The following is a 56,309-nucleotide window of genomic DNA, read 5'->3' on the forward strand; positions in this document are numbered from 1 at the left end:
GTCTGGATAGATGCCCGCGAGCGCACCGACGCCCACCGCAAGACATCCTGGGGCAAGGCGATCTACAAGCGGCGGAAGGAGACGGTCGAGCGCTCCTTTGCCGATGCCAAGCAACTCCACGGTCACCGATACGCCCGCTTCCGAAGTCTCGTGTGCGTCAGATGCCAGTGCCTGCTGGCTGCCGCCGCCCAGAACATCAAGAAGATCGCAATGGCCCTCACAAAGGCGCCAAAGCCAAGCATGGCCTGAGCAGATCAGGCCGTTTCAACAAAATCGAAACGCCACCTTCTCAAAAGCATCAATCCGCAAACACAAAACCCGCCGAAAATATCGACGGGTTTGTCAGCGGTCTGAGGGCCGCGCTCTCAGGCGCGGCCTTTTTCGTTATGAGCTGTGCAGGCGCCGCTCAGGACTTGAGGAGCCATTCGTGCTCCACGGCATTGTGGAATTTCCAGATGCGCTTCGGGCCGGCCATGACGTTGAGGTAGTAGAGATCATAGCCGTGGCAGGCGGCGCAAGGATGATAACCCTTCGGCACCAGCGTCACGTCGCCATCCTCCAGCACCATGACTTCGTCCAGCGAGCGATCGTCGGTATAGACGCGCTGGAAGCCGAAGCCTTGCGGCGGGTTGAGGCGGTGGTAGTAGGTCTCCTCCAGGAAGCTCTCGTTCGGGAGATCGTCCTGATCGTGCTTATGGGGAGGATAGGACGAGGTATGTCCGCCCGGCGTGATCACTTCCACGACCAGCAGCGAATGCGCCGCGCCATCGTCTTCCGGCATGATATTGTTGACGTGGCGGACATTCGTGCCCTTGCCACGTGTCAGGGCCGGATGGGTGCCCGGCGGAATGGCGCGCGCCTCATAGGAGCCACCGCCCGGTGCCGAGCAGACGGCGAGTTCCAGATCGGTGTCCGCAGTCACCGACCAGCTTGAACCGGCGGGAATATAGAGCGCATGCGGTGCGCCCTCGAAGGGGCTCATGCGGCCGCCGAGCAAGCCGAAATCCTTAGTACCCGCCTTGGCGCGTCCCTTGCCGCTGACCCATACGAGGCAGACCTCGCGGTCGCCGGTTTCAGCCGAAGCCGTTTCGCCCGGCTTCAGGCGATGGAGGTCGAAGCCGACATAGGTCCAGCCGGCGCTTTCGGGCGTGACATGGGTGACGCGGCCATGGGAGCCGTCAGGTTTGACCTTGAGATTTGGCATGGGTTTTTCCTCCATTGCTTGGAAAAACACCCCTCGCCATCCTTCGATCGGGTGAGGGGCGCTCATCTCTAGCTATCCCTTGGGAAAGCCTTCGGTTTCCACCGTGTAACCCGCTGCCGTCATGACGCGCATCAGCTCGGCATGACCGATCTCGGCCATCTTCTGCGGCGGAGCCTTGCGCGGATCCTGTTCGGCCTCGACCACGAACCAGCCCTCATAGCCGTAATCGGCGAAGCGCTTGACGATGGCGCCGAAATCGAGCGAGCCGTCGCCCGGCACCGTGAACGCGCCGAGCGCTACGGCATCGAGGAAGGACTGCCGGCTGCGATCCAGGCCATCGACGACGGACTTGCGGATATCCTTGACGTGGACGTGATTGATGCGGGCGTGGTGGTTGTCGATGGCGCGCAGCACATCGCCGCCGGCAAAGGCGAGATGACCGGCATCGAGCAGCAGCGGAATGCCTTCGCCGGAATTGAGCATGAAGGCGGCGAGTTCCGGCTCGGTTTCGACGACGGCTGCCATATGATGATGGTAGGAGAGCGGCATGCCCTGCGCGGCGCACCATTCGCCAAACTCGGTGACGCGACGGGCATATGCCTTCATCTCGTCATCCGAGAGGCGCGGCTTGGTAGCGAGCGGCTTGGAGCGGTCGCCCTGGATGGAGCGGCCGACTTCGCCATAGACGATGCAGGGCGCATTAACCGCCTTGAACAGCTCGATCATCGGCGCGATACGGTCCTTGTTTGCCGCCAGCTCCTCATTGACGAGCGTGCCCGAGAACCAGCCGCCGCAAAGCGTCACGTCGGCGGCGCGCAGGATCGGCAGCATTTCATCGGGATTGCTGGGGAAGCGCCGGCCTTGTTCCATACCTGTGAAGCCGGCACCACGCGACTGGCGCAGGCATTCTTCGAGCGATACGTCGTCGCTCAGCTCCGGAAGATCGTCGTTCCACCAGGCGATGGGCGACATGCCGAGTTTGGCCTTCATCAATAGTCTCCTTGAAAATGGTGTTGGAGGAGCGTCTCAGCTCCTCCAGAAAAGTGTCGGAAATCGATCAGCCGATGCGCTGGGAGGCGCGGGCTTTCTCATAGGCGGCGCGGGCCTTGTTGACCTCGGCGCGCGGGCTGACCTCGGGAACGGCGACATCCCACCAATGGCCGCCTTCGTCCGTGGTGATCAGCGGATCCGTGTCGATGACGATGACCGAGCTGCGGTCGTTCTTTTTCGAAGCTTCGATGGCCTGCTCCAGCTCGGTGATGGAGGAAACCTTCACGGCAATCGCGCCCATGCTTTCGGCATGTGCCCGGAAGTCGATCTCCGGCATCACTTCGAAGCGCGAGTCCTTCAGCAGATTGTTGAAGTTTGCGCCGCCGGTCGCCATCTGCAGGCGGTTGATGCAGCCGTAGCCGCGATTGTCGAGCAGAACGACGGTGATCTTCAGGCCGAGCATGACCGAGGTCGCCAGTTCGGAATTCAGCATCATGTAGGAGCCATCGCCGACCATGACGACGACTTCCTTTTCCGGATGGGCCATCTTCGCGCCGAGCCCGCCGGCTATCTCGTAACCCATGCAGGAGAAGCCGTATTCCATGTGGTAGCTGCCGGGCACTGTCGCCGGCCAGAGCTTGTGCAGCTCACCCGGCAGGCCGCCGGCGGCGCAAAGCACGATGGTCTTCTCGCCGCCGATCGTGCGAGTGACCGCACCGATCACCTGGGCGTCGGAGGGCAGGGCGGCATTGGTGGCCGCCATCGCCTTGGCGGCGGCTTCCATCCAGATCTTCTTTTCCCGCGTTGCCTTCTCGGCAAGTGCTGCCGGAGCTTTCCAGCCGGCAAGGCCAGAACCCAGTGCCTTCAGACCTTCGCGCGCATCCGTCACCAGTGGGTGACTGTCGTGCTTCAACGCGTCGTAGGCCGCGATGTTGAGGCCGATCATGGCCATCTTCTCGTTCTTGAACAGCGCCCAGGAGCCGGTGGTGAAGTCTTGGCAGCGCGTGCCGACCGCGATCACCAGATCGGTATCCTCGGCAATGGCATTGGCCGCAGACGTGCCCGTCACGCCGACCGAGCCGAGCGCTAAGGGATGCGTCTCGTCGATGGCCGACTTGCCTGCCTGGGTGACGACGACGGGAATGTCATGTGCTTCGGCAAACGCAGCCAGCTCCTTCGTCGCTTGCGAATAGAGCACGCCGCCGCCGGCGAGAATGACTGGTTTTTCCGATTTGCGGATCAGCGCGATGGCATTGGCAAGCTCGTCCGCATCCGGCTGTGGGCGGCGCTGGGTCCAGACATGCTCCTCAAAGAAGCTCTCCGGATAGTCGAAGGCTTCGGCTTGCACATCCTGGCACAGCGAGAGCGTCACCGGGCCGCAATCGAGCGGATCGGTCAGTACCTGCATGGCGCGCTTTAGCGCCGTCATGATCTGCTCCGGGCGGGTGATACGGTCGAAATAGCGGGAGACGGGGCGGAAGGCGTCGTTGGCGGAAACGGTGCCGTCGCCGAAATCCTCGATCTGCTGCAGCACCGGATCGGGCGCGCGGCTGGCGAAGACGTCGCCGGGAAGGAAGAGAACGGGGATGCGGTTGACGTGGGCGACGCCGGCCGCCGTCACCATGTTAAGGGCGCCGGGGCCGATCGACGTCGTGCAGGCCATGAAGCGCTGACGGAAGCTCGCCTTGGCATAGGCGATGGCGGCATGGGCCATGCCCTGTTCATTGTGGGCGCGGAAGGTCGGAAGCTCCTCGCGCACCTGATAGAGCGCCTCGCCGATGCCGGCGACGTTGCCGTGACCGAAGATCGCCCAGACGCCGCCGAAGATCGGCTGCTTCTGCCCGTCGATGATGGTCATCTGCTTCTTGAGGAAATGCGCGACGGCCTGTGCCATCGTCAATCGGATCGTCTTGCCCATCGGGCGCCTCCCAAATGCCGTATCTCTTTGTTTCAAGCAATTCCGGACGCAAAACCGCTATGCACTTTTGCCGGAATTGCTCCAGAATTTCACAGGCCGCGGGTTTTGAGCCACGCTGCCGTCAATTGCCGGAAGCGGCCGGCCATGTCGGCAATCGCTTCCTCGTCGTTCATGGCGCCTGACAACCAGGCACGGGCCGCATCGGAGAAGATGGTCCGCCCGACGGCGAAACCCTTCACCGAAGGCGCTGCCAGCGTCGCCTCGAAGCTGCGGATCAGTTCCTCAGCCGGCGCCTCCAGGCCGAGCAGCACGATACCGCGGCACAATGGATCATTTTTGGCGATCACGGCATCGATTTTTTTCCAGGCAGTCGTCGATTCCTGCGGCTCCAGCTTCCACCAGTCCGGTTTGATGCCGAGCGCGTAGAGTTCTTCCATCGCTGTCGGGATCGTGTCGTCGGTCAGCGGCCCGTTCTTGCTGGCAATGATCTCGACCAGAAGCTCGCGGCCAACCTTGCGGGCGGCTTCGAACAGCGTCCGCAACTTCTCCTGCTGCTCCGCCTTCAATTCCTTCGGATCGTCCGGATGGTAGAAGCACAGGCATTTGATACAGTGGTTAAGCGGCCATTCGACGAGCTGCGAGCCGATGTCCTGGCTGAACTCGAATTTCAGCGGCTTCGATCCCGGCAGTTCGACCGGGCGTCCGATCCAGGAGAAGTCCTTGGTGGCCGCATCGAAAAAGGCGTCGCGTCCGAAACGCTCGTCGATCAGCATGCCGTAGCCGGGCCGGCCGTCGGCCACCCGTGCTGCCGCCTCGACGGCAAGCCGCTTGAAGGCGACGATCTTCTCGTGGCCGATGCCCAGTTCGTCGGCGACGCTGACGAGCTGCGAGCGATGATCGATGGCAAGCGCCATCAGCAAAGGGATCTCGTCGCCGCGGCGGGTCGTCGCCCAATGAATATGGTTGATCGCTTCGTCCTTGCGCAGCGCCCGGTGCTTGCTGCCCGTCTTCAGGAAGAAATCGAGCTCGGCCCAGGTCGGATATTCCGGCGAGCAGAGGAGGCGCGAGACGGCAAAGGCGCCGCAGGCATTGGCCCAGGTGGCGCAGGTCTTCAAGGGCTCGCCGCGCAGATAGCCGCGCAGGAATCCGGACATGAAGGCGTCGCCCGCGCCGAGAACGTTGAATACCTCGATCGGGAAACCCTGGCCGACGATGCCGGCTTCCAGATCGTCCGAGATCGGGCCTTCATAGACGATGCAGCCCATGGCGCCGCGCTTCAGCACGATGACTGCCGATGAGAGACGGCGGATTTCCTTCAAGGCGCCGAGCACGTCGTCGGCACCGGAGGCGATCATGATCTCTTCTTCCGTCCCGACGATCAGGTCGCAATCCGGCAGTGTCTCCTTCATCTTGGCGGACACGCGGTCCGACTTCACATAGCGCTCGAAGCCTTCGGCATGACCGGCAAGGCCCCAGAGGTTCGGTCGATAATCGATGTCGAAGATCACCTTGCGGCCGTTCGCCTTGGCGATGCGGATCGCCTTGCGCTGTGCCGCTTCGGTATTGGGCTTGGAAAAATGCGTGCCGGACACCAGAACGGCGCCGGAGGACTTGATGAAGTTCTCGTCGATGTCGTCTTCGTTGAGTGCCATGTCGGCGCAGTCGGACCGATAGAAGATCATCGGCGAGACGCCCTCGGCCTCGACCGCCAAGAGCACCAGCGCCGTCAGGCGTTCCTTGTCCGTGGCGATCCCGTCGACGGCAACACCCTCGCGTGCCGCCTGTTCGCGAATGAAGCGGCCCATCTGCTCGTCGCCGACGCGGGTGATGAGGCCGGATTTGAGGCCAAGCCGGGCGGTGCCGATGGCGATATTGGCCGGGCAGCCGCCGACCGATTTGGCGAAAGAGGCGATGTCCTCGAGCTTCGAGCCGATCTGCTGGCCGTAAAGATCGACGGAGGACCTGCCGATGGTGATCACATCGAGTTTCGCCTCCGGCTGAGCGCCAGGATTGTCGTGTGCCATGATGTCCTCCCGTCCGTGCCTGATCCTCCGGCTTTTCAGCTTGCGCCGAGATCACGCGTCATTAAAGGTGCCGGTATTCGTTTCGTCCCGGTTGCGGTGGATCGGCGCTCATTTCTCGCACCCCGATCTCAGCTATAGTGAAACATTGGTTCCGAGATTTTGTCAATTCGGAATATTTATTCCATTTTCGTTTTATCTGCTTTTGCCGCACCTTTTCTTCGCCGCTCGGCAATGGCAACGGGGAAGGCCATGACGAGCGCCATCGATGCCGACATGGAGCGGAAGCCGGCAAAATCGGTCTCTGCGACCTCGAACCAATGGGTCGCACAGGCGGTGAGCGGCGAGAAGGCCGAATCGGTAATGGCAATGACCGGCACATTGCGCGAGGCGAGATCCTGCGCCTGTGCTAGGCTCTCGGCGGCATAGGGAGAAAAGCTCGCAGCGATCGCAGCATCCTTCTCCGTGGCGAAGCGGGCGATCTCGCTATCGATGCCATTCGGCGAGGCGACGATCTGATGGCGTATGTTCAGCTTGGAAAAGGCGTAAGCCATATGGGCGGTGAGCGGATAGGAGCGGCGCTTGGCAATAAGATAGATGGTCTCGGCGGCGGCAAGCACGTCGACCGCCTTGGCGAAAGTCTCCGTCTCGATGGTCGCGGCCAGCTTGTTGACCGACTGGCTTGCGGCAGACAGGAAGCCGGAGAGAATGCTGGCCTCCTCATTCTCGATGCCGGAGCGTTCCAGCGTCACCAACCGCTCTTCATAGCTGAGCGTCCGGTCGCGCAGCCTCTCGCGGAAGATGCTTTGCAGATCGGAAAAGCCTTCATAGCCGAGGTGGTGGGCAAGACGTACCAGCGTTGAAGGCTGGACTTCGGCGGCGGCCGCGATGCTCGCCGTAGTGCCGAAGGCAATTTCATCGGGATTGCCAAGCGCGAAGGCGGCAACCTGCGCCAGTCGCTTCGGCATGGCATTCTTGCGCTCTATGATGTTGCTGCGCAAGCTTTCGAAGTCGCGCGGCACCCTTGTCTGCGTGTCGATACTGTTATCCATGCCTGCCTTCCGCCATTCATGCCCATGATGGAATAAGTATTCCATATTTGCAAAGATAGCGGATTTCGATTTAATCGGCACGAATATTTTTAAGCTAATGATTTTAAACGTGTAATTTAGATGTCCGTCGAAGTCTCATGTCGGCGGCACGAAATGTGCGCTTGCCAAAACGGTCTAAACATTCCAAAAATGAACCAGCTTCGAGAGGAAGCGGAGGAGGACAGGCAAATGAAACCGTTGGGCGTTGGACTGATCGGTACGGGCTACATGGGCAAATGCCACGCGCTCGCGTGGAATGCGGTCAAGACCGTGTTCGGCGATGTGGCGCGACCTCGTCTCGTCCATCTGGCCGAAGCGAATGCCGATCTGGCGAAGACGCGGGGCGATGAGTTCGGCTTCGAGAAGGCGACGGCCGACTGGCGCGATCTCATTGCGGATCCCGATGTCGACGTCGTTTCCGTCACGACACCCAACCAGTTCCACCCGGAAATGGCGATCGCGGCCCTTGAGGCTGGCAAGCACGTCTGGTGTGAAAAGCCCATGGCGCCGGTTTATGATGATGCCGAACGCATGCTGGCGGCGGCCAAGGTTTCCGGCAAGATCGCCATTCTCGGCTACAATTATATCCAGAACCCTGTGATGCGGCACATCAAGTCGCTAATCGAAGAGGGCGCGATCGGTACGGTCAATCATGTCCGCGTCGAGATGGATGAGGATTTCATGGCCGATCCGAACGGCTTGTTCTACTGGAAGAGCGAGCTTGCCTCCGGCTACGGCGCTTTGGACGATTTTGCCGTGCATCCGCTCTCGCTGCTCTGGTTTCTCTTCGGCCATGTGGAGGCCGTCATCACCGATATGGTAAAGCCCTATGCCGAGCGGCCATTGAAGGACGGCGGCAGCCGTGCCGTCGAAAACCACGATCTGGCCAACGTGCTGATGCGGCTTGGCGGCGGCCTTTCCGCCGTGCTCATGGCCAACCGGTCGGCCTGGGGACGCAAGGGACGGATCGCCCTGCAGATCTTCGGCTCAAAGGGCTCGATCTCCTACGATCAGGAGCGCATGAACGAATTCGAGCTTTATCAGGCCGCGGGCAGGGATACGGAACAGGGGTTCCGCAAGATTCTCGCCGCTCCTGCTCATAAACCCTATGACCGCTTCATCCCCGCGCCGGGCCATGGCCTCGGCTTCAACGATCTGAAGATCATCGAGTGCCGCGAGCTGATCCGCGCCATCTCCGGGGAGGCTGCGTCAGTCGTGGCTTTCAATGATGGCCTGCGTATCGAGAAATCGGTGCACGCCATGGCGCAATCCTTCCACGAGCGGCGATGGATCGAAATCGCCTAGATCATTGCGGCCAGGCGCACCCCCGCCCGGCATCGCAGAAATGCGGCCGGAGAAAAACGTGGTGGCCTAACTTTCTCCCGATCCGGGGCGCAGGGTCAGTCATGATTGACGCTTGCCGGCGCAAGCGCTACCCCTGAAGCCGAAGCGCATCCTCCCGCATTCGCGCGGATTGGATCGCCATAATAACAATGGAGTACGGATCGTGACGGGCAGGTTGGTCATTGTCGGGGCCGGGCAGGCGGGTTTTGCTCTTGCCGCCAAGTTGCGGATGCTTGGTGATTCGAGGCCGATTACCATTGTGGGCGCAGAAGAGAGTCTCCCATACCAGCGGCCGCCATTGACCAAAAAATATCTCCTTGGCGAGATGAGCTTCGATCGCCTGCTGTTCCGCCCGGAACATTGGTATGCCGACAACAATGTCGAGATTCGCCTGTCCACCTGGGTCGAGCAGATCGACCGCGCTGCAAAGCAGATCGTCATGCAGGATGGCTCGAGGCTGGATTATGAGACGCTGGCGCTTGCCACCGGCTCCACGCCGCGCCGGCTTCCGCCATCCGTCGGTGGCGCGCTCGAAGGCGTCTATGTTGCTCGTGACAAGCGCGATGCGGATCTGCTTGCGGGCGAGATGCGCCCCGGACGCCGGGTCCTCATCATCGGAGGCGGATATATCGGGCTGGAAGCTGCAGCCGTCGCTCGCCATCGCGGCCTCGAGGTCACCCTGATTGAAATGGGCGACCGAATCCTGCAACGGGTCGCGGCCAAGGAAACGGCCGATATCTTCAGGTCGATCCACCAGAAACATGATGTTGTCATTCGCGAGAAGACCGGGCTGAAGCAGCTCGTCGGCAGGAATGGTCATGTCGCCGCCGCGGAGCTTTCCGACGGGACCACTATAGATATAGACTTCGTTGTCGTCGGTATCGGCGTCGCCCCGAACGACAGGCTCGCCAAGGAAGCAGGCCTGGAGGTCGGCAATGGGATTGTCGTCGATTCGTTCGCCCGCACCTCCGATCCGTCGATCTTCGCTATGGGCGACTGCGTCGAATTGCCATGGGACGGCACGCGGATCCGGCTCGAATCAGTTCAGAACGCGGTCGACCAGGCGGATGCTGCTGCCGAGATCATTGCCGGCGGCGATAAGGCCTACGATCCGAAACCTTGGTTCTGGTCGGATCAGTATGACGTCAAGCTGCAGATTGCCGGCTTCAATCTTGGCTATGACGAGACGCTGCTGCGTCCCGGCGCGCGTGAGGGCGCTGCCTCTGTCTGGTATTTCAAGCAGGGCCGCTTCATTGCCGTCGATGCCGTAAACGATGCAAAGGCCTATGTTACCGGCAAGAAGCTGCTGGAAAGCGGCGTCAATCCGTCCAAAGCGATTCTTTCCGACCCGGCTGCTGACCTCAAGCAACTATTGGCCTGACGCGCCACATTCGACAGCCGGCTATCGCCGAATCTCGGAAAGAACGTGGGTGGAGGCGAAAAAGCGCTTGCGTCGATAAATGAATGGCCCTATCAGGGCCGCACCGGAGAGGTGGCCGAGTGGTCGAAGGCGCTCCCCTGCTAAGGGAGTATACCAGAAATGGTATCGTGGGTTCGAATCCCATCTTCTCCGCCATGATGACCTCGCCCATACCCGAAGACATCTCTCTCAGGCTGGGTGCCGAATGGTCGACCTGGCGATCACCTCACCTTCCGATTGCCGTCTTCTCTCTTTTCAAATTGCCCCCTTTCGGTCGCGTATCGGCTCAAGCAGCATCAGCCTGTGGGTTAGCGACGCTCAGGAAATGACGGGCCGTTTCGGCGACCCCCACATCGATTGGCGTCACGTCCAGCGAAAAGCGGGCCGTAAACTTCGTCGCATCGATTTGGTAGGGGCGGTCGAAGAGGAAGCGTATGTCATGCACCTCGCGCAGGATCGGCACCGCCATCCGTAACACCGGCTGAAGGATAGCCGGGATCGTCTGGATGCGCGGCGTCCGGCCCATCGCCGCCGCCGCAATGATCACGATCTCCCTGAGCGTTCGCGTCTTGGCGCAGGGCATGTGCCATACCTGGCCCCAGGCATCCTCGGGTGCATCGAGCAGTTGCTGTGCCGCGCGGGCAGCATCGGGAAGATAGGCGACGTCGTGCGGATGATCGATCGGCATCGCGAATTGCACCGCCTTGCCGGCTGCCAGCCGGCCGAACAGCGACTCGCCCAGATGACTGTTCGTCACGCCAGGCCCATAGAAATCGCTGACGCGCAGGGCGCTCATGCGGACGCGCCCCTGGTTTGACGCCTCCTGCCACATCTCGCTGATCGCCCGCCGCACGGCCGGCTTGCCGCCCCAGGGCGTGAAGGGCGTGCTTTCGCGGATCGGCCCCTCCTGCGGGCCATACATATATAAGTTGTCGAAGAACAGGGTCGGTGCGCCGGTCGCCTCGGCGGCTGCTAGGAAATTCGCCATCGCCTGCGGCCAGCATCTTTCCCAGACCGTGGTGTCATAGGTAAAGCCGGTGGCGATGACGATCCGCGCCGCGCCAGCCGCGGCGTTCACGACAGCAGCACGGTCGAGCACGTCGCAGCGGATGAACTCCATGCCGGCAGGAAGATCGTCCGGGCGCGAACGCTGCGCGATAAGAACCGCGCGTCCCGCCGCCGCGAGCCTTTCCGCAATGGCCCGGCCTGCCGCACCGTAGCCGAAGATCACGTCCTGTCTGTCCATCATGCGCCCTTCCGATCCTATCACTTCCGGCAGGATAGCACTGGACTGAACCATGCACACAATGCATTGTTGCCATAATGAGTATATCAAACAAGCATCTTTCCGGAATAGATCTCGATCTCCTGCCGGTACTCGATGCGCTGCTGCTGCGGCGCAATGTCACCCATGCCGGACGCGACGTGGGGTTGAGCCAGCCCGCGATGAGCCGTGCCCTCAACCGGCTGCGATCACTGTTCGGCGATCCGCTCCTAGTGCGCCAGGCGGGTGGCTTCACACTGACGCCAAAGGCTGAGCGGCTGGCGCCGCAGGTCGCGGCCGCGCTCGCGCAGTTGGGCGCGTTGTTCCGTGATGCGCCGTTCGATCCGGCGATAGAGCAGCGCACGGTGCGGATCGCTGCCGCCGACGCCCAGACGCTGCTGCTGATGCCGGAAGTGATGCGCAGGGTGTCGCATGATGCGCCGGGCTTCCGCGTCGCAGTGGAGAGCTACGGCCCCGAGACGGTCCGCCACATACAGCAGGGGCGAATCGATTTTGCCTTTGCTTTGGCATCTTCGCCCTTACCGCCGGGCGCAGAGAGCATGGTGCTGGGTGTCGACCGGCTGATGCTCGTGACGCGCCGCGGCCATCCCTTGGCTGCCGGGCCGGTATCGGCGGAAGACTATGCCCGCTTCTCCCATGCCGCCATCACCATCTTTGGCGATGGCCAGTCGGAGATCGATGCGGCGCTGGCGGCGCGTGGGCTGTCGCGGACGATCGCTCTGGCGACGCCGCATTTTGCCGTCGCACTCGCGGTGGTGGCGGCGACGGACTACGTCACCACGCTATCGGAAGCGCTGAGCCGCCGCTTCGGCGACATGTTCGGGCTTGCGATGAGGCCATCGCCACTAATTCCAGAACCGTTTTCCGTTACGCTGGTTTGGGACCGCCTACGCTCCGCCGATCCGGCTCTCGTCTGGTTCCGCGAACTGATGCGTGACGTCGCATCAACGGTTTATCGATAGGCACGCCCGCTGCCGAATCGCAGCCGATGGGAATCATTTGGGTATGTGCATCGTTTCGGGACGACCAGCGGACTGAGGCGGTGGCCGTTCGTCATTGGTCGAAGGCTCGACTAATGTCGCAATGGGCCTGCGGAGCGTCGCAAAACCCCTCAAATTGCCATGTGATGGCCATCCGAGCGCCCATTTCAATTCTTTGCCAATATTTGGGCGGCCCCTATAACCCCCCGCAGATTAAGGATTTTCTTAACAAAGTCTAAACCTTTATTGCCGCCGGTTGGCCGTTTTGTGTCCTTTCGGCAACAGGGCTCAGGGAAGGCTTACGCAAATCACCCTTTCCGGCAAGATGTCGATTGCGTGACAGAGCGCGTCTTGTATTTTCACTCTCGGAAGCGAGGGCGATTGATCGTCCACTTCTTGAAACACGAAGATGGGACAGGGAATACCTTCGGGTAGTTTTCATTTTCGCTTAAAACTTTGACTGGAGGTCAATATGAACATCAAGAGCCTTCTTCTCGGCTCCGCTGCTGCCCTCGCAGCAGTATCCGGTGCTCACGCAGCAGACGCCATCGTTGCTGCCGAGCCGGAGCCGCTTGAGTACGTCCGCATCTGCGACGCCTACGGCGCTGGCTACTTCTTCATCCCAGGCACCGAAACCTGCCTCAAGATCGGTGGTAAGGTTCGTACTGAAGGTGAATGGTACGACGCCTACAACCCGAACACTCACTTCGGCACCAAGTGGCACACCCGCGCTGAGCTGCAGCTGCAGACGGCTTCGGACACCGAATACGGCCCGCTGAAGACCAACACTGAAATTCGTTGGGACTGGCAGGAAGGTAACGCAACGGGTACCAACCTGCTGCACGCCAGCATCAGCCTCGGCGGCTTCACCGTCGGTAAGGAAGACTCGCAGTTCAACGTCTTCACCGGTTATGCCGGCGACGTCATCAACGACGACGTGGTCTATGACGGCCCGTACGAGCTGAACCAGATCACCTACAACTACGATGCCGGCAACGGCTTCACGGCTGTGGTCTCGGTCGAAGACAGCAACTCTGGCACGGGTGCTACCGGCGCCAACGGCGAAGACAGCCACAACCACTACGCTCCTGACGCTGTTGCCGGTGTTGGCTACAAGGTTGGCAACTTCGGCTTCAAGGTCGTCGGCGGTTACGACTCGATCGTCGAAGAAGGCGCTATCAAGGCTCGTGTAGACGCTGACTTCGGCGCATTCTCGGCCTTCTTGATGGGCGGCTGGAACACCGACGGCAGCAAGCTGAACAAGTACGCTGGTTCGAACGGCGGCGGCGCTGCTGCTCCGATCGGCTGGGGTGACTGGGCTCTGTGGGGCGGCGCTAGCGTTCCGATCAACGAAAAGCTGAAGTGGAACGTTCAGCTCGCCTACACCGACTCCAAGATTTTCGCCGCTACGACGAACGTCAAGTGGAACCCGGTTAAGAACCTGCTCATCGAGCCGGAAGTTTCTTACACCAACTGGGACTCCATCAATCAGGACCAGTGGGCTGGTATCCTCCGCTTCCAGCGTTCGTTCTAATCTGATTTGACTTCGGTCATCTGAGATTTCTCACTTCGGTGAGGAGAAGCCCGGTCGAAAGGCCGGGCTTTTTGCGTTGCCTGTCGCAGCATTTCTTTCCGATATTGGAAAGATCAGGCCGACTGTTTTGGCGCGGCACACTTTTCCCGCGGGTTGAATGCTTTCCCATGTAATTTTAAGCAGAATTTGATTTGGACGCGTCGGTAATGTGACGATTTTGCGACGTGATCTTTGTGCAACGCGTTCTTTGAAACGCGCGTCATAAATGCCGATAGTTTGTATCTGATATTGCTCTGAAAAAAACGATCTGTAGGGTCCAAATCGGAAGCAAGGCTTATTGTCTTGGTTCTCCCAGATCAGGGGTCAACTTTGAAAAAACTTAGGTGGGGGTGGGGCACGTCGATTTTCTCGGCGTGATTTCTCGTACCTAATTGATATTAAAACTGGAGTTACTATGAACATCAAGAGCCTTCTTCTCGGCTCCGCTGCTGCGCTGGCAGCAGTATCCGGTGCTCACGCAGCCGACGCTATCGTTGCTGCCGAGCCGGAGCCGCTGGAATACGTTCGCATCTGCGACGCATACGGTGCAGGCTACTTCTTCATTCCGGGCACCGAAACCTGCCTCAAGGTCGGCGGTATGGTTCGTACCGAAGGCAAGTGGTACGATGCCTACAACCCGAATAGCCACAACGGCACTCTCTGGCATACCCGCGCTCAGCTGAGCCTCGACACTGCATCGGACACGGAATACGGTCCGCTGAAGACCAACACAGTTATCCGTTGGGATTGGCAGGAAGGCAACAGCACTGCCACCAAGCTGCTCTGGGCTAACATCAGCCTCGGTGGCTTCCTCGTCGGTAAGGCTGACTCGCAGTACAACGTCTTCACCGGTTATGCTGGCGACGTCATCAACGACGACGTGGTCTATGACGGCCCGTACGAACTCAACCAGATCAGCTACAACTACGACGCCGGCAACGGCTTCACGGCTGTGGTCTCGGTCGAAGACAGCAACTCCGGTGCTGATACCTCTTCCTACGGCGGCGCTTGGGTTCAGGCGAAGACTAACCAGTACGCTCCGAACGCCGTTGCCGGTATCGGCTACAAGGTTGGCAACTTCGGCTTCAAGGTCGTCGGCGGTTACGACTCGATCGTCGAAGAAGGCGCCATCAAGGCTCGCGTCGATGCCGACTTCGGCGTCTTCAAGGCCTTCTTGATGGGCGGCTGGAACACCGACGGCGGCAAGCTGAACCAGTATGCCGGTTCGAACCTGAACGCATCTGCTTGCCCGGTTGGCCGTGGCGATCTCTGCGGCTGGGGCGACTGGGCAGTTTGGGGCGGCGTCAGCGTTCCGATCAACGAGAAGCTGAAGTGGAACGTCCAGCTCGCCTACACCGACAGCAAGATCTTCGAAGCAACCACGAACGTCAAGTGGAACCCGGTTAAGAACCTGCTCGTCGAGCCGGAAGTTACCTACACCAACTTCGATTCTGTGAACCAGGATCAGTGGGCTGGTATCCTCCGCTTCCAGCGCAGCTTCTAATTCGGTCCGCCGAATCGACATCGACAAATTTTCTGATCTGACCTCCGATCAGAAAAGGACAGGCCCGGTTTTCCCAACCGGGCCTTTTCATTGCGTGCTGTCCCCAGAAACGATCGGGGCTGTTGTCAAACCGCCGATAGAAAGCTCCGGATTGCCTCCGGAACATCGCCGAGATGCAGGATAGGGGCGTGGCCCTGGCCGGCCACCGTCTTGATGATTGTGCCCTGATGACGGCGTGCCATTTCTTCGGTGACGACTGTGCTCAGCAGCCTGGAGTTCCCGCCGCGAATCACCATCAAGGGAATGCCGTTGAATCCCTCGAATTGCGGCCACAGATCCGCAAGAGGGGCCTCGAGGTCAAGCGATTGCAGCTGTTCAGCGATGGCCAAGTCGTAATCAGCCACGGGTTTGCCATCGGTGAAGGCATAGATCGCGTCAGCCATGTCCTGCCAGTCGTCATCGCTGAGAACAGTAAAGGCGGCCCCGTGATTCTCGCGCAGGATTGCAACGGCATCGTCTCGGTCGATGGGCTTCCTGTCACGATTGAGGTAGTCGCGAATATCAGCCAGACCGGGTTTCTCAAGCGCAGGACCAATATCATTGAGAATGGCTGCTTTCAGGATGTCCGGACGACTGGCTGCGAGCAGATGCATCACGAGACCGCCGCGTGACGTGCCGATGAAGACTGCTTGCGGGATAGCGAGGGCGGCACAGACGGTCAGGACGTCCTGCGCTTCGACGGCAAGATTGTAGTGGGATTTGTCAGCATCGCGTTCGGATTGGCCGCGTCCGCGGGCATCGAGCGTGATCACCCTGTAGGGAGCGGTCGGATGCTGCGCCAAAAGCAGCGCCAATTGGTGGAAGTCCCGCGAATTGCGGGTCAGGCCCGGCAGGCAGATGACGGGCGGCCGCGCCCGCGTTGCCGATGCATCGCCCATATAGTCTCGAACATAGAGCTTCAGGCCATCCTGGGTGGATATCGTTCGAGCAAGGAAGCCGCTTTCATCGTCGCTGCGCATGCATCATGCCTCGTGCTTGGGATATGACGAGGGATGTAACGCGATTTCGACGGCTTTCACAACCGCGCCCTTGCGGGCCATTTAGCCGCGCCCGTTGACAAGGTCCTGCACAATGTCGGTCTTCTGCCCGAGCCGTGCTTTGTAAACCTGATAGTTTTCCATGACGCGCTGAACATAGTTGCGTGTCTCGGGGAAGGGAATGCGCTCGATCCAGTCAATCACGTCGTCAAGCGACTTGCCGCGCGGGTCCCCATAGCGGCTGATCCATTCCGGCACTTTGTTCGGCCCGGCATTGTAGGCGATGAAGGTGAGGATGTAGGAGCCGCCAAAGGTGTCGATCTGTTCGCCGAGATAGTGGGCGCCGAGCGTCGCGTTGTAGCCGGCATCCTGCGTCAGTTTGTCGGCGGAATAGGCTATGCCATGCCGGCCTGCGACCGCCTTGGCCGTCTTCGGCAGCAATTGCAGCAGGCCGCGTGCATTGGCCGAGGAGATCGCCGCCGGGTTGAAGGCGCTTTCCTGCCGGGCAATGGCATAGGCAAGCGCTTTGCCGGAGCCGGAGATATTCGCATTCTGCGGAATGACGCCAATCGGGAAGGCCAAGGCCGCCACGTCGATGCCGCGTCCATAGGCGATCTTTCCGATCTGCAGCGAGAGCTGATGGTTGCCGGAGCGCTCGGCTTGGGCCGTCAGCAAGGCGATCTCGCCCGGGCTCGCCAGCTGTTTCGCCAGCGCGCGATAGAGCGCCTCAGCACGCCAGCCATGTCCCGCCGCTTCGAGCCGCGAGATGGCCTGCACCGCTTCGCGCCCCTGGAAGCCCTGGCGATCGGCAGGCGCGGGCGCGGGGTAGGTGACATTCAGCGTGCGGCGGCCAAGCTTTTCGGCGGCAAGCTGGCCGTAGAACGTGCTCGGATAGGAGGCCGCCTTGGCATAGAAATCGGCTGCCTTGCCGGGGCCGCCAGCCTCGGCGGCGCGACCCAGCCAGTACCAGCCGCGTGATTGCGAGATCGGCCCGTTCGATACCTGCAGGATCTTGCGGAAATGGGTCGCTGCGCCCAGGCCGTCCTGCAGGCCGCGCAGAGCGTACCACCCTGCATGGAACTCGGCTTCACCGACGTCTTGCGGACTTTCCGCGACGCTGGCGTCGACGATGCGATAGGCGTCCTTGAAATCGCCCTGGTCCACCAGTCCACGGCTGACGATGCGCTGCTCGTTCCACCATTGGTCGGGATTGACGAGCACGCTGCGATCGCGCGGCATCTGAGCCAGCAGATTGGCGGCATCGTCATATTTGTTCTGGCGGCGCAGGTTTTCGATCCGCATGAAGAGATAGGCGGGATCCTTGCGCCATTGGGCGTCAATGCCGGCAATCAGCCCGTCGGCTTTGCTTGAGTGTTCGTTGACCGCAGCCCAGGCTTTGTAGAGCGACTGTGCTTTCCCGAGATCGCCGAAGCGCTTCGCCTGGGCGGTGCGGTCGCGGTAAAGCAGATAGTCCATCCGCGCCTTATGATCGGCCGGTGACAATAGTCCGGAGAATTCTGCGAGGATCTTGTCCTCGAAAGGCTTGTCCAGCGTTTCATTGCGCCAGATCTTGCGGATCAATTTTGCAGCCTGCGCCGACGAGCCGCGTGCCATGAGGGCGCGCGACAGGATCACCGAGCCTTCCACGGTTTCGGGCTGCGTGCTGCCGAAGGCGGCAAGGATTTGATCAGTCGATGGATTTTCGGCGTAGAGCGCCCGTTCCGAGTTTGCCCTCAGGCTGCCGAGGCCCGGCCAGCCCACCAATTCGCGCGCAGCTGAGGCAATCTCCCCGGAAGGAGTGCCCGGTTGGCCGGAGGTGGCAATCGCCCAGGTCAGAATATGGCGATCGAGCGTGCCTTGGCTCATGCCGTTGCGGATGGCCAGCGCCTGCATCGGGTTTTTATTGGAAAGTGCGTCGAGGCCGGCCTTCAGGTCGCCATTGATCGGGGCGATGGGGCCGCCGCGCGGTATGGAGGCGGTGCTCATTGGATCCGGCATTGTCATCGCAACGTCGGAGCGATTGCCGGTCAATGTCTGCTGACCGGAAATCTGAGACGCAAAAGCGCTCCATGCGACCGCCAAGCCTACGGCGGTCCAGATCATCGCGGGTCTTTTCATCCGGCTACTCACAAAACAATCAGGCCCCTTCCATTTGCCCAATGGTATATTAACGAAACCTTACCGGCGGCGCGAATTTCAATCAATTATGATATCGGAAACTGCCCCAAACCAATCAAAGCGCGCTTGTCCCCAACAAGCCGGCACTCTATGGTGCGCAGATTCATAACCATGGATTGCGGCTTAAGCATGAAGGCAGCGCCGCTAGGAGACTTGTATGTTCCAGGGGTCCATTCCCGCACTCGTTACACCCTTTACTGACGCCGGCAAGTTTGATGAGGCTTCCTTCGCCTCCCATGTCGAGTGGCAGATAAAAGAGGGTAGCCGCGGCTTGGTGCCCGTGGGCACGACGGGCGAATCGCCGACTTTGTCGCATGATGAGCACAAGCGCGTCGTCGAGCTTTGCATCGAAGTGGCGAACAAGCGTGTTCCCGTCATGGCCGGCGCAGGCTCGAACAACACGCGCGAGGCGATCGAGCTTGCTCAGCATGCCGAGAAGGTCGGTGCCAATGCGGTTCTCGTCGTCACGCCCTATTACAACAAGCCGACGCAGAAGGGCCTGTACGCACATTTCGCCGCCGTCGCGGAAGCGGTGAAGCTGCCGATCTATATCTACAATATTCCTGGCCGCTCGGTCGTCGACATGACGCCGGAAACGATGGGCGCACTCGTCAAGGCCTATGGCAACATCGTTGGCGTGAAGGACGCGACTGGCAAGATCGAGCGCGTCTCCGAGCAGCGCATCGCCTGTGGCACCGATTTTCGCCAGCTTTCCGGCGAGGACGCAACGGCGCTCGGCTTCAACGCCCATGGCGGCGTCGGCTGCATTTCCGTGACGGCCAATATCGCGCCGCGCCTTTGCGCCGAATTTCAGGCGGCGACGCTTGCCGGCGATTATGCCAAGGCCCTCGAGTATCAGGATCGTCTGATGCCGCTGCACAAGGCGATCTTTATGGAGCCTGGCGTTTGTGGCGCCAAATACGGCCTTTCGCGCCTCGGCCGCATGAGCCGTAACGTCCGCTCGCCGCTGCTGCCGACATTGGAGCCTGCGACGGAAGCTGCGATCGACGCGGCCATGCGCCATGCGGGCCTTCTGAACTGACGGCAACGCGCGCAAGACCGAAGCTCTGTCAGGCCGCTCTCTTCACAAAGGGGGCGGCCTCGCTTATCTAGGGTGCAGGAACTTGGCGCGCCGATGGCTGCAGCCTGAATGATGTAAGAAAAGAAGAAGAATCATGGCCCCCAAAGGCAGCCAGCGCGTAGTGAAGAAGATCGTGGCGGAGAACCGCAAGGCACGCTTCAACTACGAGATCATCGATACCTATGAGGCCGGTCTCGTGCTGAAGGGCACCGAGGTCAAGTCCCTGCGCGAGGGCAAGGCCAATATTGCGGAATCCTACGCTTCCGATGAAGACGGCGAGATTTGGCTCATCAATTCCTATTTGCCTGAATACCTGCAGGCGAACCGCTTTAATCACGAGCCGCGCCGTCGCCGCAAATTGCTGCTTTCCGGCCGTGAAATCGGCCGCTTGCGCTCTGCCATCAATCGCGAGGGCATGACGCTGGTGCCGTTGAAGATCTATTTCAATGATAACGGTCGCGCGAAGCTGGAACTGGCTCTGGCCAAGGGTAAGAAGCTGCACGACAAGCGCGAAACCGAAAAGGAACGCGATTGGAACCGGCAGAAGAGCCGCCTGTTGAAGGACAATGGCTAAGCCTGACGCGGAGTTGATCGAGCGCGCACTGCCGATCCGCGTTTAGCCAAGAACCACCGGGGTGGGGACAAAGCTAAGGCTCAAGCGCGATAGCGCAGGAGTTCGAACGCCAGAGGTCAGGAATTCCCCAGCTTTATTGCTCGGCATCTGCTTCTGCATGAGTAACCTCTGCGGCGCGGTGCGGGCGCTCGGAGGGTTCGCGTCCGATTTCCGCCTTCAGCGAGACGAGGTCGATGAAGTGATCTGCCTGACGACGTAGATCGTCGGCGATCATGGGCGGCTGGGTCGCCATGGTCGAAATGACCGAAACCTTGCGGCCGCGACGCTGCAGAGCCTCTACCAGCGTCGTGAAATCGCCGTCACCGGAGAAGATCACCAGATGATCGACGGTTTCGGATTGTTCCATGGCGTCGATCGCCAGTTCGATATCCATGTTGCCCTTGATCTTGCGGCGCCCCATGGAGTCGGTGAATTCCTTCGCCGGCTTGGTAACGACCTTGTAGCCGTTGTAATCGAGCCAATCGATCAGCGGACGGATGGAGGAATATTCCTGATCCTCGATAAGGGCAGTGTAGTAATAGGCGCGCAGCAGGTATCCACGTTTCTGAAACGCCTTCAGGAGCTTGCGGTAGTCGATATCGAAGCCGAGGCTCTTGGATGCAGCGTAGAGATTGGCGCCGTCTATAAAAAGTGCGATTTTCTCGCGTGGGTCAAACATCGCTTACATATCCACTGTTACAAAAACGTAATCTTTTTATTCAAAGGTAAGCTAAAACAAGGCCTTGTACAGCGTCCGAGAATAATTCGAATTACTTTATGAATTATTCATATAATCGAGATTTAGGGCACGCCACGCGATATTCCAAGCAATCTTAGGTGGAATGCACCATTTGTCTAGGAGAATTTTAGCACTTTATGGGATGGTGCGAAGGGGCTCAAACAGGAAAAACTTGAATTTGCCATCGTTTGCTTGTATCGGCGTGCTACTCCGAGACATGATGAAGACATCACGACCGCAAAGGACAGGCAATGGCCCGTGTCACAGTTGAAGATTGCATTGATAAAGTAGAGAACCGGTTCGAGCTCGTGCTGCTTGCCAGCCATCGCGCTCGCCTGATTTCGCAGGGCTCCTCGATCACGATCGACCGCGACAACGACAAGAACCCGGTCGTTGCCCTGCGCGAAATCGCCGACGAGACGCTGTCGCCTGATGACCTCAAGGAAGACCTGATCCACTCGCTGCAGAAGCACGTCGAAGTGGATGAGCCCGAGCCCGATCCGGCAAACCTGCTGGCAACCGGTGGTGCTTCCGCTTCTAGCGAAGAGGAAGAAGACGCCCCGGAAGCCGTGACTTTCGACCAGATGTCGGAAGAAGAACTGCTGGCCGGCATCGAAGGCCTTGTTCCGCCGGAAAAAAGCGACGATTACTGATCGTCGATCTTGATGCTCCGGGCAGGAGCGATATGATGAGGGGATGCGTGCGCCGGTCATATGACTGGCGCGCTTTTGTTTTTGCGGGAGTAGCCTTGGAATGATGCGGCAATATGAGCTTGTTGAGCGGGTGCAGAAGTACAAGCCCGATGCCAACGAAGCGCTGCTCAACAAGGCCTACGTCTATGCGATGCAGAAGCATGGTCAGCAGAAACGCGCCAGCGGCGACCCCTATATTTCCCATCCTCTCGAAGTTGCCGCCATTCTGACCGATATGCGTCTGGACGAATCGACCATCGCGGTCGCTCTTCTCCACGACACGATCGAGGATACGACGGCGACGCGCGCCGAGATCGACGAATTGTTCGGCGAGGACATCGGTCGCCTGGTCGAAGGGCTGACCAAGATCAAGAAGCTCGATCTCGTCACCAAGAAGGCGAAGCAGGCGGAAAATCTCCGCAAGCTGCTGCTCGCAATTTCCGACGATGTCCGCGTGCTTCTGGTGAAGCTCGCCGACCGTCTGCACAACATGCGCACGCTTGACCACATGTCGCCGGAAAAGCGCGCCCGCATTTCCGAAGAGACGATGGAAATCTATGCGCCGCTTGCCGGCCGCATGGGCATGCAGGACATGCGCGAGGAGCTTGAAGAGCTCTCCTTCCGCCACATCAATCCCGAGGCACACGATACCGTCACCAAGCGGCTGGAAGAGCTGTCGCGGCGCAACGAGGGTCTCGTCAAGAAGATTGAGACCGAGCTGCGCGACCTGCTGGTCGCAAACGGCCTTGCCAATGCCATGGTCAAAGGCCGGCTGAAGAAGCCTTACTCGGTCTTCCGCAAGATGCAGTCGAAATCGCTCTCCTTCGAGCAGCTTTCGGATATTTACGGCTTCCGTCTTCTCGTCGACGACATACCGTCCTGCTACCGGGCGCTCGGCATCGTGCACACCCGCTGGCGCGTCGTTCCCGGCCGCTTCAAGGACTATATTTCGACACCGAAGCAGAACGACTATCGCTCTCTGCACACGACGATCGTCGGCCCTTCCAGCCAGCGCATCGAACTGCAGATCCGAACGAAGCGCATGCACGAGATCGCCGAATTCGGCATCGCAGCCCATACGCTCTACAAGGACGGCACGAACGGCAACGGCAATGGCGACGGCGAGCTTTTGTCGCGGGAAAGCAGCGCCTATTCCTGGCTGCGGCATACGATCGAAGCGCTGGCCGAGGGCGATAGCCCGGAAGAATTCCTCGAACATACCAAGCTCGAGCTGTTCCAGGATCAGGTCTTCTGCTTCACGCCCAAAGGCAAGCTGATCGCGCTGCCGCGCGGCGCCACACCGATCGATTTTGCCTATGCCGTCCATACGAATATCGGCGACACCACAGTCGGCGCGAAGATCAACGGCCGCATCATGCCGCTGGTAACGCGGCTGACCAATGGCGACGAGGTGGAGATCATCCGATCCGGCGTGCAGGTGCCGCCGGCTGCCTGGGAGGAGATCGTCGTGACCGGCAAGGCGCGCGCGGCCATTCGCCGTGCGACCCGGCTTGCCATCCGCAAGCAATATGCCGGCCTCGGCCACCGCATTCTCGAGCGCACCTTCGAGCGTGCCGGCAAGGTCTTCTCGCGGGATGCCTTGAAGCCTGCCCTGCATCGCCTCGGTCAGAAGGATGTGGAAGACGCCATCGCCGCCGTCGGGCGAGGGGAGATGTCGTCGCTCGATGTGCTGCGCGCCGTTTACCCCGACCACCAGGACGAGCGGGTAACCGTCAAGCCGGCTGGCGACGAAGGCTGGTTCAATGTCCACAGCGCTTCCGGCATGATTTTCAAGATCCCCGGTAAGAACAAGGCCGATCTCGCTGATGGTGTCGAGGCGCCGCCGATCCGTGGTCTCGCGGCCAATGTCGAGGTGCATTTCGCACCGACGGGCGCCGTCCCCGGCGATCGCATCGTCGGCATCATGGAAAAGGGCAAGGGCATCACCATATATCCGATCCAGTCGCCGATCCTGCAGCGGTTCGACGACGAGCCCGAACGCTGGATCGATGTGCGCTGGGATCTGGACGAGGCCAACAAGTCCCGTTTTGCCGCTCGCGTCCTGATCAACGCGCTGAACGAACCCGGCACCCTGGCCAAGGTGGCGCAGACCGTTGCCGATGTCGACGTCAATATCCGCGTTCTCAACACGGTTCGCGTTGCTGCCGATTTCACTGAGATGGCGCTGGACGTCGAAGTCTGGGATCTGCGCCAGCTGAACCAGCTTCTGGTGCAGCTCAAGGAGCTCGATTGCATCGCGACGGTAAAGCGTCTTTACGACTGACGCCGCGCGGCGTCGCGCTCGATCCGGTGCAGGCTGCATATTTTGTGATCATTTTATGACCAGAAACGAGCAGCTTTCCGGATAGATGTGCATAGAGCGCATGGCTGCGTCTATTTTAGAGAGGTGGTAATTAACCTCGGTCGCGCCTATCTTCTGGTCATCGAAGAAATGAAACAGAGATGAGAGAAGACAATGTTTAGCCCGATCAAGAAAATCGCCCGTGCCCTGCGCGTTCCGAGTGTTGAAGAACGTGAAATGGCATATCTGAATGGCTCGCACGACCGTTTCGATCTTGAATATCGTCAGCGTCAGGTCGACCGCGGTCTGTTCCGCCAGCGTTAATCGCTGCCAATACTTATAAGACCAGGAGGGCGCGTCGCTGTTGCGCCCTTGGAGCATCCCGATACTGCGGGATTGCTTCCTGTAAAATGAGAGAGCGTCCGGCTTTCTGCAGCGCAAGCGGGCGACGTTCCCAAAAAGGGCCGCACTTTCGGTTCTTAATCAGTGCGTGATCCGCTGGCCGGTCTTGTCACGACGGCCCCCATTGCACTAGATAAACCGCATGTTATTTCGTCGCCGAAAACCACTGACATTCAAGGAAAAACTGCGGGAGCACCTTTGGCCCCGCAAGGGTTTCGTTCGCTCATTCCAATATTTCGGCAAGCGCCTCGTTCGCCTTGCTGCTTCGCCGCATTCAATTGCGGCCGGATTTGCCGCGGGTATCGTCGTGTCCTGGACGCCGTTCATCGGCGTGCATTTCGTGATGGCGATCATCATCGCCTATCTGGTCGGCGGTAATGTCATCGCTTCCGCGCTCGGCTGTCTGGCCGCCGGCAATCCCATTACCTATCCCTTCATCTGGGCTTTCACGTGGGAAATCGGCCATCTGATCCTGGCGCGCGACAGCGGCGGCAGCGGCGCTACCGGCATCGATCTGCCGGCGCTGTGGCACAAGGGCGATCTCCTGCAGATTTGGGATCCGGTTTTGAAGCCGATGCTGATCGGCGGTATTCCGCCGGCGATTGTCTCAGGCGTCATCGTCTATGCGCTCACCTATTACGGCGTGAAGACTTTCAAAACGCGCCGCAAGGAACGGCTGATGGAGCGCGCGCGTGAGCGCATGGCGCTTGCCGACAACGCGTCGAGCGTCTGACGAGCCTGACATCGTCCAGGCCGCCGGGAGGGCCGTATCATGATCATCGGTATTGGTAGCGATCTCATCGACATCCGCCGCGTCGAAAAGACGATGGAGCGTTTCGGCGCTCGCTTCACCGAGCGCTGTTTCACCGACATAGAACGTGCCAAGTCCGAGCGGCGCAAGAACAAGGCGGCATCCTATGCCAAGCGCTTTGCCGCCAAGGAGGCCTGCTCCAAGGCTTTGGGCACCGGATTGGCGCAGGGCGTCTTCTGGCGCGACATGGGCGTCGTCAATCTACCGAGCGGCAAGCCCACCATGCAATTGACCGGTGGTGCGGCCGAAAGGCTGGCTGCCATGCTGCCCAAAAATCATCGTGCCGCCATTCATTTGACGATAACGGATGATTTCCCTCTTGCTCAGGCCTTCGTAATCATTGAGGCGCTGCCGATAGAGGGTTGAATCGCTGCTAGATGTTGCTTTTGGCGCCAGTGCCATTGCCGCCGTGATATGAAGCGAGTAGAGAGTGCCTCAATGCAAGTTGCGCCGGTGGGGTGCGAAAAAGGAACAAGACTGCGTGTCCGAGAAAGCCGTTAAACAGCAGAACGCCCTGTGGGAGAACATCAAGGTCATCGTTCAGGCGCTCGTCCTGGCCATGGTCATCCGCACCGTTCTCTTTCAGCCATTCACCATTCCGTCCGGCTCGATGATGCCGACGCTTCTTGTCGGCGACTATATCTTCGTCAATAAGTTCGCCTATGGCTACTCGAAGTACTCGCTGCCGTTCTCGCCGAACCTCTTCAGCGGCCGCATCTTCAGCAGCGAGCCGAAGCGCGGCGACGTCGTCGTCTTCCGCTTCCCGCCGAATCCCGATGTCGACTACATCAAGCGCGTCATGGGCCTGCCTGGCGATCGCATCCAGGTGAAGAACGATATTCTCTATATCAACGGCCAGGCCGTCCCGCGCGAGCCACATGGCACCTTCTCGTCGGATTACAGCCAGGAGCCGGGCGATCACATCCCGGTCTATAGCGAGCGGTTGGCGGACACCGGCAAGGTCTACGACACGCTGGATCTTTCGCCGAATTCGCGCGGCGACAACACGCAGGAATATGTTGTTCCGGCGGGACATTATTTCATGATGGGCGACAACCGCGACAATTCCGACGACAGCCGTTTCGATGTCGGTTATGTGCCGGCTGAGAACCTGATCGGTCGCGCCAGCGTCATCTTCTTCTCGCTCGGTCACGATACGTCGTTCCGGGAAATCTGGAAATGGCCGACCAACATGCGTTGGGATCGCCTCTTCAAGGTTGTCGAATGACGAAAGTGCAGGCCCTCTCGCAGGCGGATCGTGCTAAGCTTGAAGCTGTGATAGGCCACGAGTTCGCCGAGAAGGATCGTCTCCATTGGGCGCTGACGCACGCCAGCGCCCGCACGCACAAGACGAGCAATTACGAACGACTGGAGTTTCTCGGCGACCGGGTTCTCGGCCTGTGCATCGCCGAACTTCTGTTCCGGACCTTCGGGACGGCGACCGAAGGGGAGCTTTCCGTCCGATTGAACCAGCTGGTCAGCGCCGAGACCTGCGCCGAGGTCGCCGACGAGATGCAGCTGCATCTTTATATCCGTACCGGCGCCGACGTGAAGAAGCTGACCGGCAAGCGCATGCTCAACGTGCGCGCCGATGTCGTCGAAAGCCTGATCGCAGCCCTTTATCTGGATGGCGGCCTCGAAGTGGCCCGCACCTTCATTCTGCGTTATTGGGAGCGTCGGGCGGTTCGGCCCGATGGCGCAAGGCGCGACGCGAAGACGGAATTGCAGGAATGGGCGCATGCGAAATTCGGCGTCACCCCGGTCTACAGGGTTGATGATCGCAGCGGACCGGATCATGATCCCCGCTTCACGGTGACCGTGGAAGTGGCGGGAACCGCGCCCGAAACAGGAATTGAACGCTCCAAGCGTGCGGCCGAACAGGTGGCGGCGACGCGGATTTTGGAGCGCGAAGGTGTATGGCAGTCTCAGTCGACTGAGAAATGACTGCCTAGAGCATTTCCAGGAAAAGTGCGTAGCGGTTTTCCGTCCGGAATGCGGAAAGAACAAGAACAGAGCATTTCCAGGAAAAGGGCGCAGCGGTTTCCATCCGGAATGCGTAAAGAAACAAGAAGATAGAGTTTTTTCGCGATTCGAAGAAAAGCGGAAAGGCTCTAGAAACGACGGAAAAGATGACCAATCAGCAAGATACGCCCGCCGATGATGGTGCGGTTGAACATATCGGCCCGACGCATTCCGGCTTCGTGGCTCTCATCGGCCCGACCAACGCCGGCAAGTCGACCTTGGTCAACCGGCTCGTGGGTGCCAAGGTTTCGATCGTCAGCCACAAGGTGCAGACGACGCGCGCAATCGTCCGCGGCATCGCCATCCACAACAATGCGCAGATCGTTTTCATGGATACGCCCGGCATCTTCAAGCCGCGCCGCCGGCTCGACCGCGCCATGGTGACCTCTGCCTGGGGCGGCGCCAAGGATGCCGATCTCATCATGCTGCTCATCGATAGCGAGCGTGGTTTGCGCGGTGATGCCGAAGCCATCCTGGAAGGGCTGAAGGAAGTCCCGCAGCCGAAAATCCTCGTCCTCAACAAGATCGACCGCGTTCGCCGCGAGGATCTGCTCGCGCTCGCCGCCGCTGCCAATGAGAAGGTCGCCTTCGACCAGACCTTCATGATCTCAGCCGAGAACGGCTCCGGCTGCGACGACGTCATGGATTATCTGGCAAAGACCTTGCCGGAAGGCCCCTGGTATTATCCCGAAGACCAGATCTCCGATCTGCCGATGCGGCAGCTCGCCGCCGAAATCACGCGCGAAAAGCTGTTCCTGCGCCTGCATCAGGAACTTCCATATTCCTCGCATGTCGAGACGGAAAAGTGGGAAGAGCGCAAGGATGGCTCCGTTCGGATCGAGCAGGTCATCTATGTCGAGCGCGAGAGCCAGAAGAAGATTGCGCTGGGCAAGGGCGGTGAGGCGATCAAATCGATCTCGACCGCATCGCGCAAGGAGCTCTCCGAGATATTGGAGCAGCCTGTGCATCTCTTTCTCTTCGTCAAGGTACGCGAGAATTGGGGAGACGATCCCGAGCGCTTCCGGGAAATGGGCCTCGACTTCCCTCGCTGATGGAACTTCGCTTCGCTGAATGCTTTATATTGCAACAGTTTATCGGGCACATTGCCTGAGCTGATGCAACTCAGTGGAGCGTTTCATGGCGAAAGCGGCGACGTATGCGTCGCGACCGCCATGCGAGCAATGTCCGTTGCGATCTCTCCCGCATTTCCGGGAATTCGAACGCGATGAGCTCAATTTCGTCAGCGGTTTCTAGAAGGGCGAGCTGCTTGTCGATGCAGCGCCACGATCTTCCTCGAGGGTGCACATAGCGCCCATCTCTTCACCATCCTGTCCCGCTGGGGCTTTCGCTATAAGACGCTTGAGGACGGCCGCCGGCAGGTTCTGAACTATGTGATGCCTGGCGATCTGATCGGGTTGCAAGGCTCGATCATGGGGGAGATGCGTCATTCGACGGAAGCGCTCTCGCCGGTTTTGCTCTGCGTTTTCGAGCGCACGGAATTGATGACGCTTTACAATTCCTATCCGTCACTTGCATTCGACCTCACTTGGATTGCGGCGCGCGAAGAACGGATATTAGATGAGCATCGAGCGCCGATCGGCTCACGAACGGGCAACCTATCTCATTGCCTATCTCTATCAGCGCGCCAGCGCACTTCGCCTGCTCAAAGGCAGCAAGATCATTCCGATCACGCAGCGGCATGTTGCCGATACGCTCGGTCTCTCCGTCGTTCATACCAATAAGACATTGAAAAAGTTGGCTGACCGAGGACTGATTCTCTGGCAGGAGCGCGGTTGCGGCGTTCTGGATGCGAAAGGTCTCGCAGATATGGCGGGCTGGGACGGACTTGATTCGGGCAAGCGCCCCCTTCATTTGATGACAATTATTGTTACCGGCGACATGTCTTTTTTTAATATCGGCCTCAACTGTATCAGCTTAGATTACTATTGCCGTCACTTTTCGACCAGTTTCACCCTTTACTAACCCCGGCGGCAAAAGCGATGGGAGCACGATGACGAGCCCATAGTCCCGCATTGTAAAAAGTGCGAAGCGGGTTGTCGGCGAAGTCATGTCATAGCAGACCGAGCCAGAACGGATGGGAGAAAACCATCCATTCAATACGGGCCGATGATCGGCGCCGGAGGGATAGATGTGGAATTTCTTAATGGAGCGCACCGCTCGGCGCACGCATGCATGGATGGCGTTGAAATGACGTTTCAACGGGTCCTAATTCTCGAAGACAATCTCATTATTGCGATGGAGGCGGAGGAAATACTGCGTCTTGTCGGGATTGGGCAAGTCGAGATCGCCTCGAATCTGGAACAGGCGGTCAACGCCATTCATTCCGATAACTATGATTTTGCGATGCTGGACGTCAATCTCGGGGAGTCGACAAGCTTTGGCTTTGCCCGTCTGCTGATGGATCGGGGAATCGCCTTCGGCTTCGTCAGCGGCTACCCCGACACACTCGATTTCCCGCCGGACCTGCAGCATGTGCCGCTTTTGAACAAGCCTTTCGACGAGCAGTCCATGCGCCTCTTTGTTCAGGCGCTGGCGGAGGCCGGCAAATCCTCAGCCATGTGACAGCCGCTGCCATTTGTCCTAAACTCGAATCGCGACAATCCTCTTGAGGCAGACCAGCCGATGCAGTGGCAGGACCACGCGATCATCTTGGGCGTCAAGCGCCTTGGAGAAACCAGCGTCATCGCCGAGGTGATGACGCGGGCGCGGGGCCGGCATATGGGCATGGTGCGAGGAGGGCGATCTCGCTCCATGCAACCGGTGCTGCAGGCCGGCAATCTGGTCGAGGTGACCTGGCGTGCGAGGCTGCATGAGCATCTTGGCGAATTCCGTATGGAGCCAGTCGCGCTGCGAGCGGCGCGGCTGATGGAGACTGCGACTGCTGTCTATGGCGTGCAGGCAATGGGCGCGCTTCTGCGGCTGCTGCCGGAGCGCGATCCGCACCCGCATCTTTACGATGCGCTCGATGTCATCCTTGAAAATCTGCAGAACCCGGCGGATGCCGGTGAACTCTTCGTGCGCTTCGAACTCGCCGTGCTGAACGATCTCGGCTTCGGCCTCGACCTGACCGAGTGTGCGGCGACAGGCATACGCGAAGACCTTGCATTCGTCTCGCCAAAGACCGGGCGGGCCGTCTGCCGTGCGGCGGGTGCGCCATGGGCCGACAAGATGTTGGCCTTGCCGCCTTTCCTTGTGGCCGGAGCCGTGGTCGCGGCCGATAGCGAAAGCCTTTCAGCGGCCTTCCGGCTGACGGGCTTCTTCCTGCATCGCCATGTCTACGAGCCTCGCGGCATTCAGATCGCCGCGGCGCGCGATGGCTTTATTCAGGCGGCATTGAAAGCGTTGAATGCGGCATCCCTGGAAATGCCGCAGGAGCGGCCGGCCGCTGCCGCCAAAATATAGAGCATGATCCCGTAAGTGCGCAGCGGGCAAGATCATGCTCAAGGCATGATTCCAAGCGGAAAGACCGCTCGCTTCAAACAGCCATGTTCGACGCCGCCGACATCACCTCCCGTGGGGCGGGAATGCCGAACATATGACGACCGGCCTCTTCGGCCTCGGTGAAGCACCAGCGGATGACGCCATCCCGATCGAGCAGGAATTCGCCGACGAGCTGGCCTTCGCCTGTGGCAACCATATGTTTGTCGTCCTCCGTGATTTCATAGCCGTCCGCCTTGTCGAGGAACTCCATCGCTGTCATCGGATCCATAGGCTGGGGAAGTTCGCCCGGCATGTCGAGGCGCATCGACCGCACGGCACTTATGCCGACCTTACGCGGCCAGTCGGTCTCATCCTCGGTGAACTGGACATTCGGCAGGCCGAAGGCCCTGTGCGATACCCGCTCCGGATCGGAAGCGGCCAGCAGATTGGGAAGCGGATGGTACCGAAAGTAAAGCCGGGCGCGTTCGATCGGTGTGTTGACGACGGTCAGGCTGTCGATGCCTTTCTCCTGCAGGGCACCCGTGAGTTCGGACATCGCGGCGATCTGACGGCGGCAGAAGGGACAATGCAGTCCTCGAAACAATCCCACAAGCACCGGCCTCTGGCCGCGAAAATCGTCGATGGCGATCTTGCCCTGGCGAGTGATCGCATCCAGCACGACATTCGGCGCGCGATCTCCCGGCTGCAATGGTCTTTCGGTGTGGTTCTCCTGCATGTTTCGTTCCTCCCTTTATGTGCTTGAATTGGTTCTCCCAACAGATCTCCGGCGACCGTCACAACGAGGACAGTCAGTCGAGAAACGGCAAGACGACGAGCGTGCCTGGATCGAGGTTGTGGCGCACGCATACATCCTGCGCCAGCGTGAAGAATCGCTCCGCCTCGGCCAGGTCGTCATGTTCCAGGCTTAGTGTCGCCAAGCCATCATAGCATGGAAACAGCAGTTGCGGTTCATCGATTTCCTTCGCAACCTCAAGGGCTTCTTCATAATATTTGCGCGCGAGCTTCGGCTGCCCGTGACATTGATGGATCTGGCCGAGAACGATCAAGGGGACTGAAAGGTGGTCGCGCTGATCGAGCGCCCGGTCTATTTCCACCGCTTTCTCGGCTGCCGGCACACCCTCGGCGGCGCAGCGGTCGGTAAAGGTACAGCAGGAAACGGCGAGGTTGGCGAGGAGACGCGCCTGGAAGCCGAGATCGCCGATGCGGGTCGCGACCTCCAGCCCGCGCCGGCAGATCCTGATGGCGTTGGCTGGATCCACAATAGTGTAGAGCACGCCGAGATTGGAATAGGCGCGACAGGCGGCACTTTGGAGATCGGCCTTTTCGGCGACGGTGAGGCTGTGCTCCACTTCCTGCACGGCATCGCGGCGGCGGCCAAGCCGCGCAAGCGCTACGCCCTTGGTGTTCAGGGCCTCCGCCATGGCGCGCGCCGCCTCTCGTCCGGACTCGGTCGTTCCGTCAAGGGGGAGCGTTTGCAGGCGTTGTAGGGCCTGCGTCGCCCATTCTGCTGCTGCCGCCTGGTCGCCCATGCGGAAGGCAAGATGGCCGCGCTCCTGCAGGAGATGCGCGTGTTCGACCGGCGCATCGATCGTTGCAATCATGGCTTCCGCCTCGGCGCAATGCGCCTCCGCTTGATCGCGACGCCCCGCCTCGAGATGCAGCCGGCCGATTTTGCGCAATATCCTCGCTGTCGCGATCCGATCGTCTCCTGTGCGATAGATCGCTAGCGCTCGCTGATAATGGTTCAACGCGGCGTCGCGGCGGCCGGCGGGGCCGCAGAGATCGCCCAGACGCTCCAGCAGCGCCAATTGTTCCGGTGCCACCTCCGGCTCGTTTTCGAAGGCTGCGAGCGCCTGGCGGTAAAGGCGCATCGCGTCGTCATTGGCGTAGGTCTTGCGTGCGAGATCGCCGGCCGCCATCAGATAGGCGGCCCCCTTCGTCTTCTCGGTGGTCAGGCTGAAGTGATGGCCGAGTTGCGCCAGATGCTCGGGCCGGTCCGGCACCGCGCCATATTGGCGTTCCAGAACCCGGCCGATCCGGTGATGCAGCTCCATGCGCCGTTGCAGCAGGAGATTATGGTAGATGACGTCGTGCAGCAAGGACTGGCTGAAGCGGTAGGTGGGAGAAGCACCGGCATCCGGCCCGCGTAATTCCTCGATGATATCGGCATCGCAGAGATAGTCCAACGCGGCGTCGATGGCAGCCGGTTCGGTGACGACACTGCGCAGTAGAGCGGTGTCGAACTTCGGGCCGACCACCGCCGCCTCCTGCGCCAGCCGTCTGATCTCCTGCGGAAGACGATCGACACGGGCGAGCAATAGGGCCTGCAGATTGACCGGAATATCGACATCCGTCTCTTCCGCCGCGATTTCCCAACGCAGGCCGTCATTGTGCAATCTGCCCATGTCGATCAATCCCCGAAGGATCTCTTCGATGAAGAGCGGATTGCCACCGGCACGATCAAGGATGCGCTTACCCATCGCGGCCGGCAGCTTGCCATGGCTCCCGCCGAAAAAGGCAGCGAGCAGCTTCTGCCCGTCGGCTGCGATGAGCGGACCGAGACGCTGCACGGTAACGCTGACGCGGTTGGAGTCCAGCGGATCGATCTGCGATGTCGGCCGGTAGATCGCAAGTAGCATCAGCCGGCTGCGCTCCAGCCGATCCATCATGAAGCGAAGCACTTCCAGCGAGGCGGCATCAGCCCAATGCAGATCCTCGATGACAAGCAGCAGCGGACCTTGCGCCAGCCGCCGCTCGAAGACGGTGCGCACCGCATAGAAGATCTGCCGGCGCAATTGCTCCGGCTCGATGTGCCGCAGCGCTCCGCTCGGATCGCCGAGACCGAGGACATGCAGAAAGAGCGGCAAAAGCCCGTCGACATCTTCCTGCGTGAGATCGAGCGCGCGGAACCCCGTCGCCAGCAATTGCCGTGTCCTGTCGAGATTGTCGCGCTCGCCAATGCCGTAGGCACTGCGCACGACCGCGGCAAGCGTCCCATAAGACTGTTCGCCGAGAGGCGAGCAGGTCGCTTTGCGGATGGCAAGACCCTGAAAGCGCTCCGCATTGCCGGCAATTCTAATGAACTCGTTGACCAGCCGCGACTTGCCGATACCTGCGTCGCCGATGAGGCGGACGAGTTGTGCCGCACCGTCGCAGGCAAGGTCGAGGCAGGCCAGCAGTCGCGACAATTCCGTATCCCGTCCGATCATCGGTGCCTGAAGGCCGAAACTCTCGAGGCCGCGTGCCGTATGCGGCGCTTCCAGCGGTCCCGTCAGCCGATGGACAAGCACATTGCCGCTTTTGCCGCGTAAGGCTTGGGCGCCGAGATTTTCGAAGGCGAAGGCATGGCGGGTAAGGCGATAGGTCAGCGGCCCGACGAGAATATCGTTTTCGCCTGCCATGGATTGCAGGCGTTGGGCAGTATTCACCGTGTCGCCGGTCACGGAATAGGATTTTGTGCTGACGGCACCGAAGCCGCCGGTGACGACGGGGCCGCTGTTGATGCCGACATGCAGACGCAGCGGCACGCCGGCACGGGGTTGCCAGCGCTCGCCCACCCGCGTCGCCCGATCGATCATATCGAGTGCTGCGTTCAGTGCCCGCACCGGATCGTCTTCATGAGCAACCGGCGCGCCGAACAGAGCCAGCAGCGCATCGCCGACGAACTTGTCGACGAAGCCGCCATAAGCCTCGACGGCCTGCGTCATTTCCTCGAACAAGTCGTTCTGCAACACCCGCATGACTTCCGGATCGATCTGCTCGCTCAATGTCGTGAAGCCGCAGAGATCCGCAAAAAGCACGGTTACCGGCCGCCGGTCGGCATCGCCGTCAGATTTTGTCGGTGTAGTCTCGATGTTGGGCTTGGCAGCGGGTAGGACTTTGTCGGAAATCGCGGCGCCGCATTGGGGACAGAAGGCAAAATCAGGCTGGCGGGGATAGCCGCATGCGGCGCAAGCGATAGGCTGCCTTGCCCCGCATCGCGGACAGAAAGCAAAGCCGCTCTGAATATCGAAACCGCAGCCGGCGCACTCCATCGGACGCACCTCGCCAAAGCCCGTGCGCCATGGCTATCTTAGCCGCAACCGACGGGTTCAAAATGAGCGATAAGCATGCGCCTGCTGCGTTAGGTCCGCAAGCTAAACAAACGGCGGAACGACTAGCGCCGCTTGAGAGCCCAGCCCTCCGGCCGTTCCTCGAGCACGGTGACCGTATCGCCGATCTTGACCGAGCCATCGCCGCGCGGCACCGCGTTCCAGCCGAAGAGCGGGCCGGGAACGCGACGGTCCGCCGACATGCGGATGCGGCCCATGGCCAGCATCGGATTCGGCACGTCGCGCGAGCCGGTCTTCTGGTCCTGTGTCGTCATGATGCAGCGCGAGCAGGGCTTGACCAGATCGAGGCGGATGCCTCCGACCTCAATTGCCGCCCAGCGGTCCTCCGGCCAATCCTCATCGATATCGATGACGATATTGGGCCGGAAGCGCTCCATGCCGACAGCGCCTTCGCCATGAGCGGCGAGATTGGCGTTGAGCGCCTTCAGCGAGCCGGTTGTGGTGACGAGGATCTGATAGCCGTCGACGAAGGTGACGGTCGAATCCTCTCCCGCCCATTCCGGGCTCGCGAGGCGCTTGGCTAGCCTGTCGAAGAAAACCATCCTGACCTCACGGCCAAGCCAGCCGGACAGGGCCTTGTTGGTCTCCTCATCGGCAACGGAGGCGCTGACCTCGGATTTCCACACGACGACATCCATGCGGTTGTCGGGATGCGGCGGCGGCACGATGATGTCGGGCTTGCCCTCCATCTTCAGGCGCAGATAGGAAGGGCCGGGCTCGATATCGATCTGCGCCAGCGCCTGCAATTCACGCTGGGTGATGAACTGACCGGAAGGATCGACCAGCATGGCTCGGCGATCGCCGGCCAGACCAAAGGCGTCGATGGCAGCCGACGGAATGGCGATGCCGCGTGCGCTCTTGAGCGGGTAGATGAAAAGATCGCTGACGCGCATGGATAGCCCTCAGATTTCGTCGATGAACATTGCCAGCACGGTCTTCAGCCGGTCGTGGCGCGCTTCGGCAAACTTGCGTCCGGTCTCGGTCTGGAAACCGTCCGCCAGTTTGAACAGCTTTGTCTCGAAATGGTCAATGGCGAAGCGCTTGTCGTCGAGCGGCCGCTCGGACGCAAGCGGATCGAAGGGATCGTAGAGACCGGAACCGAGGCGGCCGGCAATATAGAAGCAGCGCGCCGCGCCGACCATGCCGATCGCATCCAGCCGGTCGGCGTCCTGCAACATCTTCGCTTCCAGGGTTTCGGGCGGAAGATTGGCGGAGAAGCTGTGCGTGGTGATCGCATGCGCGGCCGCCGCAATATCCTCATCCGCCCAACCGAGTTCCTGTAGAATGCCCGATGCTTTCTCCGCAGCCAGCCGCGAGGCCTGCGCGCGATGCGGCGAATTCTTTTCCACGGCAACGCAATCATGCAGCAGCACGGCGGCCGCGAGAATTCGGGCATTGCCGCCCTCCTCGGCTTGAATGGCCATGGCATTCCTGAAAACCCGGAGGATATGGGCGATATCGTGCGAACCATCATCGCCATCGGCAGCGTGCGGAATGAGATCCGCAGCCAGCGTTTCGAACGGGGCAAAGGCTCGCGCCATCCTGTTGGTGTCCATTGTCGCACTCGCTCCGGAATGATCTGTCGGCAGAGCTTTCTCCTACCGGGCGAAAGGATTCGCCGCAATCATTCCGTGGCTTTCTTGCGCGTCAGGATCTTCTGATAGAACAGACCGATACCGATCAGGACGGCGCCGAGGCCGATGAAGGAGAGGGCGCGCAGGAAGCCTTCGAGGTTTGCCATATCGATCAGGAAAGCCTTGACGACGGCGATGAAGACCAGCACCGCCGAGGCGATGCGCAGGCTCCGCGCTTCAAAACGGGCGCCAAGCCCGAGAAGGGCGATACCGATCAGCAGCCAGACGACGGAATAGGAATAGAGCTCGCCCTGGATGAAGTCGTTCCAGAAGGGAATGTACTCCCCTTGCCAGAAGCGGCGCACCGTCAGCGTCGCCCAGGCAAAGGCCATGATCGCGCCGGCAACGGCCAGCATGGCGACATAGGGCAGGGGCCGCCGGTTGCGCGCGAAAAGCGCCAGTCCGCCATAGGCGGCGGCAGGCACGAGATACCCCAGCAACAGCAGGTTGAACAACGGGATCCGGCCGGTGCTTTCGCCCGTGATGAACGGGTTCAGTCCCAGCAGATGCAGTGTCAGGATCATGATGACCGAGAGCGTGCCGAGCACCATGCTGCCATAGCGGAAGAGGGGGCTCGCGGCGCTAAGGTCGAGGGCCATGAGCGTCGCGGAGGCGCCGATAGCCAGCAGGGTATAGATCGATTGCTCGCCGAGCGTCGGGACAGCGTCGTTCAGGACGCCGCCATTCATGGCATGGCGCACCAGAATGGCGATCGTCAGCAGGACGAGGAAGGAGGCCAATGCCTGGAGTGCGCTGCGCAGCCGGATACTAGGAGATTGGCGGACCATGAAAGCTGCCGCTGCGGCGAGGGCTGCCGGAATGCCGTAGCCTGCAAGCAGCATATTGAAGACCGGTATCCTGCCGAGCTCGGACGGATCGACGATGGTCGGCTGCCAGGCGATGCGCCCCATGGCGATGATCAACGCAGCGACCATTGTCCACGGCAGGACCGGCCAATCGCGTGCACTCCCCATCGACAGATAGGCAATGCCGAGGACCGGCAGCAATATGGTGGGCACGGCATGATGCGCAAGCACATGCAGAGCGAAGACCATGGCCGCGAAGGAGGCGGCGGCGAGAATGTTGGTCGGCAGGTTCCAGCCGTCGCCCGAGCGGCGATATTGCCATTCGGCAAGCGCCATCAGCGCGATACCCAGGCCGAGGCCATAGAGACCATGCAGCCAGTCGAGCGTCCAGTTGCCGAAATTGACGAAACTGATCGCGGCGATCGCCAGCGGTACGACGACCATGATCAGGCCCCAAAGCGCGGCAAAGGGTTTCTCGCCCTCTGCATACCGCTGAAGAAAGAAGGTGCCGATCAGCACGAAGATTGCTCCGAGGCCGAGCACTTCATAGAGAACTACGCTCTGCATCGCCGCCATCGCATCGACGATGCTGGGATCGAGGCCATAGATCCAGTTCGTCATGAGACCGCCGACGCCGACGACCGCGATAACGGCAGACAGGATCGCCGCCCAGGCCGCATGCAGCCGGCCCGCGCCGAAGGCGGCCACTACCGCGACGATCGCCGCGAACATGAACACGGCGTCGACGATGGGATAGCCATAGCGGAGGCTGTCGGCCAGCAAGGAGAGAGACACGACAAGGGCGCCGATCGTTGCCGTCAGTGTCATGCCCAGCGGCGGTCGGGCAAGGAAAGCGCCCCAGCCACCGGCGCTCCGAAGTTGGAGCGGATTGGTCTCCGGCCCGGTTGTCGCGTCATCTACCGCCTTCGCGGCAGCCTGGTAGCGCCCGGGCCAAAGGAAGATGGTGCCGCCGATCATGGCGAGCATCGAAAGCGTAACCGGCGTGAAATCGACGACCGAGCTGTAAGAGATGTAGAGCAGGGGCCAAAGGCTGAGCAGCGCATTGGCAAGCGACGGCGCAATCAGCCAGCGACGCAGCCGTGACGCAAGCAGCGTTGCGAGCCATGTCAGGACGAGGTAGCCGAAGAGGATCCAGGGTCGCGGTGCCGTCGATGCGATCAGGGCGGGGGTGACCATGGAGGCAAGCAGGCCGAGGCCCGCCAGCGCCTGTCCATGCAAGAGCGACAGGGCAAGAGTAGCAAGCGAGATCAGCGCGAGGAGAACGAAAGCCGTGGCAGGCCCGATGAAGCCGTAGATGCCATGCGCTGCGTAGGTCGAGCCGAATAGCGCGACGACGCCGGCGGCCGTCAGCACACCGGGAACCATCGCATTTTGAAAGGCACTGCCGGAAACAGGCGCCGAACGGCGGCGGATGACTTCGCCCGCGGCAACGAGGATCAGGCCGAAGATCGCCGCAAGCACCAGCCGGACGCCTGGGCTCAACAGACCGCTCTCGATCGAATATTTGACCATGAAGATGCCGCCGAGGGCCAGCGCGATGCCACCGACCCACACCGCCCAGCGTGCGCCGATCGTGCTTTCCAGGCTTTCTTTCGGCTTCATCACTGCCGGCGTTGCGATATCCGGGCCGCCATCGGTGAACATGTCAGCCGTGCCGCGTGCGGCGATATCAGCCTCTTCGATATCGACCCGAGAGGGGCCTGGGATTGCGGCTTCGGCTATCGGTGTCTCGTCGTCGTGCTCAGCGTGCAGCAGAGCATCACTCGTTTGCGGCCTTTCCGCGGGAATCGATTCGGCCATATCTGCCGGAAGCACCTTGCCCGCGATGACATTCTGCAGCTCTTGAACGCGAGCCTCCAGCCTTTTTATCCGCTGGTTGTATCCCCGCAGTATGAAAATGCCGGCGATCACGACGACAAGCGGCAGCAGTTCCATCAAGGCCTCTCCGTGAGCAATCGTCCGCACAATATACCAATTGGACTGAACGGTAAGGGTTAGCAGTCAAATTCGCCTATGATTCCAGTGGATTATACCGAGCAATACGGCAAAGCCGAGCCGACGAGGTATTAGCTGGTTCCGATTTACCTTTTGAAAATTATAGTTAATACTCATTAACAATTCGTATTTACTGATAGAGCGAAGCAGCTTATCAAGGGCTCATGGTCCAGTCCTGAATGTATTGAGGGCAAACGACGTCGCATGAGGCGGCTCCTTCCAAAGGAGATTTGAATGTCCCATGTATCTTCCATATCCAATAGCTCTTATCCCTATCGCGGCACGCTTTCGCGCCTCGATGCCAATGGGGACGGTCTGCTCAGCGGTCAGGAGCGTGAGGCTGGCGAGCGTCCCGGCATTCTCCAGGAGAATGCCGACAATAGCACTTCGGATAGTTCAAGCAGCGCCATGAGCGACCTGATGGCCAAGCTCATGCAATTGCCCAGCGCCGATGTCGCCTCCAGAGCCAAGCTGCCGGAACTCCATACGGATTTGTTCTCGCCGATGGATGCCTACAACAGCACCTACGGCCAGTACGACGTGGGTAGCATCGCGGCCTGACAATAGCTGGTTTCGTCGGATTGTTTCAGCGACCTGCCGGACGACGGTGGGTCGCTTTATCTGTTTGATGCAATTCATTTTCCTCTCGGCGGAACACTCATGCCCGCAATGCGTTGGACAGTGATCACCAAAGAGGGAGTACCGTTCCATGAGGCGGACGATGATGATGGCTGCAATTCTTGCTCTAGCTGCGGCCATGCCTGCGGCGGCTCAAGACCAGAGGACGGCGACCGCCGATTTCGTCGGGCTTGACGGCAAGCAGGCAGGGCGGGCGACCCTGACCGAGGGCAAGTCGGGCGTGCTGATCGAGATGGAAGTCTCGGGTCTGCCGGCCAATCGCTGGGTCGCGTTTCATATCCACGAAAGCAGCCGGTGCGACCATACGCATGGCTTCGAATCCGCCGGCGGGCATTTCAATCCGACGAAGGCTGAGCACGGCTTTCTCGCCGCAAAGGGACCGCATGCGGGCGACATGCCCAACCAGTATGTCGATCAGGATGGAAAGCTGCGGGCCCAGGTATTCAACGGCTTGGTATCGCTCAACGGCAAGAACGGTATCCGTGGCCGCACGCTGATGATCCATGAAGAATCGGATGATTATCGCAGCCAGCCGGTCGGCGGCGCCGGCAAGCGTCTGGCGTGTGCGGTCATCCAGTAGGCCCAACCAACAGGCGATTCGAATCCTTGCGCGAGGCTGTGCCAAGTGCCGGTTGTTTCCGCGCAGTGGGCGCCCACCAGCAATGGGATTCGATGCCTGTCAATTATGGTTAATGATGAATTAACACCCATCTATCTCAGCCCGGCCAAATCGACCTATTCTCGCGGCAGATGACTAAGCGTGTCGGGGGGCAGTCGAACACGCCAATGGCGTTTGCTTAGGAGATTTGGATGAGTGGCGTTTCTTCAATTGGAAGCAGCATGACGGCTGCCTCGTACAGTCCGCTTGACAAGAACCAGGACGGCGTTGTGGATGCTCAGGAATTGCAGCAGGCCGCTCAATCGGGCCTTCTGTCGGCAAGCCTTCTCAAGGATGAGGACAGTGACAGCAGCAGCGATCCAAGCGCCACGGACATTTTCTCCGGCAACCTGGCGTCGATGCTGCTGCAGATGCAGCAAGCCGGCCAATCGGGCTCTTCGACGTCGAGCAGCTCTACGGATCAGTCGCCGATGGATCAACTATTCGCCCGCCTCGATACCAATCAGGATGGCAAGATCACGCAGAGTGAGTTCGTCGCCGGACGGCCGAAGGACATGAGCGAAAGCGATGCGGAGAACCTCTTCAAGAGCATCGATAGGCAAAACTCCGGCTCGCTGACCAAGGATCAGTTCGCGGGGGGTCTCGATGCGCTCAAATCATCGGACGCCTCTGCCGCCGACATGCTGTCTTTGGAACCATCGTCGGATAGCAGCAATGCGAATTCGGATACGGCAGCCCAGAACCAAGCGCTGGACGTTTTGCTGAGCGAAATGCAGAATCCGTCGGCCCTCTATCAGAATACCTATGGTCAGTACGACCCTGAGCAGTCGGGCGGCGTCTCCGCCTGACCCGCGGGCAACCGATTGTCGTGAAACGAACGGAGGCTGCACAAACCGGCCTCCGTTTTGTTTATGGCGTATTGCTCAGTTCTGCCAATGGCAGCACGAATGGCGCATTGCCGTCAGCATCCGCACCACGGCCGATCTCTTTGAGCGCCGCGACAAGCCGGCCATTGCGTCCAAGCATGTCATCTCCGATCGCGATCAGCCGGGTATTTGGCGTTGCGAAGGGGGAAGCCGCGCGCAGGCGGCGAACGAGGGCTAGGTCATCCTGTTCCGGATGAACGGCAAGAGCAGCGATCAGTGCTGCGGCCGGCGAGCGCGAAACCCCCATCCAGCAATGGATCAGCAGAGGCGATGTACGATCCCACTGCGTCGCAAAATTGATGATCGCGCGGACATGCGTCTCCTGGGGAGCGATGAGATCGCCGGTGCCTGCAAAGCTGATGTCGTTCATGCTGAGCAGCAGGTGCCGGTCCGCCTTGATGACGGCAGGTCGATGAAAAGCCTGCTCCTTGGCCATCAGGCTGATCATTTCGCGTGCACCATGGCGAACGGCCATCTCGGCGATGCGCGCCAGTGGCGATATCACGATATCAGTCACGCACCGACCCTCATTGCCGCACGCTCGGCCTCGATCTCCTCGAAGCGCTGTAGGAACAATCGCTGCGCCTCGACCGCCGGCACGGGATCGATCGGCAGCATCTCCCGGGTGATGTCGCGGGGCTGGCCGAAGAATTTGCGTCCTTCTTCCGGCGTGAAGCCGGCAAGCAACGTCGCCTCGAAATAGGCAGAGACCGTATCTGCCTTCTTGATCCTGTCCTTTAATTGCGGCGCGCAATGCGGCGGCAGGGCAAAGCGACGATAGATCGCTGCTTCGAGCCGCTTCTCCACCTCTTTATAGCCACCACCGACGACGGACTTGAACGGCGAAATCATGTCGCCGATCACATATTCCGGCGCATCATGCAGCAGCGCGGCGAGCCACTCATCCGGGCTGGACGGATTGAGATGGCGAAAGATAGCCTCCACGACAAGGCTATGCTGCGCGACGGAGAAGGCGTGATCGCCCGAGGTTTGACCATTCCAGCGCGCGACGCGGGCAAGCCCGTGCGCGATGTCGCCGATCTCGACGTCGAGCGGCGATGGGTCCAGCAGATCGAGCCTGCGCCCGGACAACATGCGCTGCCAGGCGCGCGGCGTCTTGGCCGAGTTCATGCCGAAGCCTCATCGGCGGGGGCGGGGAAGGTGAGGCCGGACCATGCGGGCAGCGACACCGAGACCTCGACCCCGCCAGCCAGGATCGGCGTTCCCGTCGCAATGGCTTCGCCTGCGCGATCGATACGGATAACGGCAAGGCCCTTGCGGCCGGCGGTCGATCCCAGCGACCCCATCGGCTTGCCGCCGGCGGTCAGCTCGGTCCCGGAAACGGGCAGATCCGCGGTGCCATCGACGATGACGACGCGCCTGCGCGCCGTGCCGCGATGATGCATGCGGGAAACCACTTCCTGGCCGATATAGCAGCCCTTGCGGAAGCCCAGCCCGCCGTTGAGATCCATCATCACATCATGCGGAAATGCATCCTGCAGCACGAAATCGCGGCCGGAAATGGCGACGCCGTTGGCAATACGCAGTTCGTCGTAAAGCGCTTCTGCATCTTGACCATGTTGGCCAGGCGTGCGCGTCAGCGCGATGTCGGCCTTGAGGAAACGGCTGTCGCGTGGGCCTTCGCCCACTTCGTCGGCCCATGCCACCGTAACGCCCTGAACATCCTCGACGCTAAAGTCGACCTTGGCGCGCAGCCGATACATGGTCAGGCGCTTCAACAGGCCATCTTGCAGTGTCGCATCGGTCTCGATCAGAAAGCCCGGGTCGTCTCGCCGGATCATGAAGTCAAACAGGATCTTGCCCTGCGGCGTCAGCAATGCACCGGGGCGCACTTGGTCCGTCTCGAGCGAGACGAGGTCGGTGGTGATAAGATTGTGCAGAAACGCCTCCGCTTCCGCGCCGGCAATGCGGATGAAGGAGCGATTTTTCAGGAATACGGCTGGCATGTTGGATCCGCTGATTTGGCTTAAAGCGCGCCGCGATCTTCCAGATTCGCTACGTGCGCTTTAAGCTCTTGATTTTGCGCATGTCGTTGCCGCAAAACCGCTGCGCACTTTTGCGCGACATGCTTCATCATCAAGAGGTAGGGCCTGCGGCGCAGAACCGCAAGTTCCCCGGCTGGATCATTCGCCCGAGGTAAAGAATTTCCATCGGCCGTCCGGTGTGATGCCGACGCGATAAAAATTATAGCCGCCAAATTCCAGCATGTCGGCATAATCGCCCGCCGTCACGATGCGCATCAGGTCGACCTTCTCCGGCGTGGAGAGCGTCTTGATGTCCTTCTGGGCGAAATAGGGCCAGACATACATTTCGTCTGGCGTGCCCTGGCCGACATGGGCAAAGCCCGTCGACATGATATCGAGCAGGATGGACAGGATTTCGATGCCGTCCGGATCGCCCGAGAGATCATGGAGGGTCTTGATCGGATCCTCACCGGGGTCGTCGGCGGTGACCTGAGTCTGCTTCAGGCCGGCACCGACGTTCATCAGCGGACGTAGGCGCTCGAGATCGCCCGAAGCCGCAGCCTCGACGATCGCCGCGCGGAGCTTCTTGACCGGCTCCGGCGCCTTGTCGATGTCGAAGAGGAATTCGACCGATTTGTTTGCACTCGACGCATCGCCACCGTTCTGGCTGGCTTGCTTGTTGATCAGCGGATCCGGCATCGGCAGCGCGTTGTTGGCAGGCGCTTCCAGCGCCTGCTCGACAGGCTTGGCGTTCTTTTGCTGGCCGGATGTACCGGCGGCGCCCGGCAGCTGCGCCGGAGGATTGAGCTCGGAGAAGGCGAGGGCTGGCAGCGGCAAGGCGGTGCCGCTCAAAAGCAGAGCTGCAGCGGCAAGCGAGGCAATGGAACAGCGGAACTCATTGCCTGGGAAGATACGCATGAGCAATCTCTGTTTTCTATTGCAGGGTTCGGGTCGGAGAAAACTCGCCGGCGAGCATGCGTTCGCGAAGCGATTCAAGCAAGGCTTCCGCTCCCTGTTCGCCTCGATTGCGAATCGTCTCGCGAATCGCGTGAGCAATCGCAGCATCGGCAATGATTTCGGGCTCGATACCATCAGCCATGCCGTCGGCCCAAGCTTCGTTCTGGTATTCCAGCGCTGCCTGCATCTTTTCATGGACGATCATGTCGTCGATTTCATTCAGGCTGGTTTCCATTGCTTCTTTCCTCGAGACGTTCATGTCCTTACCACTTGCTTAACAACTTTATCAGCCTTTTCCTAAAACGACACGGCTCGGTACGAAAAGGGGTTAATAAACCGTTAATTTCCAAAGCGCGCGGTGATTTCTGTAGCCAGTGTTGCACCTTCGTTACGGTATCGCTCTTCGGCGACGAGAGCCTGACGCGTGCAATTTGCATAAACCGACGCAAACGACCTATACCCACGGTTGAACGCGGCGGTCAGCTTCTCCTTGCGCTTCGGCTCGCCCTTCGTCTCGGTGTCGAGCAATTGCTGCATATCGCCGCGCCATCCGTCCTCCCGCGCCGGGCTGCAGAGATTGCGCAGATAATCGATCGAGCCCAGAATTTCGGCGAGGCGTGAAAGCCTCTCATCATAAGGCGTCGGTCGTTCGGCGTCCGTGGTGCTGGGCGTCTGTACTTGCACTGTGGTCGCAGCCGGCTGTGCGACCGCCGGAAAAGCGGTGGCCAGCGCGATGCAAGTCAGAAGCGGTCGGCCTAGGTGGTTATGAATCATGTAACCATGTTGACCGGACAAGCATGACGGGAACAAGGCACCAGGCCTGCTTTTCACCTCGTTATTGTCCGGTATCGTTAATATGGCCGCCCGGCCGCCGTTCAGGCGGCGGCAATTCTCTCCACGCATTCGAGTACGCTGGCTGGCACGGGCAGGGCGCGAATCTCCTCCAGCGAATACCAGCCGATCTCGGCGGCATCGTCGGCCGCCACCGCGACAGCGTCCCTTTCGGCGTCGACCAGGAAGACCGAGAGCAGGAAATGGCTCGTGAGTGTTCCATCTGCTGCATGGGACCGCAAATCATAGGTCTCGAACAGGCGCGGATTGCGCGCCCTTATGCCGGTTTCTTCCTCGAATTCTCGAAGTGCCGCTTCCGCAGGCGTTTCGCCCGCTTCCGCCCTGCCGCCCGGAAAAGCATACATGTCGGCCGATGGCGGATTGCTGCGCAAGACCAATAGAAAGCGGCCATCGCGTTCGAGAATGGCGGAGGAGGCGGGGCGGGGAATGGAATTCATCGGTCGTTTCGCATTCGCATGATGAGACTGGAAGGTAATGACATGAAGCCATCGGTTCACGATCTCTACAGGAAACGACCCTTGCTGTCCTCCGGGAAAGCCCCTTAACTCGCTGCCGACGGAACGGCGATTCGTATGCGCCGAATGGGCGGGCGCCTGGATGATCTACGGACTATATGCTCTTGCGGCCCTGGCCGAAATTGCCGGCTGCTTCGCCTTCTGGGCCTGGCTCCGACTGGCAAAGCCGATCTGGTGGCTGGCGCCCGGCCTGATCTCACTGGCGCTCTTTGCATGGCTGCTGGCACTGGTGCCGAGCGAGGCGGCCGGGCGCACGTTTGCTGCCTATGGCGGCGTCTATATCGTTGCCTCGATCCTCTGGCTCTGGCTGGCGGAAGGGCGATTGCCGGATCGTTGGGATATCTCCGGCGCCGCCATCTGCCTGGTTGGAGCGGCCGTCATTCTCTTTGGCCCACGCGGCTGAGCTTCCGCTTGACCCGGCGCTTTACCGGTGCAAAACAAGCCCCATGTGTGGACGCTTTGCTCTGACATCGACGGCGGACTATGTGGGAGAAGCACTCGGCGTCCTGCTGCGTGACGGCTTTCCCGCGCGCTATAATATCGCACCGACGCAGCCGATCCTTGTTGTCATATCCGGCGACCGGCAGCAGCCCGGCAGTAACCTGCCGGATCGCCGCGCCCTTCTGGTGCGTTGGGGCTTCACGCCGTCCTGGGTGAAGGATCCGAAGGAGTTTCCGCTTCTGATCAATGCGCGTGCCGAAACGGCGATCGGCAAGGCGTCCTTCCGCGCCGCCATGCGCCACCGCCGCATTCTTATTCCGGCATCAGGCTTTTACGAATGGCACAGGCCATCGAAAGAAAGCGGCGAGAAGCCGCAGGCCTATTGGATCCGTCCGCGTCGAGGCGGCGTCATCGCCTTTGCCGGACTGATGGAGACCTGGTCGTCGGCAGACGGTTCTGAAGTCGATACGGGGGCGATCCTGACGACTGCGGCAAATAGCGCGATCCGATCCATTCACGATCGCATGCCAGTCGTCATCCAGCCGGAAGATTTTGCGCGCTGGCTCGATTGCAAGACCCAGGAGCCGCGCGAGGTCCTCGATCTGATGGCACCGGTACAGGAAGATTTTTTCGAGGCGATCCCGGTCTCGGATCGCGTTAACAAGGTCGCTAACATGGGGCCGGATCTGCAGACACCGGTAGCGATCGAGCCTCTCAGGAAACCGTCGAAGAAAGCAGAACCAGACGACGGCCAGCTAAGCCTTCTCTGAGCAACCGCCATCCGGCGGCCGGCATCGATGCGATTGTGGGCGCCTCAGCTGCCGTACAGCCGGCCAGCGCCCTCGGATTTAGGCGAGTTTCTTCTTGAGCGGCGGCTTGGACTTCAGCATCAGATGAGCCGCCAGAACGGCTTTCAGGCCCAGAGGGCGATAGTGTTTGCTGGGGTCGATTTTTGCCTGCGGTTGTGCCGCCGTTTCTTTCTTCTGCGTCATGATTTACTCCTCACCATGCTCCTGCGGGAGCACTTTTCGATTCACTGTCGAACAGTGCTTTTTGTCGTAAATCATGACAAATCGAAGGCGTTTTCCAATCAGCTTTTGTAAACAACGACCATATTTCGAGAGATTAGCACCGAAACCTCGTGTAGAATACGCACTGCCGCAACGTTTGAATCTGCTAAAAAATCCGGGCGGAAGCGGCTTGTCATTCGGCCGACAGCTCATCGTCATGTCCCTAATTGATAAGGGAGACTTACAGACTTGCGGTTGCAGCGGGACGATGCAGCCGGGAGCCTGTCGAATAGCACGAGATAAGCCGGCCTTAGATGTGCCGACCGATGTCGTCGTTGGAATCGTCGACATTGGGGTCGGCAGGGCCGTTGATGGTGTAGGTGCCATATTTCTTCGCCCAGGAGCGTGCGCCGAACGGCAGGGACAAAAGATAGGCGGCGACGGTCACGACCATGACATGCCAGGTGTAGCTCATCAGCAGCGCGACATAGACGACGACGCCAAGCATGATGGGCAGAACCAGGTCGCGCCGTACACCGTTGCCTTCCGATTTGCCGGACCAGACGGGGAGGCGGCTCACCAGCAGAAAGCCGATAAGAACCGTGTAGGCGGCACCCCAATAGGCGAAGGTGCGGTCCGGCGTCAGCCCGAGAAAGCCGAGATAGACCGGCAGCAGCACCAGCATGGCACCGGCTGGCGCCGGCACGCCGACGAAATATTCCGACTGCCAGGAAGCCTTGTGCTCCCGCTCGGCCATGACGTTGAAGCGGGCGAGCCGCAGGCCAGCCGCGATCGTGTAGATCAATGCGGCAATCCATCCGAGCGAGCGGGCCTGGTCGAGCAGGAAGACGTAGACCACCAGCGCCGGAGCGACACCGAAATTGACGATATCGGCGAGCGAATCCATCTGCGCGCCGAATTTCGAGGTGGCCTTCATCAGCCGCGCGACGCGCCCGTCGATGCCGTCGAGGAAGGCTGCGACGAGCACGGCCGCGACGGCAAGCTCGTAGCGGCTTTCGAAAGCGAGGCGAATACCCGTCAATCCCGCGCAGATCGCCAGCACGGTGATCATGTTCGGCACGATCAGCCGCAGCGGGATTTCCCGGAGGCGCGGCCCGCGCGCTTCGTCATTGGGTCCATGCGGCTCGAAAGGCGGAAAAGGCGTCTTCATCTCGCTCGTGTTCCTAGGGGTCAGCTGCGGCGGCTAACGGTTGGGCCCTTTGCCGAGCCGAATTCGGCAATGACGGTTTCGCCGGCGATCGCGCGCTGGCCGATGGTAACGCGCGGCGACGCGCCTTCCGGCAGGAAGATATCGAGGCGCGAGCCGAAGCGGATCAGGCCGATGCGCTCGCCGGCGTCAAGCGGCTCGTTCGGGTTGACGAAGCAGAGGATGCGGCGCGCGACGAGCCCGGCGATCTGCACAACGCCGATCTCGCCATGCTTCGTCTCGATGACGAGGCCGTTGCGCTCGTTCTGCTCGCTGGCCTTGTCCAGCTCCGCATTGAGGAAGCTGCCCTGGCGGTAGGCGATGTTGGTGATGCGTCCGCGCATCGGCGAGCGGTTCACATGGCAATCGAACACGTTCATGAAAACCGAGATGCGCAGCATCGGCTGGCTGCCGAGGTTGAGCTCCGCCGGCGGCGTGACCATCTGCACGCCGGAAACCTTGCCGTCGGCCGGCGAGATCGCCAGATCATCGTCTTGCGGCGTCATGCGCTCGGGATCGCGGAAGAAATAGGCACACCAGAGTGTGAGGATCAGGCCGATCCAGAAGAGCGGCTTGAAGATCCAGCCGAGCACCAGCGAAGCGACGAAGAAACCTGCGACGAAGGGATAGCCTTCCTTATGCACTGGAACGATGACGTTGCGCACGCTGTTGAACAAGCTCATCTACAGCCTACTCCGTTAGGGCATTCTCGCGAAAACCGAACCTCGGTTGCCGAGCGAGACGCTGCCAATCAAAAGATGAGAACAAGATAAGCGGTCTTGCTCTGATTACCAGACGAGCGTGACTACAGGCAAACGCCGTCATGGGCAATGCTCTCGCATGCTCGCCCCCAGCGCAATCCGCGCAGGCACAGGATGTCAACGATCTTCGGTTTTCAGAGGCGTAGTCCACCGGAATTCCGGCAGGGTGCAACAGAAAGGCCGCCGATGAGGCGGCGGCCTTTCATATTCCGCAATAACCGGATGGAATCAGAGACCGAGGGCGGCGCGCAATTCAGCCTTGGCGCCTTCGTATTCGGTCTTGTAGTCGTCATGCGTGGTGATGGTTTCAGCGATGACCATGCCGGCGATGCGACCGGCTTCGATGTCGGATGCATAGTGGATGCCGCCGACGATACGGTTATGGCCGTATTCCCATGCGCGAGCCATGATGGCGGTACGCTTCTCCGGCACCATGTTCGCCAACACGACGCCCATCAGCGTGCCGACCGTGGTGTGGCCGGACGGGTACGAGCCGGACTTGGAGAGCGGAACGATCGGCTTTACGAGATCACTGTAGAGATGCGGACGCGGGCGCTTCCAGACATCCTTGGCCGGATCGACTACTGCGCCTTCGGTCTCGACGACGCGATCGAAGAATGCCGAGAACTTCGGCAGGCTTTCCTTGGTGAACTTTGGATTGTCGATGACATCGGAGAAGCGCCAGACATTCTCTTCCGCATCGGCAACGGCGCGTGCCGCCATTTCCGGGGTGCGGGTGACCTGGATCGTCAGGATTTCGCCCAGCTCGGCCTTCATCTGCGCCGAATCATTGGCGGGCGGCGGCGGCAGCAGATTGAGGAGATTGATCTCCTTGGAGTCGCTGAAGGGCTTGGCATCCTCGGCGAAAACCGGCGAGGCGAGGCCGACGACGAGCAATAGGCTTAAAGCTTTGGCAAAAGTGCGCATTTCGGGGCTCCCTTTTAAGTGAAACCCGTACCTATCAAGCTGTTATCTCAAGCTCGTGACAGTTGAAGTGCACAACGCTTCTGCGCAACATCTGCCCGCAAGAACCGTGCACGGCGTCGAAAATGCCGCCGCTGCTCAGTTTGCGGGCGCCAGCCGGTTGACCACGCCGAGATCGTCGTTTTCGCGTACCTGCTTCAGATGCTCTTCGGCCTGCGTTGCCTCACGCTGACGGTTCCACATGGATGCGTAAAGCCCGTTCTGCGCAAGCAGGTTCGCATGCGTGCCGCGTTCGGCGATCACGCCGCTTTTCAGCACGATGATCTCGTCGGCGCCGATCACGGTCGAAAGGCGATGGGCGATGACCAGCGTCGTGCGGTTCTTGGAAACGATGTCGAGAGCCGCCTGTATTTCGCGCTCGGTTGTCGTGTCCAGTGCCGATGTCGCCTCGTCGAGGATCAGCACCGGCGGAGCTTTCAGAACGGTTCGGGCGATCGCGACGCGCTGCTTCTCACCGCCTGACAGCTTGAGGCCACGCTCCCCGACTTTCGTTTCGAAACCCTCGGGCAGATGGCGGATGAACTCGCTGATCTGCGCGATCTCGGCTGCGGCCGTTACCTCGCCCTCGCTCGCGCCCGGCCGGCCGTAGCGGATATTGTAGGCGATGGTGTCGTTGAAGAGCACAGTATCCTGCGGCACCATGCCGATCACCTTGCGCAGACTTTTCTGCGTCACTGTGCGCAGATCCTGATCGTCGATGGTAATCGTGCCGCTCTGCACGTCGTAGAAGCGATAGAGGAGGCGCGAGAGGGTCGATTTTCCCGCCCCCGACGGGCCTACGACGGCAACCGTCTTACCGGCTGGGACTTCGAAGGAAATGCCCTTCAGGATCGGCCGGGCCGGATCATAGGCGAAGTGCACGTCCTTGAAAGAAATGGCGCCGTTGCCGATGACAAGTTGCTTGGCGTCGGGTGCGTCGACCACTTCGGGCTTCACTTCCAGCAGGTCGAACATCTCTTCGATATCAGTCAGGCCCTGGCGGATTTCGCGGTAGACGAAACCGATGAAGTTCAGTGGTACGGAGAGCTGCAGCAGCATGGCATTGATGAAGACGAAGTCGCCGACGGTCTGGTGACCGTTGAGGACGGACCAGCCGGAGATGACCAGCATGACTGTGGTGCCGAGGCCGAAGATCACGCCCTGGCCGAAGTTCAGCCAGCCGAGCGAGGTCCAGACGCTGGTGGCGGCCTTCTCATAGCGCGCCATCGATTGATCGAAGCGCTTGGCTTCCATCTCTTCATTGCCGAAATATTTGACCGTCTCGAAGTTCAGGAGCGAATCGATCGCCTTGGTATTGGCGTCGGTGTCGCTGTTGTTCATCGTGCGGCGGATGGAAATGCGCCAGTCGCTCGCCTTCACGGTGAACCAGATGTAGAGCCAGACCGTGACGGCCGTCACTGCGAGGTAGGAGAAGCCATAGCCGCGCCAGAAGATGATGGCGGTCAGCAGGAATTCGATGAAGGTCGGAAAGGTGTTGAGGATGGTGAAGCGGACGATCGTCTCGATGCCCTTGGTGCCGCGCTCGATGATGCGCGAGAGGCCGCCGGTCTTGCGCTCCAGATGGAAGCGCAGGGACAGTTCGTGCATGTGCACGAAGGTCCGATAGGCGAGCTGGCGAACCGCGTGCTGGCCGACACTTGCAAAGAGCGCATCGCGAAGCTGGTTGAGGCCGAGCTGGATCAGGCGGGTGAGGTTCGTGGCGACGATCAAGGCGATGGCGCCGACCATGAAGGCCGGCAGGATGCCCTGCATGTCGAGCTTGCCGTTCAGCGCGTCGACGGACCATTTGAAGAAATAGGGGACCAGAAGCAGGAAGAATTTCGAGACCAGCAGGAAGACGGTCGCCCAGACGACCCGCATCTTCAGGTCCATACGGCCGGCGGGCCACATATACGGCCAGAGATTGACGATCGTGTTCAAGGGATTGCTGGAATCCGCCGATATGGTTTTCTTGGGCTCTGCCATGTCCGTCTCCGGCGAATAATAGAGGCAGCCGGGCGTTGACACCCGCTGGGTTGGTCCGGCTGGAAAAGCCTCCACGCATAGAGGTACGGCCGTTGCGTGAAGGCGATGAGGGTTGTGCGACGCTTATACTATTTTTATCCCGCATAAAAGCATCGGCCAGGCGTTGGTCGCGCCCGGCCGGTGCATAATCTTATCGAGGAATGGTGTGCAGCCTAGAGGTGTTCGCCCGAAAGCCGCTTGCGGTGCAGCTCCTCGGCATTCGGCAGCGCGTCCTTTGGCAGGCCGAACACCTGTCCAGGCAGGATTCGGTCCGGATTGTTGATCTTGTCCTCGTTGGCAAGATAGATCGTCGTGTAGCGCACGCCGGCGCCATAGATGCGGCGTGAAATCTGCCAGAGCGTATCGCCGCGACGGATGATCACCGCATTGGCATCCTGCGCCAGCGGCGCCTGCTCCAGCGTCTTCGGGGCGTTATCCTTGGACGAGACCTCCGTGTTCGGCTGTGCTGGCGCGGTGACCGCCGCGATCAATTCTTCGAGGCCAGGCAGTGCAGCTCCGACCGATTTTGCATCCCTCGGCAGAGCCTGCAGCGCGCTCAGCGCCTTGGCGGCAGCCCTTCCGGCGTCGGCCGCGGCCTTCTTCAGCTCGGCAGTCGCATTGATCGACGGGCGGAACTCCGAAAGCGATTTCAGCGCGATTTCGGTGCCGGACCGGGCGGCGGCAAGCTGTTCCGCATTCGGCTGTTTGCCGTCGGTGAAGAGACCCTTCAGCAGCGCGAAGGCCCTGCCGGCACTTTCCCTCAGCTTGGCAAGTTCGCCTTCGTCCAGCGGCACCATGTTCGCTGATGCCGATTGCGTTTGCGCGTTGGCGGCCGGCGTCTGCGCGGCAACCGTCACCTGGTTGCCCTCCGGACGCGTGAAGTTGACGTTGGCGCGCACGATGACCTTTCCTGCATCATCGAGCACGTCGACGCGGATCTTGTGGTCGCCAACGCTGAGAGGCATCACGCCGTCGACGACGAAATGGCCGTCTGCGCCGGCAGCGGCCTCACCGATCAGCTTGTCGTCGGCATAGCCGCGTACAGTGGCATTCGGCCTCGTGGTGCCGGCGACGAAGATATGGTCTCCTTCGATTTCAACGGCATTGACCATGACTTCCGGCTGTTCGTCCGTCTTCGTAGTGACGGCAGGGTTTGCGGATGCAACGACTGAACCCTGTTGCTGCGTCTTGGCGTCGGAGGCCGATGCAGCATTGCCCTGAGCGTTGGCTGCCGGTGCGTTCTCTTCAGCGGAGGTTACGCGGCTCTGCTTGGCCGAGGGCGCGGCAATGATGCGGCTCGCAGCGCCCGGCTTCGAGACCATGGCAAGAAGCTGTGTGGAATCGTCTTTCGGCACCGAGATGGTGGCGACATCCTCGGAGTTGACGACCTTGCCGTCCTTGCCGGTGGCGCGCAGCACCAGCTCATGATCGCCGGGCGGCAAAGGGTTGTCGAGCACGGCAGCGAAGTCGCCGCTGGGGCCGACCTTGATCGTGGTAACGACCTTTTCGCCGTCGACGATCTCAAGCTTGGCATTCGGTTCGGCCGTGCCGGCAATCACGGTGGAGCCGTTCGGTTCCACGCGCAGCACGTCAAATGAAGGGATGGAAGACCTTGCTGCCGCGGTCTGCGGTGCCGTTTGGCCGGTCAGCGCCGCCAATGCCTTGTCGATCGCGCTGCTTGCGTCGGCTGCGTTGTCGGGCAGGGATTGAACAATGGCAAGCGCCTTGCCTGCGCCGTCCTGCACCTTCTTCACGAGGCCCGTTGCCGTGGCATCGGTTCCCTCGGGAAGCGCAAAGGCGGCGATCGATTGCAGTGCCGTGATCGCCTTCGTCTTCGCGGCCGCGAAAACATCCTGGCTCGGCGTGCTGCCATCCTTGAACAGCGCCTTGAGATCGACGAGCGATGTTGCCGCCGCGCCGGTCAGATCGGTCAGCTTCTTGGCAAGATCAGCGGTATTGACCGCATTCGATACGGCATTCTGCGTTGCCTGGGTCGACTTCTGCGCCGTCTCGCCAGCCTTCTGCGCATTCTCCTCGATGGTGTTTTTCACCGTATTGCCGGCTTGATTGACGACATCGCCGATCGGGTTCTTGCTGCCGTTGATGCGCGGCATCACGAAAAAGACCATCAACACGGTGGCAATTACCAACACCAACAGAGCCAGCCAACCGGCACGGTTCTTCATCATCATTCATCTCCACGCGGCGCAGTCGTCGCAACTCCTGAAATTGCTAGCGATTTCGCCTGCTTTTACAAGCTTTCTCAGCCATTTTCGCATGTTCGGGCACAAGTTTTCCTTCGAAAATTCTTGACTGAGCATCTGCAGCATAGTTGTTTGCTTTCATGACTGACGATTCTGCGCCAATTCGATCCATCTGCGTTTATTGCGGCTCAAGGCCGGGGCGCGATTCTTCCTACATGGCTGCCGGCCGCGAGCTGGGCAAAAGCATAGCCGAGAACGGCTTGCGCCTGATCTATGGCGGCGGGACCAAGGGCATCATGGGCGCTGTCGCAAGCGGCGTGCTCTCACATGGCGGCCAGGTCACCGGCATCATCCCGGAGTTTCTCGTCGATATGGAAGCGACGCGCCATTCGCTCGGTCAATTGGACGAGCTCATCATAACGCCTGATATGCATGCGCGCAAACACGGCATGTTCGAGCGCGCAGATGCTTTCGTGGCGATGCCGGGCGGCATCGGCACGCTGGAGGAGATCGTCGAGATCATGACCTGGGGTCAACTCGGCCGTCATGAGAAGCCGATGGTCTTCGCCAATATCAACGGCTTCTGGGACCCGATGATGGAACTCATCCGTCACATGACGGAAGAGGGCTTTGTTCACACGGCCCATCGCGTCCAGCCGCTGGTCATCGACAAGGTGGACGATATCATCCCGGCCATCCGCAAGCACGCCGCTGAGGCGCGCGGCGACCGCGGCGGCGAAGAAGCCGTCATTTCCAAACTCTGATTAATACATGTCGCGCAGAACCGTGCAGCGGTCTTGCGATAACGACATGTGCAGAACTAAACAGCCGAGCGCGCGAAGCGACTCTGAAAGATCGCGATGCGCTTTAGCGATTTGATAACCATATCGGTCCGTTAGCGGTCTTTGCTCTGACGCAGCATCGACCAGCTGTAGAGCACGAGCCCGGCCCAGATCAGCGAAAAAGCGATCATCTGCGTCGATCCGAAGGGTTCCTTGAACAGGAAGACGGCAATCAGGAAGACCATCGTCGGCACGATGTACTGCATGATGCCGATGGTCGACAATCTGAGGAGCTTTGCGCCGTTCGCAAAAATCATCAGCGGCAGCGCCGTCACCAGCCCGCAGCCAAGGAGAAGGGCGGTATCCGACAGGCCGGTCTGATACAGATGGCCTTCGCCGCGCATCTCCAGGTAGATGATATAGAGCGTTGCGGGAATGCAGAGCAGCAGCACCTCGATGAAGAAGCCCTGATTGGCGCCGACGGGCAGCGTCTTGCGGAAAAAGGCGTAGAAGCCCCAGGAGAAGGTCAGCGACAGCGCGACCCAGGGCAGGGTGCCGGCTTTGATGGTCAGGATGACGACCGCAACCGCGGCAAGGCCGATCGCGACGATCTGCACCGGCGCCAGTCTTTCCTTCAGGAGTAGGGCGCCGAGCGCGATGCTGAACAGCGGATTGATGAAGTAGCCGAGCGCCGCATCCAGTGAATGTCCGGCGCCGATCGCCCAGACATAGGTTCCCCAATTGATCGTGACGAGCGTCGCGGTCAGCGACGCCATGGCAATCGTGCGCGGATTGCGAAACGCCGCCCTCACGTCACGCATGCCGCCAAGGGCCAGCAGCACGGCGCCGGCAACCGGGACGGACCAGAAGATGCGGTGAGCGATGACTTCCATGGCCGGAATATGCGCCAGGGCTTTCATGTAGAGCGGCAGGATACCCCAGAAGAGGTAGGCCGTCATCGCGTAGCCGAAGCCACGGATGCCGTCGTTGTTCTTGATTTCCGGTGTGACCGCATCGGTGGCCATGAATTTTCCCGTCATTCCTTGTTATTTGAGACGGGATTACTCCAACGCGCGTCGCATGGCCAATTCATTTCCTTGACGGCATCGTCAAGCTTTTTGATAGCCGGCGGATCACTCCGCCGCGATCTTGCCCGCCATATGCCGGTTCTTCATCAGCTTGTAGA

53 protein-coding genes, 1 tRNA gene and 1 pseudogene (1 of these 55 running past the window's edge) are annotated in these 56,309 nt (G+C 60.4%); 26 read left to right on the plus strand and 29 right to left on the minus strand.

Annotation, left to right across the window (positions count from 1 at the left end; genetic code table 11):
* A partial coding sequence (locus GA0061102_RS17360; protein WP_208858659.1) for a transposase occupies positions 1 to 249 on the plus strand: 249 nt, incomplete at its 5' end.
* A gap of 157 nt (positions 250 to 406) precedes the next feature.
* On the opposite strand, the gene iolB is transcribed toward GA0061102_RS17360, so the two are convergent.
* The 5 genes from iolB to GA0061102_RS17385 all read right to left on the minus strand — a co-directional run bounded on the left by iolB (position 407) and on the right by GA0061102_RS17385 (position 7,185).
* Entirely contained in the window at positions 407 to 1,204 is a 798-nt protein-coding gene (iolB, locus tag GA0061102_RS17365; protein WP_092851375.1) for a 5-deoxy-glucuronate isomerase, read from the minus strand.
* A gap of 72 nt (positions 1,205 to 1,276) precedes the next feature.
* On the minus strand, positions 1,277 to 2,194 hold the full coding sequence (iolE, locus tag GA0061102_RS17370; protein WP_092851377.1) for a myo-inosose-2 dehydratase: 918 nt from the start codon (positions 2,192 to 2,194) through the stop codon (positions 1,277 to 1,279).
* Between the two features lie 67 nt (positions 2,195 to 2,261).
* Positions 2,262 to 4,112 (minus strand): 3D-(3,5/4)-trihydroxycyclohexane-1,2-dione acylhydrolase (decyclizing), encoded by a 1,851-nt coding sequence (gene iolD, locus GA0061102_RS17375; protein WP_092851379.1) that lies wholly within the window; start codon positions 4,110 to 4,112, stop codon positions 2,262 to 2,264.
* An 89-nt stretch (positions 4,113 to 4,201) separates the two neighbouring features.
* Positions 4,202 to 6,136 (minus strand): bifunctional 5-dehydro-2-deoxygluconokinase/5-dehydro-2-deoxyphosphogluconate aldolase, encoded by a 1,935-nt coding sequence (locus GA0061102_RS17380; protein WP_092851381.1) that lies wholly within the window; start codon positions 6,134 to 6,136, stop codon positions 4,202 to 4,204.
* Positions 6,137 to 6,312: 176 nt separating this feature from the next.
* On the minus strand, positions 6,313 to 7,185 hold the full coding sequence (locus GA0061102_RS17385) for a MurR/RpiR family transcriptional regulator (RefSeq protein ID WP_092851383.1): 873 nt from the start codon (positions 7,183 to 7,185) through the stop codon (positions 6,313 to 6,315).
* A 228-nt stretch (positions 7,186 to 7,413) separates the two neighbouring features.
* Here GA0061102_RS17385 and GA0061102_RS17390 point away from each other — a divergent pair, with 228 nt between their 5' ends.
* From GA0061102_RS17390 to GA0061102_RS17400, 3 genes are all read left to right on the plus strand, one after another.
* Entirely contained in the window at positions 7,414 to 8,529 is a 1,116-nt protein-coding gene (locus tag GA0061102_RS17390) for a Gfo/Idh/MocA family protein (protein ID WP_092851384.1), read from the plus strand.
* Positions 8,530 to 8,731: 202 nt separating this feature from the next.
* Entirely contained in the window at positions 8,732 to 9,949 is a 1,218-nt protein-coding gene (locus GA0061102_RS17395) for an NAD(P)/FAD-dependent oxidoreductase (protein ID WP_092851631.1), read from the plus strand.
* 105 nt (positions 9,950 to 10,054) lie between these two features.
* Positions 10,055 to 10,144 (plus strand) — tRNA-Ser (locus tag GA0061102_RS17400).
* A 130-nt stretch (positions 10,145 to 10,274) separates the two neighbouring features.
* On the opposite strand, the gene GA0061102_RS17405 is transcribed toward GA0061102_RS17400, so the two are convergent.
* Entirely contained in the window at positions 10,275 to 11,237 is a 963-nt protein-coding gene (locus GA0061102_RS17405) for an NAD-dependent epimerase/dehydratase family protein (protein ID WP_245298040.1), read from the minus strand.
* A 74-nt stretch (positions 11,238 to 11,311) separates the two neighbouring features.
* On the opposite strand from GA0061102_RS17405, the gene GA0061102_RS17410 reads away from it, so the two are divergent.
* From GA0061102_RS17410 to GA0061102_RS17420, 3 genes are all read left to right on the plus strand, one after another.
* On the plus strand, positions 11,312 to 12,235 hold the full coding sequence (locus GA0061102_RS17410; RefSeq protein WP_092851386.1) for a LysR family transcriptional regulator: 924 nt from the start codon (positions 11,312 to 11,314) through the stop codon (positions 12,233 to 12,235).
* Positions 12,236 to 12,725: 490 nt separating this feature from the next.
* On the plus strand, positions 12,726 to 13,787 hold the full coding sequence (locus GA0061102_RS17415) for a porin (RefSeq protein WP_092851391.1): 1,062 nt from the start codon (positions 12,726 to 12,728) through the stop codon (positions 13,785 to 13,787).
* 454 nt (positions 13,788 to 14,241) lie between these two features.
* Complete coding sequence (locus GA0061102_RS17420; RefSeq protein ID WP_092851396.1) at positions 14,242 to 15,330, plus strand: porin; 1,089 nt, start codon at positions 14,242 to 14,244, stop codon at positions 15,328 to 15,330.
* A gap of 125 nt (positions 15,331 to 15,455) precedes the next feature.
* On the opposite strand, the gene GA0061102_RS17425 is transcribed toward GA0061102_RS17420, so the two are convergent.
* Positions 15,456 to 16,349: an alpha/beta fold hydrolase gene (locus GA0061102_RS17425; protein ID WP_092851399.1), complete on the minus strand. Its 894-nt coding sequence runs from the start codon at positions 16,347 to 16,349 to the stop codon at positions 15,456 to 15,458.
* An 81-nt stretch (positions 16,350 to 16,430) separates the two neighbouring features.
* Positions 16,431 to 18,371, minus strand: coding sequence for a lytic transglycosylase domain-containing protein (locus GA0061102_RS17430; protein ID WP_425348540.1), 1,941 nt, complete (start codon positions 18,369 to 18,371; stop codon positions 16,431 to 16,433).
* A gap of 331 nt (positions 18,372 to 18,702) precedes the next feature.
* On the opposite strand from GA0061102_RS17430, the gene dapA reads away from it, so the two are divergent.
* Positions 18,703 to 19,587, plus strand: coding sequence for a 4-hydroxy-tetrahydrodipicolinate synthase (gene dapA / locus GA0061102_RS17435; protein ID WP_092851407.1), 885 nt, complete (start codon positions 18,703 to 18,705; stop codon positions 19,585 to 19,587).
* 133 nt (positions 19,588 to 19,720) lie between these two features.
* Positions 19,721 to 20,200 carry an SsrA-binding protein SmpB gene (gene smpB / locus GA0061102_RS17440; protein WP_092851412.1) on the plus strand — a complete coding sequence of 160 codons (480 nt, stop codon included), beginning with the start codon at positions 19,721 to 19,723 and terminating at the stop codon, positions 20,198 to 20,200.
* Between the two features lie 133 nt (positions 20,201 to 20,333).
* Here the strand turns inward: smpB and GA0061102_RS17445 are convergent, their stop codons facing one another.
* Entirely contained in the window at positions 20,334 to 20,918 is a 585-nt protein-coding gene (locus GA0061102_RS17445; protein WP_092851418.1) for a LabA-like NYN domain-containing protein, read from the minus strand.
* 311 nt (positions 20,919 to 21,229) lie between these two features.
* On the opposite strand from GA0061102_RS17445, the gene rpoZ reads away from it, so the two are divergent.
* The 11 genes and pseudogenes from rpoZ (at position 21,230) to recO (ending at position 30,630) form a co-directional block, all read left to right on the plus strand.
* Entirely contained in the window at positions 21,230 to 21,631 is a 402-nt protein-coding gene (gene rpoZ / locus GA0061102_RS17450; RefSeq protein ID WP_092851424.1) for a DNA-directed RNA polymerase subunit omega, read from the plus strand.
* Between the two features lie 100 nt (positions 21,632 to 21,731).
* Complete coding sequence (locus GA0061102_RS17455) at positions 21,732 to 23,954, plus strand: RelA/SpoT family protein (protein WP_092851427.1); 2,223 nt, start codon at positions 21,732 to 21,734, stop codon at positions 23,952 to 23,954.
* Between the two features lie 192 nt (positions 23,955 to 24,146).
* Entirely contained in the window at positions 24,147 to 24,296 is a 150-nt protein-coding gene (locus GA0061102_RS17460) for a DUF3563 family protein (protein WP_081615336.1), read from the plus strand.
* A gap of 220 nt (positions 24,297 to 24,516) precedes the next feature.
* Positions 24,517 to 25,107 carry a DUF2062 domain-containing protein gene (locus GA0061102_RS17465; protein WP_092851429.1) on the plus strand — a complete coding sequence of 197 codons (591 nt, stop codon included), beginning with the start codon at positions 24,517 to 24,519 and terminating at the stop codon, positions 25,105 to 25,107.
* Between the two features lie 39 nt (positions 25,108 to 25,146).
* Positions 25,147 to 25,551 carry a holo-ACP synthase gene (acpS, locus tag GA0061102_RS17470; protein ID WP_092851430.1) on the plus strand — a complete coding sequence of 135 codons (405 nt, stop codon included), beginning with the start codon at positions 25,147 to 25,149 and terminating at the stop codon, positions 25,549 to 25,551.
* Between the two features lie 115 nt (positions 25,552 to 25,666).
* Entirely contained in the window at positions 25,667 to 26,413 is a 747-nt protein-coding gene (gene lepB, locus GA0061102_RS17475; RefSeq protein ID WP_092851435.1) for a signal peptidase I, read from the plus strand.
* Positions 26,410 to 27,129 (plus strand): ribonuclease III, encoded by a 720-nt coding sequence (rnc, locus tag GA0061102_RS17480; RefSeq protein WP_092851440.1) that lies wholly within the window; start codon positions 26,410 to 26,412, stop codon positions 27,127 to 27,129. Before lepB ends, rnc begins: the two co-directional genes overlap by 4 nt.
* 185 nt (positions 27,130 to 27,314) lie before the next feature.
* Complete coding sequence (gene era, locus GA0061102_RS17485) at positions 27,315 to 28,259, plus strand: GTPase Era (protein WP_092851443.1); 945 nt, start codon at positions 27,315 to 27,317, stop codon at positions 28,257 to 28,259.
* An 85-nt stretch (positions 28,260 to 28,344) separates the two neighbouring features.
* A pseudogene (locus tag GA0061102_RS17490) lies at positions 28,345 to 29,073 on the plus strand (Crp/Fnr family transcriptional regulator); the annotation flags it as partial.
* A gap of 261 nt (positions 29,074 to 29,334) precedes the next feature.
* On the plus strand, positions 29,335 to 29,790 hold the full coding sequence (locus GA0061102_RS17495) for a response regulator (RefSeq protein ID WP_245298041.1): 456 nt from the start codon (positions 29,335 to 29,337) through the stop codon (positions 29,788 to 29,790).
* Between the two features lie 60 nt (positions 29,791 to 29,850).
* Complete coding sequence (gene recO / locus GA0061102_RS17500) at positions 29,851 to 30,630, plus strand: DNA repair protein RecO (RefSeq protein ID WP_092851445.1); 780 nt, start codon at positions 29,851 to 29,853, stop codon at positions 30,628 to 30,630.
* Positions 30,631 to 30,703: 73 nt separating this feature from the next.
* Here recO and GA0061102_RS17505 read toward each other — a convergent pair whose 3' ends face one another.
* From GA0061102_RS17505 to GA0061102_RS17525, 5 genes are all read right to left on the minus strand, one after another.
* A complete protein-coding gene (locus tag GA0061102_RS17505) occupies positions 30,704 to 31,384 on the minus strand; it encodes a peroxiredoxin-like family protein (RefSeq protein WP_092851448.1) in 681 nt (226 codons plus the stop codon).
* Positions 31,385 to 31,457: 73 nt separating this feature from the next.
* Positions 31,458 to 34,703, minus strand: coding sequence for an adenylate/guanylate cyclase domain-containing protein (locus tag GA0061102_RS17510; protein WP_092851450.1), 3,246 nt, complete (start codon positions 34,701 to 34,703; stop codon positions 31,458 to 31,460).
* A 122-nt stretch (positions 34,704 to 34,825) separates the two neighbouring features.
* Positions 34,826 to 35,674 carry an MOSC domain-containing protein gene (locus GA0061102_RS17515; RefSeq protein ID WP_092851451.1) on the minus strand — a complete coding sequence of 283 codons (849 nt, stop codon included), beginning with the start codon at positions 35,672 to 35,674 and terminating at the stop codon, positions 34,826 to 34,828.
* A gap of 9 nt (positions 35,675 to 35,683) precedes the next feature.
* Positions 35,684 to 36,337 carry an HD domain-containing protein gene (locus GA0061102_RS17520; RefSeq protein ID WP_245298042.1) on the minus strand — a complete coding sequence of 218 codons (654 nt, stop codon included), beginning with the start codon at positions 36,335 to 36,337 and terminating at the stop codon, positions 35,684 to 35,686.
* A 68-nt stretch (positions 36,338 to 36,405) separates the two neighbouring features.
* Positions 36,406 to 39,177, minus strand: coding sequence for a DUF2339 domain-containing protein (locus GA0061102_RS17525; protein WP_092851453.1), 2,772 nt, complete (start codon positions 39,175 to 39,177; stop codon positions 36,406 to 36,408).
* A 294-nt stretch (positions 39,178 to 39,471) separates the two neighbouring features.
* Between GA0061102_RS17525 and GA0061102_RS17530 the strand changes: the two genes are divergently transcribed.
* From GA0061102_RS17530 to GA0061102_RS17540, 3 genes are all read left to right on the plus strand, one after another.
* A complete protein-coding gene (locus tag GA0061102_RS17530; RefSeq protein WP_092851456.1) occupies positions 39,472 to 39,798 on the plus strand; it encodes a hypothetical protein in 327 nt (108 codons plus the stop codon).
* 160 nt (positions 39,799 to 39,958) lie between these two features.
* A complete protein-coding gene (locus GA0061102_RS17535; protein WP_425348539.1) occupies positions 39,959 to 40,456 on the plus strand; it encodes a superoxide dismutase family protein in 498 nt (165 codons plus the stop codon).
* 260 nt (positions 40,457 to 40,716) lie between these two features.
* Positions 40,717 to 41,343, plus strand: a complete 627-nt coding sequence (locus GA0061102_RS17540; RefSeq protein WP_245298043.1) for an EF-hand domain-containing protein — start codon at positions 40,717 to 40,719, stop codon at positions 41,341 to 41,343.
* Between the two features lie 61 nt (positions 41,344 to 41,404).
* Here the strand turns inward: GA0061102_RS17540 and GA0061102_RS17545 are convergent, their stop codons facing one another.
* From GA0061102_RS17545 to GA0061102_RS17575, 7 genes are all read right to left on the minus strand, one after another.
* Positions 41,405 to 41,938, minus strand: coding sequence for a tyrosine phosphatase family protein (locus GA0061102_RS17545; protein ID WP_092851469.1), 534 nt, complete (start codon positions 41,936 to 41,938; stop codon positions 41,405 to 41,407).
* Positions 41,935 to 42,552 carry a YfbR-like 5'-deoxynucleotidase gene (locus GA0061102_RS17550; RefSeq protein WP_092851474.1) on the minus strand — a complete coding sequence of 206 codons (618 nt, stop codon included), beginning with the start codon at positions 42,550 to 42,552 and terminating at the stop codon, positions 41,935 to 41,937. Before GA0061102_RS17550 ends, GA0061102_RS17545 begins: the two co-directional genes overlap by 4 nt.
* The gene (ygfZ, locus tag GA0061102_RS17555; protein ID WP_092851476.1) at positions 42,549 to 43,388 is read right to left on the minus strand and encodes a CAF17-like 4Fe-4S cluster assembly/insertion protein YgfZ; all 840 of its coding nucleotides are present in this window, start codon (positions 43,386 to 43,388) and stop codon (positions 42,549 to 42,551) included. Before ygfZ ends, GA0061102_RS17550 begins: the two co-directional genes overlap by 4 nt.
* Before the next feature lie 177 nt (positions 43,389 to 43,565).
* Positions 43,566 to 44,324 carry a hypothetical protein gene (locus GA0061102_RS17560; protein ID WP_092851478.1) on the minus strand — a complete coding sequence of 253 codons (759 nt, stop codon included), beginning with the start codon at positions 44,322 to 44,324 and terminating at the stop codon, positions 43,566 to 43,568.
* Positions 44,325 to 44,340: 16 nt separating this feature from the next.
* Complete coding sequence (locus GA0061102_RS17565; protein ID WP_092851483.1) at positions 44,341 to 44,598, minus strand: hypothetical protein; 258 nt, start codon at positions 44,596 to 44,598, stop codon at positions 44,341 to 44,343.
* A gap of 104 nt (positions 44,599 to 44,702) precedes the next feature.
* Positions 44,703 to 45,137: a TIGR02301 family protein gene (locus tag GA0061102_RS17570; protein ID WP_092851639.1), complete on the minus strand. Its 435-nt coding sequence runs from the start codon at positions 45,135 to 45,137 to the stop codon at positions 44,703 to 44,705.
* 101 nt (positions 45,138 to 45,238) lie between these two features.
* Positions 45,239 to 45,652: an NUDIX hydrolase gene (locus GA0061102_RS17575; RefSeq protein ID WP_092851488.1), complete on the minus strand. Its 414-nt coding sequence runs from the start codon at positions 45,650 to 45,652 to the stop codon at positions 45,239 to 45,241.
* 160 nt (positions 45,653 to 45,812) lie between these two features.
* On the opposite strand from GA0061102_RS17575, the gene GA0061102_RS17580 reads away from it, so the two are divergent.
* Together GA0061102_RS17580 and GA0061102_RS17585 are read left to right on the plus strand one after the other, a co-directional pair.
* Positions 45,813 to 46,133, plus strand: a complete 321-nt coding sequence (locus GA0061102_RS17580; RefSeq protein WP_092851494.1) for a YnfA family protein — start codon at positions 45,813 to 45,815, stop codon at positions 46,131 to 46,133.
* 43 nt (positions 46,134 to 46,176) lie between these two features.
* A complete protein-coding gene (locus tag GA0061102_RS17585) occupies positions 46,177 to 46,941 on the plus strand; it encodes an SOS response-associated peptidase (RefSeq protein ID WP_092851497.1) in 765 nt (254 codons plus the stop codon).
* 78 nt (positions 46,942 to 47,019) lie between these two features.
* Here the strand turns inward: GA0061102_RS17585 and GA0061102_RS33195 are convergent, their stop codons facing one another.
* The 6 genes from GA0061102_RS33195 to GA0061102_RS17610 form a co-directional block, all read right to left on the minus strand.
* The gene (locus GA0061102_RS33195) at positions 47,020 to 47,163 is read right to left on the minus strand and encodes a hypothetical protein (RefSeq protein WP_167668007.1); all 144 of its coding nucleotides are present in this window, start codon (positions 47,161 to 47,163) and stop codon (positions 47,020 to 47,022) included.
* A 328-nt stretch (positions 47,164 to 47,491) separates the two neighbouring features.
* Positions 47,492 to 48,352, minus strand: a complete 861-nt coding sequence (pssA, locus tag GA0061102_RS17590; protein ID WP_092851498.1) for a CDP-diacylglycerol--serine O-phosphatidyltransferase — start codon at positions 48,350 to 48,352, stop codon at positions 47,492 to 47,494.
* Positions 48,353 to 48,372: 20 nt separating this feature from the next.
* Positions 48,373 to 49,071, minus strand: coding sequence for a phosphatidylserine decarboxylase (locus GA0061102_RS17595; protein ID WP_092851499.1), 699 nt, complete (start codon positions 49,069 to 49,071; stop codon positions 48,373 to 48,375).
* A 306-nt stretch (positions 49,072 to 49,377) separates the two neighbouring features.
* Complete coding sequence (locus GA0061102_RS17600) at positions 49,378 to 50,076, minus strand: acid phosphatase (protein WP_092851501.1); 699 nt, start codon at positions 50,074 to 50,076, stop codon at positions 49,378 to 49,380.
* 135 nt (positions 50,077 to 50,211) lie between these two features.
* Positions 50,212 to 52,098 carry an ABCB family ABC transporter ATP-binding protein/permease gene (locus tag GA0061102_RS17605; protein WP_092851503.1) on the minus strand — a complete coding sequence of 629 codons (1,887 nt, stop codon included), beginning with the start codon at positions 52,096 to 52,098 and terminating at the stop codon, positions 50,212 to 50,214.
* A gap of 212 nt (positions 52,099 to 52,310) precedes the next feature.
* Positions 52,311 to 54,326, minus strand: coding sequence for a LysM peptidoglycan-binding domain-containing protein (locus tag GA0061102_RS17610; RefSeq protein WP_167668009.1), 2,016 nt, complete (start codon positions 54,324 to 54,326; stop codon positions 52,311 to 52,313).
* 155 nt (positions 54,327 to 54,481) lie between these two features.
* On the opposite strand from GA0061102_RS17610, the gene GA0061102_RS17615 reads away from it, so the two are divergent.
* Positions 54,482 to 55,105, plus strand: coding sequence for an LOG family protein (locus GA0061102_RS17615; protein ID WP_092851641.1), 624 nt, complete (start codon positions 54,482 to 54,484; stop codon positions 55,103 to 55,105).
* Positions 55,106 to 55,236: 131 nt separating this feature from the next.
* Here the strand turns inward: GA0061102_RS17615 and rarD are convergent, their stop codons facing one another.
* Both rarD and cimA read right to left on the minus strand, forming a co-directional pair.
* Positions 55,237 to 56,148 (minus strand): EamA family transporter RarD, encoded by a 912-nt coding sequence (rarD, locus tag GA0061102_RS17620; protein ID WP_092851509.1) that lies wholly within the window; start codon positions 56,146 to 56,148, stop codon positions 55,237 to 55,239.
* 108 nt (positions 56,149 to 56,256) lie between these two features.
* Positions 56,257 to 56,309: the final stretch of a citramalate synthase gene (cimA, locus tag GA0061102_RS17625; RefSeq protein WP_092851512.1), read on the minus strand. 1,564 nt of this gene lie beyond the right edge of the window; 53 of the gene's 1,617 nt are visible here — the last part of the coding sequence; its start codon lies off the right edge, out of view; it ends in the stop codon at positions 56,257 to 56,259.

The sequence above is a fragment of the Martinezella miluonensis genome, assembly GCF_900094545.1.
Taxonomy (GTDB): Bacteria; Pseudomonadota; Alphaproteobacteria; order Rhizobiales; family Rhizobiaceae; genus Rhizobium; species Rhizobium miluonense.

What these genes read in the sequence shown, in the direction of transcription:
- iolB (WP_092851375.1), bottom strand. Translation starts at nt 1,204, where the DNA reads ATGCCAAATCTCAAGGTCAAACCTGACGGCTCCCATGGCCGCGTCACC.
- iolE (WP_092851377.1), bottom strand. Translation starts at nt 2,194, where the DNA reads ATGAAGGCCAAACTCGGCATGTCGCCCATCGCCTGGTGGAACGACGAT.
- iolD (WP_092851379.1), bottom strand. Translation starts at nt 4,112, where the DNA reads ATGGGCAAGACGATCCGATTGACGATGGCACAGGCCGTCGCGCATTTC.
- GA0061102_RS17380 (WP_092851381.1), bottom strand. Translation starts at nt 6,136, where the DNA reads ATGGCACACGACAATCCTGGCGCTCAGCCGGAGGCGAAACTCGATGTG.
- GA0061102_RS17385 (WP_092851383.1), bottom strand. Translation starts at nt 7,185, where the DNA reads ATGGATAACAGTATCGACACGCAGACAAGGGTGCCGCGCGACTTCGAA.
- GA0061102_RS17390 (WP_092851384.1), top strand. Translation starts at nt 7,414, where the DNA reads ATGAAACCGTTGGGCGTTGGACTGATCGGTACGGGCTACATGGGCAAA.
- GA0061102_RS17405 (WP_245298040.1), bottom strand. Translation starts at nt 11,237, where the DNA reads ATGATGGACAGACAGGACGTGATCTTCGGCTACGGTGCGGCAGGCCGG.
- GA0061102_RS17410 (WP_092851386.1), top strand. Translation starts at nt 11,312, where the DNA reads ATGAGTATATCAAACAAGCATCTTTCCGGAATAGATCTCGATCTCCTG.
- GA0061102_RS17415 (WP_092851391.1), top strand. Translation starts at nt 12,726, where the DNA reads ATGAACATCAAGAGCCTTCTTCTCGGCTCCGCTGCTGCCCTCGCAGCA.
- GA0061102_RS17420 (WP_092851396.1), top strand. Translation starts at nt 14,242, where the DNA reads ATGAACATCAAGAGCCTTCTTCTCGGCTCCGCTGCTGCGCTGGCAGCA.
- GA0061102_RS17425 (WP_092851399.1), bottom strand. Translation starts at nt 16,349, where the DNA reads ATGCGCAGCGACGATGAAAGCGGCTTCCTTGCTCGAACGATATCCACC.
- GA0061102_RS17430 (WP_425348540.1), bottom strand. Translation starts at nt 18,371, where the DNA reads ATGACAATGCCGGATCCAATGAGCACCGCCTCCATACCGCGCGGCGGC.
- dapA (WP_092851407.1), top strand. Translation starts at nt 18,703, where the DNA reads ATGTTCCAGGGGTCCATTCCCGCACTCGTTACACCCTTTACTGACGCC.
- smpB (WP_092851412.1), top strand. Translation starts at nt 19,721, where the DNA reads ATGGCCCCCAAAGGCAGCCAGCGCGTAGTGAAGAAGATCGTGGCGGAG.
- GA0061102_RS17445 (WP_092851418.1), bottom strand. Translation starts at nt 20,918, where the DNA reads ATGTTTGACCCACGCGAGAAAATCGCACTTTTTATAGACGGCGCCAAT.
- rpoZ (WP_092851424.1), top strand. Translation starts at nt 21,230, where the DNA reads ATGGCCCGTGTCACAGTTGAAGATTGCATTGATAAAGTAGAGAACCGG.
- GA0061102_RS17455 (WP_092851427.1), top strand. Translation starts at nt 21,732, where the DNA reads ATGATGCGGCAATATGAGCTTGTTGAGCGGGTGCAGAAGTACAAGCCC.
- GA0061102_RS17460 (WP_081615336.1), top strand. Translation starts at nt 24,147, where the DNA reads ATGTTTAGCCCGATCAAGAAAATCGCCCGTGCCCTGCGCGTTCCGAGT.
- GA0061102_RS17465 (WP_092851429.1), top strand. Translation starts at nt 24,517, where the DNA reads ATGTTATTTCGTCGCCGAAAACCACTGACATTCAAGGAAAAACTGCGG.
- acpS (WP_092851430.1), top strand. Translation starts at nt 25,147, where the DNA reads ATGATCATCGGTATTGGTAGCGATCTCATCGACATCCGCCGCGTCGAA.
- rnc (WP_092851440.1), top strand. Translation starts at nt 26,410, where the DNA reads ATGACGAAAGTGCAGGCCCTCTCGCAGGCGGATCGTGCTAAGCTTGAA.
- era (WP_092851443.1), top strand. Translation starts at nt 27,315, where the DNA reads ATGACCAATCAGCAAGATACGCCCGCCGATGATGGTGCGGTTGAACAT.
- GA0061102_RS17495 (WP_245298041.1), top strand. Translation starts at nt 29,335, where the DNA reads ATGATCGGCGCCGGAGGGATAGATGTGGAATTTCTTAATGGAGCGCAC.
- recO (WP_092851445.1), top strand. Translation starts at nt 29,851, where the DNA reads ATGCAGTGGCAGGACCACGCGATCATCTTGGGCGTCAAGCGCCTTGGA.
- GA0061102_RS17505 (WP_092851448.1), bottom strand. Translation starts at nt 31,384, where the DNA reads ATGCAGGAGAACCACACCGAAAGACCATTGCAGCCGGGAGATCGCGCG.
- GA0061102_RS17510 (WP_092851450.1), bottom strand. Translation starts at nt 34,703, where the DNA reads ATGGAGTGCGCCGGCTGCGGTTTCGATATTCAGAGCGGCTTTGCTTTC.
- GA0061102_RS17515 (WP_092851451.1), bottom strand. Translation starts at nt 35,674, where the DNA reads ATGCGCGTCAGCGATCTTTTCATCTACCCGCTCAAGAGCGCACGCGGC.
- GA0061102_RS17520 (WP_245298042.1), bottom strand. Translation starts at nt 36,337, where the DNA reads ATGGACACCAACAGGATGGCGCGAGCCTTTGCCCCGTTCGAAACGCTG.
- GA0061102_RS17525 (WP_092851453.1), bottom strand. Translation starts at nt 39,177, where the DNA reads ATGGAACTGCTGCCGCTTGTCGTCGTGATCGCCGGCATTTTCATACTG.
- GA0061102_RS17530 (WP_092851456.1), top strand. Translation starts at nt 39,472, where the DNA reads ATGTCCCATGTATCTTCCATATCCAATAGCTCTTATCCCTATCGCGGC.
- GA0061102_RS17535 (WP_425348539.1), top strand. Translation starts at nt 39,959, where the DNA reads ATGATGATGGCTGCAATTCTTGCTCTAGCTGCGGCCATGCCTGCGGCG.
- GA0061102_RS17540 (WP_245298043.1), top strand. Translation starts at nt 40,717, where the DNA reads ATGACGGCTGCCTCGTACAGTCCGCTTGACAAGAACCAGGACGGCGTT.
- GA0061102_RS17550 (WP_092851474.1), bottom strand. Translation starts at nt 42,552, where the DNA reads ATGAACTCGGCCAAGACGCCGCGCGCCTGGCAGCGCATGTTGTCCGGG.
- ygfZ (WP_092851476.1), bottom strand. Translation starts at nt 43,388, where the DNA reads ATGCCAGCCGTATTCCTGAAAAATCGCTCCTTCATCCGCATTGCCGGC.
- GA0061102_RS17560 (WP_092851478.1), bottom strand. Translation starts at nt 44,324, where the DNA reads ATGCGTATCTTCCCAGGCAATGAGTTCCGCTGTTCCATTGCCTCGCTT.
- GA0061102_RS17565 (WP_092851483.1), bottom strand. Translation starts at nt 44,598, where the DNA reads ATGGAAACCAGCCTGAATGAAATCGACGACATGATCGTCCATGAAAAG.
- GA0061102_RS17570 (WP_092851639.1), bottom strand. Translation starts at nt 45,137, where the DNA reads ATGATTCATAACCACCTAGGCCGACCGCTTCTGACTTGCATCGCGCTG.
- GA0061102_RS17575 (WP_092851488.1), bottom strand. Translation starts at nt 45,652, where the DNA reads ATGAATTCCATTCCCCGCCCCGCCTCCTCCGCCATTCTCGAACGCGAT.
- GA0061102_RS17580 (WP_092851494.1), top strand. Translation starts at nt 45,813, where the DNA reads ATGATCTACGGACTATATGCTCTTGCGGCCCTGGCCGAAATTGCCGGC.
- GA0061102_RS17585 (WP_092851497.1), top strand. Translation starts at nt 46,177, where the DNA reads ATGTGTGGACGCTTTGCTCTGACATCGACGGCGGACTATGTGGGAGAA.
- GA0061102_RS33195 (WP_167668007.1), bottom strand. Translation starts at nt 47,163, where the DNA reads ATGACGCAGAAGAAAGAAACGGCGGCACAACCGCAGGCAAAAATCGAC.
- pssA (WP_092851498.1), bottom strand. Translation starts at nt 48,352, where the DNA reads ATGAAGACGCCTTTTCCGCCTTTCGAGCCGCATGGACCCAATGACGAA.
- GA0061102_RS17595 (WP_092851499.1), bottom strand. Translation starts at nt 49,071, where the DNA reads ATGAGCTTGTTCAACAGCGTGCGCAACGTCATCGTTCCAGTGCATAAG.
- GA0061102_RS17600 (WP_092851501.1), bottom strand. Translation starts at nt 50,076, where the DNA reads ATGCGCACTTTTGCCAAAGCTTTAAGCCTATTGCTCGTCGTCGGCCTC.
- GA0061102_RS17605 (WP_092851503.1), bottom strand. Translation starts at nt 52,098, where the DNA reads ATGGCAGAGCCCAAGAAAACCATATCGGCGGATTCCAGCAATCCCTTG.
- GA0061102_RS17610 (WP_167668009.1), bottom strand. Translation starts at nt 54,326, where the DNA reads ATGATGAAGAACCGTGCCGGTTGGCTGGCTCTGTTGGTGTTGGTAATT.
- GA0061102_RS17615 (WP_092851641.1), top strand. Translation starts at nt 54,482, where the DNA reads ATGACTGACGATTCTGCGCCAATTCGATCCATCTGCGTTTATTGCGGC.
- rarD (WP_092851509.1), bottom strand. Translation starts at nt 56,148, where the DNA reads ATGGCCACCGATGCGGTCACACCGGAAATCAAGAACAACGACGGCATC.